This window comes from Dyella silvatica (assembly GCF_026283955.1).
GTDB classification, from domain to species: Bacteria; Pseudomonadota; Gammaproteobacteria; order Xanthomonadales; family Rhodanobacteraceae; genus Dyella_C; species Dyella_C silvatica.
The window spans coordinates 1-57671 of the sequence record NZ_JAPDPE010000011.1; the positions used below are offsets into that span (position 1 = coordinate 1).

At 60.5% G+C, this 57671-nt stretch carries 44 protein-coding genes (1 of these 44 running past the window's edge); 15 read left to right on the plus strand and 29 right to left on the minus strand.

Annotation, left to right across the window (positions count from 1 at the left end; translation table 11 throughout):
* The 9 genes from OUZ52_RS03960 to OUZ52_RS04000 all read right to left on the minus strand — a co-directional run.
* A partial coding sequence (locus OUZ52_RS03960) for an alginate export family protein (RefSeq protein ID WP_266157018.1) occupies positions 1-659 on the minus strand: 659 nt, incomplete at its 3' end.
* A 5-nt stretch (positions 660-664) separates the two neighbouring features.
* Complete coding sequence (locus tag OUZ52_RS03965) at positions 665-1576, minus strand: glyoxalase (protein WP_266157019.1); 912 nt, start codon at positions 1574-1576, stop codon at positions 665-667.
* A 51-nt stretch (positions 1577-1627) separates the two neighbouring features.
* Positions 1628-2032: a DoxX family protein gene (locus tag OUZ52_RS03970; protein ID WP_266157020.1), complete on the minus strand. Its 405-nt coding sequence runs from the start codon at positions 2030-2032 to the stop codon at positions 1628-1630.
* Between the two features lie 2 nt (positions 2033-2034).
* Positions 2035-3906: an amidohydrolase gene (locus OUZ52_RS03975; RefSeq protein ID WP_266157070.1), complete on the minus strand. Its 1872-nt coding sequence runs from the start codon at positions 3904-3906 to the stop codon at positions 2035-2037.
* 14 nt (positions 3907-3920) lie between these two features.
* The gene (locus OUZ52_RS03980) at positions 3921-4199 is read right to left on the minus strand and encodes a XapX domain-containing protein (protein WP_266157021.1); all 279 of its coding nucleotides are present in this window, start codon (positions 4197-4199) and stop codon (positions 3921-3923) included.
* 62 nt (positions 4200-4261) lie between these two features.
* Positions 4262-4915: a hydrolase gene (locus OUZ52_RS03985; protein ID WP_266157022.1), complete on the minus strand. Its 654-nt coding sequence runs from the start codon at positions 4913-4915 to the stop codon at positions 4262-4264.
* Positions 4916-5220: 305 nt separating this feature from the next.
* Entirely contained in the window at positions 5221-5853 is a 633-nt protein-coding gene (locus tag OUZ52_RS03990; protein WP_266157023.1) for a response regulator transcription factor, read from the minus strand.
* A gap of 261 nt (positions 5854-6114) precedes the next feature.
* Positions 6115-6891 carry an alpha/beta hydrolase gene (locus OUZ52_RS03995; RefSeq protein WP_266157024.1) on the minus strand — a complete coding sequence of 259 codons (777 nt, stop codon included), beginning with the start codon at positions 6889-6891 and terminating at the stop codon, positions 6115-6117.
* Between the two features lie 177 nt (positions 6892-7068).
* Positions 7069-7422 (minus strand): hypothetical protein, encoded by a 354-nt coding sequence (locus tag OUZ52_RS04000; protein WP_266157025.1) that lies wholly within the window; start codon positions 7420-7422, stop codon positions 7069-7071.
* Positions 7423-7553: 131 nt separating this feature from the next.
* On the opposite strand from OUZ52_RS04000, the gene OUZ52_RS04005 reads away from it, so the two are divergent.
* Both OUZ52_RS04005 and OUZ52_RS04010 read left to right on the plus strand, forming a co-directional pair.
* Positions 7554-10514 carry a sensor histidine kinase gene (locus OUZ52_RS04005; RefSeq protein WP_266157026.1) on the plus strand — a complete coding sequence of 987 codons (2961 nt, stop codon included), beginning with the start codon at positions 7554-7556 and terminating at the stop codon, positions 10512-10514.
* Positions 10499-11131 (plus strand): response regulator, encoded by a 633-nt coding sequence (locus OUZ52_RS04010; RefSeq protein ID WP_425493777.1) that lies wholly within the window; start codon positions 10499-10501, stop codon positions 11129-11131. The genes OUZ52_RS04005 and OUZ52_RS04010 overlap by 16 nt, the downstream gene beginning before the upstream one ends.
* Positions 11132-11201: 70 nt before the next feature.
* Here the strand turns inward: OUZ52_RS04010 and OUZ52_RS04015 are convergent, their stop codons facing one another.
* On the minus strand, positions 11202-12122 hold the full coding sequence (locus OUZ52_RS04015; protein WP_266157028.1) for a LysR substrate-binding domain-containing protein: 921 nt from the start codon (positions 12120-12122) through the stop codon (positions 11202-11204).
* A 161-nt stretch (positions 12123-12283) separates the two neighbouring features.
* Here OUZ52_RS04015 and OUZ52_RS04020 point away from each other — a divergent pair, with 161 nt between their 5' ends.
* Positions 12284-13030 carry an isochorismatase family protein gene (locus tag OUZ52_RS04020; protein WP_266157029.1) on the plus strand — a complete coding sequence of 249 codons (747 nt, stop codon included), beginning with the start codon at positions 12284-12286 and terminating at the stop codon, positions 13028-13030.
* Positions 13031-13160: 130 nt separating this feature from the next.
* Here the strand turns inward: OUZ52_RS04020 and OUZ52_RS04025 are convergent, their stop codons facing one another.
* Both OUZ52_RS04025 and OUZ52_RS04030 read right to left on the minus strand, forming a co-directional pair.
* The gene (locus tag OUZ52_RS04025) at positions 13161-13919 is read right to left on the minus strand and encodes an SDR family oxidoreductase (RefSeq protein ID WP_266157030.1); all 759 of its coding nucleotides are present in this window, start codon (positions 13917-13919) and stop codon (positions 13161-13163) included.
* Between the two features lie 21 nt (positions 13920-13940).
* Positions 13941-14342 carry a nuclear transport factor 2 family protein gene (locus OUZ52_RS04030; RefSeq protein ID WP_266157031.1) on the minus strand — a complete coding sequence of 134 codons (402 nt, stop codon included), beginning with the start codon at positions 14340-14342 and terminating at the stop codon, positions 13941-13943.
* A 225-nt stretch (positions 14343-14567) separates the two neighbouring features.
* Here OUZ52_RS04030 and OUZ52_RS04035 point away from each other — a divergent pair, with 225 nt between their 5' ends.
* The 4 genes from OUZ52_RS04035 to OUZ52_RS04050 all read left to right on the plus strand — a co-directional run bounded on the left by OUZ52_RS04035 (position 14568) and on the right by OUZ52_RS04050 (position 20297).
* Complete coding sequence (locus OUZ52_RS04035; RefSeq protein ID WP_266157032.1) at positions 14568-15161, plus strand: TetR/AcrR family transcriptional regulator; 594 nt, start codon at positions 14568-14570, stop codon at positions 15159-15161.
* Positions 15162-15309: 148 nt separating this feature from the next.
* Entirely contained in the window at positions 15310-17148 is a 1839-nt protein-coding gene (locus OUZ52_RS04040; protein ID WP_266157034.1) for a DUF4157 domain-containing protein, read from the plus strand.
* 563 nt (positions 17149-17711) lie between these two features.
* Positions 17712-18887, plus strand: coding sequence for a glycosyltransferase (locus tag OUZ52_RS04045; RefSeq protein WP_266157035.1), 1176 nt, complete (start codon positions 17712-17714; stop codon positions 18885-18887).
* Positions 18888-19046: 159 nt separating this feature from the next.
* Positions 19047-20297 carry a condensation domain-containing protein gene (locus OUZ52_RS04050; protein WP_266157071.1) on the plus strand — a complete coding sequence of 417 codons (1251 nt, stop codon included), beginning with the start codon at positions 19047-19049 and terminating at the stop codon, positions 20295-20297.
* A 189-nt stretch (positions 20298-20486) separates the two neighbouring features.
* On the opposite strand, the gene OUZ52_RS04055 is transcribed toward OUZ52_RS04050, so the two are convergent.
* Positions 20487-21692, minus strand: coding sequence for an SGNH/GDSL hydrolase family protein (locus OUZ52_RS04055; RefSeq protein ID WP_266157036.1), 1206 nt, complete (start codon positions 21690-21692; stop codon positions 20487-20489).
* A 528-nt stretch (positions 21693-22220) separates the two neighbouring features.
* On the opposite strand from OUZ52_RS04055, the gene OUZ52_RS04060 reads away from it, so the two are divergent.
* From OUZ52_RS04060 to OUZ52_RS04075, 4 genes are all read left to right on the plus strand, one after another.
* The gene (locus tag OUZ52_RS04060) at positions 22221-24005 is read left to right on the plus strand and encodes a DUF1800 domain-containing protein (RefSeq protein WP_266157037.1); all 1785 of its coding nucleotides are present in this window, start codon (positions 22221-22223) and stop codon (positions 24003-24005) included.
* Between the two features lie 10 nt (positions 24006-24015).
* Positions 24016-25449, plus strand: coding sequence for a DUF1501 domain-containing protein (locus OUZ52_RS04065; RefSeq protein ID WP_266157038.1), 1434 nt, complete (start codon positions 24016-24018; stop codon positions 25447-25449).
* Between the two features lie 525 nt (positions 25450-25974).
* Positions 25975-26166, plus strand: a complete 192-nt coding sequence (locus OUZ52_RS04070; RefSeq protein ID WP_266157039.1) for a DUF6229 family protein — start codon at positions 25975-25977, stop codon at positions 26164-26166.
* 248 nt (positions 26167-26414) lie between these two features.
* Positions 26415-29282: a type 2 lanthipeptide synthetase LanM family protein gene (locus OUZ52_RS04075; protein WP_266157040.1), complete on the plus strand. Its 2868-nt coding sequence runs from the start codon at positions 26415-26417 to the stop codon at positions 29280-29282.
* Between the two features lie 150 nt (positions 29283-29432).
* Here the strand turns inward: OUZ52_RS04075 and OUZ52_RS04080 are convergent, their stop codons facing one another.
* Positions 29433-30455 carry a lipase family protein gene (locus OUZ52_RS04080; protein ID WP_266157041.1) on the minus strand — a complete coding sequence of 341 codons (1023 nt, stop codon included), beginning with the start codon at positions 30453-30455 and terminating at the stop codon, positions 29433-29435.
* A gap of 222 nt (positions 30456-30677) precedes the next feature.
* Positions 30678-32156, minus strand: a complete 1479-nt coding sequence (locus OUZ52_RS04085; protein WP_266157042.1) for a hypothetical protein — start codon at positions 32154-32156, stop codon at positions 30678-30680.
* A gap of 1041 nt (positions 32157-33197) precedes the next feature.
* On the opposite strand from OUZ52_RS04085, the gene OUZ52_RS04090 reads away from it, so the two are divergent.
* Positions 33198-34184 (plus strand): phytanoyl-CoA dioxygenase family protein, encoded by a 987-nt coding sequence (locus OUZ52_RS04090; RefSeq protein WP_266157043.1) that lies wholly within the window; start codon positions 33198-33200, stop codon positions 34182-34184.
* A gap of 196 nt (positions 34185-34380) precedes the next feature.
* On the opposite strand, the gene OUZ52_RS04095 is transcribed toward OUZ52_RS04090, so the two are convergent.
* The 4 genes from OUZ52_RS04095 to OUZ52_RS04110 all read right to left on the minus strand — a co-directional run bounded on the left by OUZ52_RS04095 (position 34381) and on the right by OUZ52_RS04110 (position 38419).
* Entirely contained in the window at positions 34381-35316 is a 936-nt protein-coding gene (locus tag OUZ52_RS04095) for an MBL fold metallo-hydrolase (RefSeq protein ID WP_266157044.1), read from the minus strand.
* 244 nt (positions 35317-35560) lie between these two features.
* Positions 35561-37084, minus strand: coding sequence for a hypothetical protein (locus OUZ52_RS04100; RefSeq protein ID WP_266157045.1), 1524 nt, complete (start codon positions 37082-37084; stop codon positions 35561-35563).
* Between the two features lie 185 nt (positions 37085-37269).
* Positions 37270-37881, minus strand: coding sequence for a protoglobin domain-containing protein (locus OUZ52_RS04105; protein ID WP_266157046.1), 612 nt, complete (start codon positions 37879-37881; stop codon positions 37270-37272).
* 193 nt (positions 37882-38074) lie between these two features.
* Entirely contained in the window at positions 38075-38419 is a 345-nt protein-coding gene (locus tag OUZ52_RS04110; protein ID WP_266157072.1) for a carboxymuconolactone decarboxylase family protein, read from the minus strand.
* Between the two features lie 674 nt (positions 38420-39093).
* Here OUZ52_RS04110 and pcaD point away from each other — a divergent pair.
* Positions 39094-39900, plus strand: coding sequence for a 3-oxoadipate enol-lactonase (gene pcaD / locus OUZ52_RS04115; protein WP_266157047.1), 807 nt, complete (start codon positions 39094-39096; stop codon positions 39898-39900).
* A 170-nt stretch (positions 39901-40070) separates the two neighbouring features.
* On the opposite strand, the gene OUZ52_RS04120 is transcribed toward pcaD, so the two are convergent.
* The 10 genes from OUZ52_RS04120 to OUZ52_RS04165 form a co-directional block, all read right to left on the minus strand.
* Positions 40071-41891: an agmatine deiminase family protein gene (locus OUZ52_RS04120; RefSeq protein ID WP_266157048.1), complete on the minus strand. Its 1821-nt coding sequence runs from the start codon at positions 41889-41891 to the stop codon at positions 40071-40073.
* A gap of 148 nt (positions 41892-42039) precedes the next feature.
* The gene (locus OUZ52_RS04125; RefSeq protein ID WP_266157049.1) at positions 42040-43056 is read right to left on the minus strand and encodes an agmatine deiminase family protein; all 1017 of its coding nucleotides are present in this window, start codon (positions 43054-43056) and stop codon (positions 42040-42042) included.
* Positions 43031-44527 (minus strand): sensor histidine kinase, encoded by a 1497-nt coding sequence (locus OUZ52_RS04130; RefSeq protein WP_266157050.1) that lies wholly within the window; start codon positions 44525-44527, stop codon positions 43031-43033. Before OUZ52_RS04130 ends, OUZ52_RS04125 begins: the two co-directional genes overlap by 26 nt.
* A complete protein-coding gene (locus tag OUZ52_RS04135) occupies positions 44508-45281 on the minus strand; it encodes a winged helix-turn-helix domain-containing protein (protein ID WP_266157051.1) in 774 nt (257 codons plus the stop codon). Before OUZ52_RS04135 ends, OUZ52_RS04130 begins: the two co-directional genes overlap by 20 nt.
* 220 nt (positions 45282-45501) lie before the next feature.
* The gene (locus OUZ52_RS04140; protein ID WP_266157052.1) at positions 45502-46398 is read right to left on the minus strand and encodes a hypothetical protein; all 897 of its coding nucleotides are present in this window, start codon (positions 46396-46398) and stop codon (positions 45502-45504) included.
* Between the two features lie 697 nt (positions 46399-47095).
* Positions 47096-48292: an MFS transporter gene (locus OUZ52_RS04145; RefSeq protein WP_266157053.1), complete on the minus strand. Its 1197-nt coding sequence runs from the start codon at positions 48290-48292 to the stop codon at positions 47096-47098.
* Between the two features lie 69 nt (positions 48293-48361).
* Positions 48362-49840 carry an aldehyde dehydrogenase gene (locus OUZ52_RS04150; RefSeq protein WP_266157054.1) on the minus strand — a complete coding sequence of 493 codons (1479 nt, stop codon included), beginning with the start codon at positions 49838-49840 and terminating at the stop codon, positions 48362-48364.
* A gap of 120 nt (positions 49841-49960) precedes the next feature.
* Positions 49961-50869, minus strand: coding sequence for a LysR family transcriptional regulator (locus OUZ52_RS04155; protein ID WP_266157055.1), 909 nt, complete (start codon positions 50867-50869; stop codon positions 49961-49963).
* A gap of 230 nt (positions 50870-51099) precedes the next feature.
* Positions 51100-53358 (minus strand): hypothetical protein, encoded by a 2259-nt coding sequence (locus tag OUZ52_RS04160; RefSeq protein WP_266157056.1) that lies wholly within the window; start codon positions 53356-53358, stop codon positions 51100-51102.
* A gap of 559 nt (positions 53359-53917) precedes the next feature.
* A complete protein-coding gene (locus OUZ52_RS04165) occupies positions 53918-55384 on the minus strand; it encodes an MFS transporter (RefSeq protein WP_266157057.1) in 1467 nt (488 codons plus the stop codon).
* Positions 55385-55737: 353 nt separating this feature from the next.
* On the opposite strand from OUZ52_RS04165, the gene OUZ52_RS04170 reads away from it, so the two are divergent.
* Together OUZ52_RS04170 and OUZ52_RS04175 are read left to right on the plus strand one after the other, a co-directional pair.
* Positions 55738-56751, plus strand: coding sequence for a LacI family DNA-binding transcriptional regulator (locus OUZ52_RS04170; RefSeq protein ID WP_266157058.1), 1014 nt, complete (start codon positions 55738-55740; stop codon positions 56749-56751).
* Between the two features lie 33 nt (positions 56752-56784).
* Positions 56785-57671 carry the start of a glycoside hydrolase family 3 protein gene (locus tag OUZ52_RS04175; protein ID WP_266157059.1) on the plus strand. It continues 1783 nt past the right edge of the window, so 887 of the gene's 2670 nt are visible here — the first part of the coding sequence; the start codon lies at positions 56785-56787; its stop codon lies off the right edge, out of view.

A 57671-nucleotide genomic window follows, 5' to 3' on the forward strand; every position in this document is an offset into this window, starting at 1 on the left:
TCGTCGAACGCATGCGTGTCCGCGTACTGCACCGGCTGGCTGATGAAGCCGATGAAGCGCCAGCGGCCGGTTTCCCAGTCTGCCCACGCGGCGTCGAAGGCCTGGCGTACATTCGGGCCGTCTCGCAGCGACACGAAACGTTGCAGGTCGAAGGCGAATTCCTGGCGGCCGATGCGTGCTTTGAAGGTGCTCGCATCAAAGCCGTGGGTATAAGTGAGAAAGGCCAGTCGCAGATCGAGTGGATTCTTGTCGACCGGTGTGGCGGTGCGCTTATGCGCGTCGCGGGCGTCTTCCAGCTGAGTAAACAGCTGCCAGTGCTCGTTGAAGTGGATATCCGCGTGGACTTGCAGGCGCTGGATCAGGTAACTGTCGCTGCGGCCGCCGCCCACGCCAAAACCGGCGGCGTCATTGAATTCCACCCGCTCGCGTAGATTCACGCCTAGCGAGAGATAGCTCGCCGGGTTATCGGCGGAAAGCGCGATGTATTTAAGCGAGTCGCCGGGCTCGGTGCGCCGCGCCGGGTCGGCCAGCGGCGACCAGTTTTCCTGCCAGCGATTGAACAATGGCACCGGTCTCGCCGGTGCCTCACCCACGTTCTGCGCGGTTGCCGCATGCGCGAACAGGGTGGCGGCGACACCGGCGAAAGCGATCCATCGCATCGCGCTTACTTGCCTGCCGCCGCGTAGATCTGTGCGACGTAGTTGCCCGGAAACGCCACCATCGCAAGCTGGCGCCCACCCGCGGTGTAGGGCTCCACCAGCACCTTGGCGCCACTGGCCTTGGCCTTGGCCAAGGTGTCGCTCAAGTTCGCGACTTCGTAACCGGTAAGCTCACGACCATAGGGGTAGGGCAGATGACCATCGCTGACCTGCACCGACATCTTGCCAAAAGTCGACTCGATGCGAACCCGGCGATACGTATCGTTCGGACGTCCGATCTCGATGCCGGGCGCGTGCGCATCGTCGGAAACCACCTTGCCATGCGAGAACGCAAGAAAGCTGTGGATGAATGCATTCGCGCGATCCTTGGACACATAGACGCGGTTCTCCGGCACCGTCTGGAACGCCGCGTAGTTCGGCGCGCTGGTGTGCCAATAGAGCTGCATGTTGACGCCGCCGGGCCACTGGATCACGGCATCGCGGCCGATCGGATCGGGAAAGGTCTCGACGATGACATCGGCGCCAGCGGTACGCGCGGCGCGGATCGCCGCATCCATGTCCTTCACCAGATAACCGGTGCGCTCTGCGCCGAACGGGTGGGGAATGGGCGTCTTGAAGCCGAACAGCGAGACCGTGCCCACCGGCGTCTGCAGCAGTTGCGAAGTCGTGCTGCTGGGCGTGGGTGTGACGGTCGCCACGACCTGCTTGGTGCTTTGCCCGCCGAAGGTGGCGAGGAAGCTCTGCACAAACGCGTCGACCTCGCTGGGATCGACATACACATGGGTGGTGTCGTATTGCGCGCCCACGGCGACTTCAGCCGTGGCCTGCGCGGTACGTGCTTGCAGCGGGGTGACGATGCCGAGCGAAGCCGCGCCGAGCCCGAGGACGGCTGCGAGGGCGAGAGACTTGATACGCATGGGAAGCTCCAGATCAGGGTGACAACAGAAGATCAGTAAATAAAAGTGCCGTCATGTCGACGCGGCACGACGTTCGCGCAAGTCGTGCCATGCCACCAGCAGAAATCCGCCAACCAGGCCGAGATGCTCAAAGAACGTATTGGCCGTCGCTAGCCGTTGCGGCGACGGTAGCTCCCAGAAGCGGGCGGCCATGAAGGTCGCTATCAGCGTGAAGACGGCAAGCACCAAGGCGCCCAGCCAGCGATAGATGCCGCTGAGGATCAACAGCGAAGCGCCGAGCTCAAGCGCGATGGTCATCACGGCGAACAGCGCCGGCGGGGCGAGGCCGAAGTGCTGCATTTCGCCGATGGCACCGCCGAAATCCAGCGCCTTGTCGATGCTGCCTTGTAGATACGCGGCACACAGCAGCAGCAAGGCTATCCAGCGTATGACCGGTGCCGCGAACAGACTGCGCATGGTCATATCGCCCAGCAGGCGCAGCCCAGCGCGCCCCAGAAGGATTTGAGATCGGCGATCGGCAGCTTGCTCGACCACGCCGTGGCGTGATCGTGGCCATGGATACCACAGGCATGGGCGCAAGCGCATGACTGTATGGCCATCTGCCGCACTGCCGCGGCGCCAGTTTTGTCCTCACCCCACGCGGCATAACCGCCAAAGCGGCGTACCGGCGACCAGTCCGGCATGGCTGGCGGAATCGGCGCCTCGTCCAGGTCAGTGAATACACCTGCGGCGTAGACGATCTTGCCGCCGACCATGGTCAGCTCCGAGGTGGTATCGGCGATCTCGCTTTCGGCGCAGGCGAAGAAGTCGCGATCCGGCACCACCAGGTCGGCGAACTGGCCGACCTTGATCTGGCCTTTCTTGCCCACTTCGTTGGAGAACCAGGTGACGTTCTCGGTCCACATGCGCAGCGCGGTCTCGCGATCCAGGCAGTTACGCTGCGGATACAGACGCAAGCCGCCGACGGTGCGGCCGGTGATCAGCCAGGCCAGCGATACCCACGGGTTATACGACGCCACCCGGGTCGCGTCGGTACCGGCCGATACCCGCACGCCTTTCTCCAGGATTTTCGCGACCGGCGGCGTGGCTTCTGCCGCACCCATGCCATAGCGTTCGACGAAGTACTCGCCCTGATAGGCCATGCGGTGCTGCACGGCGATACCGCCGCCGAGCGCCGCGATGCGGTCGATCGACTGCTCCGAGATGGTCTCGGCATGGTCGAAAAACCAGTTCAACCCTTCCAATGGGATGTCTTGGTTCACGCGTTCGAACACATCCAGGGCACGGCTGATGGTTTCGTCATAAGTGGCATGCATGCGCCATGGCCAGCGGTTCTCGGCCAGGATGCGCACCACGCCTTCGAGATCGTCCTCCATCTCCGCTGGCATGTCAGGCCGGGGCTGACGGAAGTCCTCGAAATCCGCCGCCGAGAACACCAGCATCTCGCCAGCGCCGTTGTGGCGGAAGTAATCATCGCCCTGTTTGTACTTGGAGGTGCGCGTCCAATTCAGGAAGTCGTCTTTCTCCGCCTTTGGCTTTTGCGTGAACAGGTTGTAGGCGAGACGGATGGTCAGCTGACCCTCGTCGGCCAGCTGCTGAATCACCGCGTAGTCATCCGGGTAATTCTGCGAACCACCGCCGGCATCGATGGCTCCGGTCACGCCGAGCCGATTAAGCTCGCGCATGAAATGGCGGGTGGAGTTGAGCTGGTAATCGAAAGGCAGCTTGGGGCCGCGTCCGAGCGTGGCATAAAGAATCGAGGCATTGGGCTTGGCCAACAGCAAACCGCTCGGGTTGCCGTCGCTATCGCGGACGATCTGGCCGCCCGGTGGTTCGGGGGTGTCGCGGGTATAGCCGACCGCACGCAGCGCCGCCGCATTGAGCAGGGCGCGATCGTAAAGATGCAACAGAAACACCGGTGTGTCGGGTGCCACGGCATTGAGCTCGTCAATGGTCGGCAAGCGCTTCTCGGCGAACTGGTGTTCGGTGAAGCCGCCGACGACGCGTACCCACTGCGGCGGTGGCGTGATGGCTACCTGTTGCTTGAGCATGGCCATCGCGTCGGACAGCGAACGCACGCCATCCCAGCGTAATTCCAGGTTGTAGTTCAGGCCGCCACGAATGATGTGCAGGTGGTTGTCGATCAGGCCGGGCAGCACCCGGCGACCTTTGAGATCGACGACACGCGTGTCGGCGCCGGCCAGCGCCATGATGTCGGTATCGTTGCCCACGGCGATGAAGCGGCCGCCAGCAATGGCCACCGCCGAGGCATGAGGCTGGCCGCGATCGAGCGTGGCGAATTGGCCACGATGCAGTATCAGCTCAGGGATGGTCTGCGTAGCGTTCACGACTTAGCCTCCGTATCAGTGGCTGGATGGGCGGCGTCCTGGCCCTGGGAAAGATGGTCGAGCGCGTGCGGCTTGACCTGATCGCCAAGCGCGGTGGTTTCCACCGCATCCCGGTTCAACAGGTGCCTGACCAGGGGCGGAAGCTGTTCGCCGACGAGAATCCCCAGCAAACCGATCAGGGCGATCAGCGGTGGCGCCGGCGAGCGCACCTTCAAGAAGCTGTAGACGATGCCTACCAGCAACCCCGCAGCAAGAGAAAGAACATAGGGCTTCATCGACATCTCCACAGCACAGTATGTAAAGCGGCGGCCGCTAGGGACGCCGCTTATGATCCCACTCAACCTTCGTGCGCGCCGAACATGGCCTTGGCATAGCTGATACCCAGGCCGTAGGAGCCGCCGAACTGCTTGGCGATGCCGGTGGTGCTGTCATAGGACTCGGTGCGTGCCCAGTCGCGCTGTAGCTCCAACAGATACTGCAGCGCCGTCATCGGGCGGGCACCAGCCTGGATCATGCGCTCGACGCCCCGGTTGTGCGCCTCGGCCGACACATCGCCGCAGGCATCGGTGATCACGTAGATCTCAAAGCCCTGGTCGATCGCTGACAACGCCGGACCGACGATGCAGACGGAGGTCCACAAGCCGGCCAGCACCAGGCGGGTCTTGCCGATTTCGTTCACTCGCTTGATGACGGCCGCGTCCTCCCAGGTATTCATCGAGGTGCGGTCGAGCAATGCCTGGCCCGGAAACGGATGGGTGACTTCGTCGAACATCGGACCGGAAAAGCTCTTTTCCGCCACGGTGGTGAGAATGGTCGGTACCTTGAAGCTGGCCGCGGCATTTGCCACCAGGCCGGCATTGTTGCGCAAGGTGATGGCGTCGATGGACTGCGTTGCGAACGACATCTGCGACTGGAAGTCGATCATGATCAGGGCATGATCCGTCGGCGTAAGCAGCAACTTGCCGGGTGTGGGCGTGGCAGTGATGGACATATCGATCTCCTTGGTGAAAGCAGTGAGAGCGGTTCCCGCCAAAGACACCCGGCGAGGTCGCTCACGAAAAATTCGGCCTCTCGCGTCGGTGCCTCAAAGAGCCGTTTGCAGGGCGAGCGGAGGCGTTTACTTTCCCCGAGGCAAGAGTCTGTGCAAAGCCCGGAACGGGCAAGTCGCAGCTACCCGATCGGGGGTTGCTTCGCTGCGATAGCCGGGTGGATCGCGCCAAGGCCTGTGCGGGCAAGATCCGCGCGGCAGAGGGGTGGCCGCCGGTCGAGCTGGTATCGGGCGCGGATGCCTGGGGTTTACGAGTCGAGAAATCCGCGCCGGATCGCGATCGTCACCGCATGCGTGCGGTCCGATGCGCCCAGTTTCGCCATGATGCTTTTTAGACGAGCCTTCACCGTGTCCTCGGAAATGCACAGCATTTCGGCGATGCGCTTATTGCCATGCCCGGTGGCGACCAGGCGCAGCGCACTCAGCTCCTTGGTGGTAAGCATGTCCGCCACGGCATGCGAGGCGACCTCGCTGGCCAGTTCGCCGACGATGGTGCGGCGTCCAATCGCCGCGCCGCGGATGGCCTGCAGGATATCGTCGCGGGTGGATGTCTTGAGCAGGTAGGCCGTGGCTCCCAGGGCCAGCGCCTGCTTGACCCGGGCATCGCCAGGGTAGGTGGTGATGATGACCAGTCGGGCGCCGGGGTATTCGGCACGGATCGCGGCCAGCGCCTGCAACCCGTCCATATGCGGCATCTGCAGATCCAGCAGCGTTACGTCGGGCTGCAGCTCGCGAAAACGCATCACGCCTTGCGCGCCATCGGCGGCCTCGCCGACCACGGTCATGTCAGCGGCACTGTCGATCGCGGCACGCAAACCATCCCGCATGACCGGATGGTCGTCGGCGATAAGTACCCTGAGCTTGCCAGTTTGGTTTTCCACGCCAGCTACTATCCAATGTGGCGGCGAATGGTTCAATGCCCATTCGGGTGATTGCGTCCTTCAGCCTGCCGCGATGTGGTCGAGGGTTTGACGCCTGTGCGAGTGCGGCCGGGACGACCTCGACACGCTAGCGGACTGTCAGCAGCACGGCTGAATCTGGAGTTTGAGAGTGGTTGCCCTCTGGGGGCGTGTTTAAGGGCTCGCGACGCACGGGCGAAAAGAAAAGCCCCTCGGCGAGGGGCCTTTCTTGCAAGCGGGCGTTTAGCTCGACTGGGTCGCTACTTTCTTCGCTGCTTCTTCGATTAGCGTGGCGACTGCCTTCGGATTCGACACATAGATGGCGTGGCTACCCTTGGTGTTCATGACGGTGGCGTTGGCGCGCTTGGCCATGGCTCGCTGCGCCTCCACCGGAATCATGTGATCGCCGTCAACCACCAGATAAAAGCTCGGCTTGGATTTCCAGGCCGGGGTGGAGATCGCTCCGCCAAGTGCAGCGACATTCCACGGCACCTGCGAGTCGGCCATGAATTGGGCTGCCTTCGGCGGCAGGTCACCGGCAAACGCGGCGGCGAATTTGGCATGGTCCAGCATCAGCCAGCCGTCCTTCGGCGGCAGGATCGGCGGCACCGGCGCGCCGGGTACCGGGTGCGAGATCAGCGTCTGCACCGATTCGCCGGCGTCGGGAGCGAACGCGGTGATGTAGACCAGCGCCTTCACGTTCGGTGCGTTGCCGGATTCGGTAATCACCGCGCCGCCGTACGAATGGCCGACAAGAACGACCGCGCCGCTTTGTTTCTCGAGTACCCGCTTGGTGAAGGCGACATCATCAGTGAGCGAGGATGTCGGGTTCTGCACGATGGTTACCTCATAGCCGTCGTGCTTCAGAATGTTGTACACCCCCTGCCAACCTGAGCCATCGACAAACCCGCCGTGGACCAACACGACCGATGGCTTGGCGTCGGCGGCCTGAGCCGGCCCGACACTCGACAGCGCTGCGCCGGCAGCGACGATAGCCGCGATGTATTTACTGAAGTTCATAGGAGAAGCTCCTGCAGCGCGACAATGAAGGTGTGAACAACGGCGCTGTTGCGCTATCCACACATGGACCATGAGAGGTGGCTTGGTTTCGTTGCAGGGCATCCATGTCCCTGTGCATCGCTCGGGCATCGCCATGGCGACCTCGTGAACCATGCCGCAGCCGGTGTGCCATTCACGTCAGGGCCGGGGAAGTTCGATCGTGCGACGACCGAAAAGACGGGCATCCAGCGAGTACGCGCCCGGCCCCAGAAAGATCAGTGCGATGGCGTGAAGCGCTTCGCCGACCGCGCTGATCGAAAGCGCGCCGCGATCGATCCCCAGCAGCGCTATGTGGCAAAGCAACAACAGGCTCGCGGCCGAAGTGAGAGCCCCCAGGGCAAGGGTCAAGATGAGCGTGACGGTTATCGCCAATAGCCATGCCGATGGTTTGGGGCCGACATCCGTCAGCCATTGAAGGATCACGGCCACACGCAATAGCATCAGGCCGCAACCCGGAAGACCCTGGGGGAACATCGAGTAGAGGCGTTGCATGGGTGGGAACAGCATATCCCCCAGTCGGGGGATATGCTGGCGAGCAGGAGATGGTTGATTAGCCACATTTCTTCAAGCCGCAGGGGGCGGGCTCAATGGCGCATCGAAGGGGGTATGCAGTGGCGGCTGCCTTGAGCTGGCTTGCCGGCGTGGCCGCGGTATTTTTGTGTGCTTTCGGGCTGCACGCACAACAAATCGACCGCATGCCGCGTCGCGCGAATAGCCCGCTCGATCGCCAGCTGACCGAGCTGCGTCATGTCAACGTCACTGGCAGCGACGCGACCCATGGCGGCATGACCGCTATTGCGCAGTCTTCCGATGGTTTTCTGTGGCTGGGGAGTTCGGTCGGTCTGCTGCGTTTCGATGGCGTCCGTTTCGACGATAGCTACGCCAATCGCCTGCCCAAATTAAGCATCAACAGTATTTTCATCGACAGCAATGACGATGTCTGGGTCGGCTACTTCGGTGGTGGGCTTAGCCGGATCCGCGGCAACGACATCGTCAATTATCTGGGCGGTGTGGAGGTGCCCCAGGGCACCTTGTTCACCGTGCTAAGAGGGCCGGATGGCTTGATCTGGGCAGCTACGACGAAAGGTATCGTGCGTCTGATCGGCAATCGATGGACAGCGGTCGGCACCGAGCTCGGCTATGCGGGCGCGCGCCCGCATTCGATGCAGATGATCGATGGGGTGCTATGGATCGTGGACGATACGCAGGCCTGGTGCCTCAAGCCTGGTGCGGCGAGGTTTGCCATGATCGACGCGGGCCAGCACATCGATACGCAGTGGCGCGGCACAGGAACACCCGCGCGACGCTATGACCAGGAGCAGGATGGCCCCGCCCTGGTCGACTCGTCAGGCGCGCTGTGGATTGGACAGCCCAAGGGGGTTGAGCGGGATCGCTGGATAGTCGATCAAGATGGCCATTCGCAGCGCATCGTCGAGATGTTCTCCAGCACCGAAGGGCTGTCGAGTAATGGTGTCGAGGATATTTTCGAGGATCGCGAAGGGAGTGTCTGGGTACTTACCAGGCAAGGACTGGATCAATTCCGCGCCACCAGCCTGAGGCCCTTGCCGTTGCCGGGCAATGTACAGATCCCCTTTGTTGTCCCTGGGGCGAACAGGCAGATCTGGATTCCCAGCGTCTGGCAGTCACCGTTCTTGGTCAGCGGCAGCGAAGGCAAAGGTTACTCGCAGATTCCCAGCGCGATCAGTGCTGCCGTGCGCGACAAGCACGGCGTGGTATGGATGGCCGGCCTGTACGGCGTCTTCAGCTATGAAGGTGACAAGGTCAGCAAGATCGCCTGGCCGCCGGCATTGAAAAGCGCGAGCGCACAAACGCAGTCGATTGCCATGGACGATAGTGGCGTGCTGTGGATCAGCGTGGCACTGAAAGGGCTGTATCAATTCAAGGACGGCTCCTGGAGCGAGATCGACACCAGCGAGTACGGGCAGGGCGGACCCGTGCGCTTGCTCAACGACGGTGTCGGACGCTTCTGGCTGGCCTACCCGCATGATGTACTGGCTGTCATCGCCCAGGGAAAGACGACCAAGTACGGGCCTGGCGATGGCCTGGCGACCGGCGGGTTACTGGCGATCGAGGTCGCCGGATCGCAGGTATGGGCCGGCGGCCAGCAAGGCTTGTTCCTGCTCCGCGGGAATCGCTTTGTCCAGGTAAAAGGGCAGCACGGCCAGATCTTTCGCGAGATCAGCGGTATCGTCGAGATGGACAACGGCGACCTTTGGCTTAATGGCCTGGACGGGGCTTATCGCATTGAAGCGGCAGAACTCGTTCGCGCGCAGGGTGAGCCGTCCTACGAAGTGTCCTTTCGCTTCTTTGGGCCCGATGACGGCCGCGTGGGCATGGCCGACCGCGCGCGACCCTTGCCAACCTTGGTCAAGAGCGATGACGGCCGTCTTTGGTTCAGCACATCGACGGCGGTCTCATGGATCGACCCACAACAGATCATGCGCAACACGCTGGCACCGACCATCGCCATAGAAAGTATTTCGGATGGCGATACGCGCTACCCGGCCTCTGGCGATATCCGTCTGCGGCCACTCACCCGGGGGGTGAATATTGAGTACACGGCGGCCTCATTGGCGAACCCGAAGCGTGTTCATTTCCGTTATCGGCTCGACGGTGTCGACAATGACTGGCAGGACGCCGGTGGGCTTCGCAGCGCCCGTTATACGAACCTCGGTCCTGGCAGCTACCGATTTCATGTTCAGGCGACGAACGAGGATGGTGTCACCAGCAGTGGCGACAGCGCTTTCACGTTTGCCATCCGCGCTGCCTGGTATCAGACAACCCTTTTCAAGGTGTTTGGTCTGTTGTCCGTCCTGGCGTGGATGCTGGCCATCCATCGGTATCGTATGCGGCAGCAGCGCGCGCGGATCCGGATGAGCATCGATGCGCGCGGTGAAGAACGCGACCGGATCGCGCGCGATCTGCACGACACGCTTCTGCAAAGCGTGCAAGGACTGGTGATGCATTTTCAATCGGTAGCCGATCGAATGCATAACGATCCGCAGGCACGCACCGCTTTGGAAGGCGCGCTGGGTCGCGCGGACAAAGTGGTGGCTGAGGCGCGAGGGCGAGTGCTTGATCTGCGAACCAAGGCCAGCGGAGCACTGCACGAAGTGCTGGAGAAAACCGGGGTGGAGTTGACTGCGGGTCAAGCCATGCACTTCAAGGCGCTGATTGAAGGTCGGCCCCGCGAACTGGCCAGCCAGGTCTATTGGGAGGTGTTGTCGATCGCCAAGGAGGCGATGTTCAACGCCTTCCAGCATTCCGGCGGAACGCTGATGGAGGTTGAGGTCGCTTATCTAAGCAGCGCGCTGCGGGTTCGGCTGCGCGACAATGGCGTGGGCATCCTGGAAGATGTGCTTAAGCAAGGCCGCCCCAATCACTGGGGTATCGGCGGCATGCGGGAGCGAGCCGACAAGATCTCGGCCAAATTCCACATCTGGTCGCGCCAAGGCGATGGCTGCGAGATCGAGGTTGTGGTGCCGGCGGGCACGGCGTATCTGATCCAGGTCGGCACCTATCAACGATTACTGGAACGCATGCTTCCATGGGCCAAGGGATGACAAGCATACGCATACTGATGGTCGACGATCATCCGCTATTGCGCGAGGGTGTCGCGGCGGTCATCGCCGCCCAGGACGATATGTCCATGGTGGCGGAGGCCTCAAGCGGCGCCGAGGCGGTCGAGAAGTTTCGCCAGTATCGCCCTGACATCACGCTGATGGATCTGCAGATGCCCGGCATGAGCGGTGAGCAAGCCATCGGCGTCATTGCAAGCGAGTTTCCTTCGGCGCGCATCATTGTGCTGACAAGCTACAGCGGCGATGCCCAGGTCATCAGGGCGATGAAGGTGGGTGCGTCGGCTTACTTGCTAAAGAATATGCTGCGGACTGAACTGCTCAATACCATTCGCCAGTTGCACGAGGGTAAGCGTTACTTTCCCGCCGAAGTCGCCGGCATCATCGCCGCGCACATGATGGATGACGCGCTTACTTGCCGGGAGCTCGAAGTGCTGAGGCTGGTGGCGCAAGGCTTGTCGAACAAAGAGCTTGCTCATCGCATACATGTCAGCGAGGAGACCGCAAAGTCGCATGTAAGCAATATTCTCTCCAAGCTGGGCGTGCGCGATCGCACGCAGGCCGTGGTCATCGCGGCTCGTCGCGGCATTATCGATATATGACATAGCCATCCAAACGAGTGGTTGTAAAGGGGCGCGGCGCCTTTATCGGGCGCACGGCGGTCCGTGTTGGTCAAGGCCAGAGGGCGACCGCCTTGGGAAACTCCGCCACCAGGTGATCGACAAACGCACGGACCGCCGGCAGCAGGCCGTGGCGGTCGGGAATCAAGGCGGTGATGGTGGAGTCACCGGCCTGCCAATCCGGAAGTATGCGGGTCATTTCACCTGAGCGGATTTCGTCGCAACAGGTGTATCCAGGCAGCGCAACAATGCCAAGGCCATCCAGTGCGGCCTGTTTCAGCGAAATAATGTCGTCGCTGAGCAGGCGAGGGGAGAGTGCAAGCGTCAGCTGTTCCCGCGCGCCACCTACGGGGCGGCTCAGATGCCATGCGGGCGCGACACCGCTACGCATCATGAACAGCGATGCATGTTGGGCCAGGTCCTGCGGTGTCGCCGGCGCGCCGGCGCGATGGAGGTAATCGGTTCCGGCAAACAGATACCAGGGTGCCGGTGCAAGCGTGCGTTGAATCAGGCTGGAATCCGGCAACGGCTCCGAATGAGCACGAACGGCCACGTCGAAATTCTCGCCTACCAGGTCAACGCTTCGGTTGGTGGCGTGCTGAACGATATTAACCTTCGGATGCTTTGCGATGAAATCGCTGACCATCTTGCGCAGGGCGAACTGTGCAGTGATGACGGCGGCGCTGAAGCGAACCGTGCCCGACGGCTCGGTCAGCCGTTGGCGAATGACACTTTCGGCCTGCTCGGCACGCTGCAGCATGCCGACGGCATGTTGGTAGAACTCCTTGCCGGCCTCGGTCATGCCGAAGCGGCGGGATGTCCGATTAAGCAGGCGAACCCCCAGGTCGTTCTCGAGTCGCTGTATGCGACCGCTCAGGGTTGACTTGGGTATGCGCAGCGTCCGCTCGGCCGAGGTGAATCCGCCCCGGTCGACGACCTGGACGAAATAGTAGAAGTCGTTCAAGTCCAGCATGATCCACCTCATCGTTCGGTTTTTCGGATGATACTTCCGAATTTTCCCGACTTCTCAGACGATGAGGCAGCTCTTAACTTAAGCGACGTCGAGAGGCGCTCTGGCGCTGTCCGTTCGCGAGGCCACCGTGGCCCCCGGGACTTATCTCGATGGAGCTCACCATGGATCGACGTTCGTTTCTTCAGCAGGCCGGTCTCGGCGCGGCCGCGGCCGCTGTCGCCACCGCGCCATCCATCGCCGCCGCTGCCTACCCATCACCTCGTCAGACCAAAACGGGAACCGCCATGTCTCATTCATTCGTGCCCTACACCCCTCTCACGCAGGACAACGCGGCCCTGGTCCTGGTCGACCACCAGGTTGGCCTGATGACCGGCGTGCGCGACTTCTCCACCGGCGAACTCAAGCACAACGTTGTCGCGCTCGCCAAAGCGGCGCACATTCTGAAATTGCCCATCGTCGTCACCACCACCGCGCGCGATAGCATGTGGGGCCCCACCTTCCCGGAACTGGTCGAGGCATTGCCCGGCATCCAGATCATCGATCGCGCCTCGGTCAACGCCTGGGATGACCATCGCGTCGCCGCGGCCATCGAAGCGACCGGCCGCAAAAAGCTGATCTTTGCCGGCATCTCGCTCGAGGTCTGTGCAGCGTTTCCCGCTATGACCGCCATCGGCAAGGGCTACGAGTCGTATGTGGCAGTGGACGCCTCTGGCACCTTCAGCGAAACCAAGCGCCAGGCAGGTCTGTTGCGCATGCAGCAGGCGGGGGTGATCCTTTCCGATTACGGCACGCTGATGGTCGAGATACTCAAGGACAACATGCATCCGGATGCGGGTGCAGTGTATGGAGCTATCGATATGCCGTGGGCCGTGCTCGTAGGCCAGATCGCCAAGGCATACGGCAAGTAAGCCTAGTCTTTCGCTGCCGTGTCGACGGCGAACGGGTTTGCTTGCCGGGCCGGGTTCACTCCCCTTGAAGGGACAAGTGAGCCCGGCTCATCGACTGCCTTGCGCGGCGCGATTCATGGCGTAGCGCAACTTAGGCGGCGCCAAAAATCGCCAGCGCCTGGTCGTTAAAGCCATTGACCAGGGGATGCTCATTCGGACCCACATTGGAGCGGAACTGCCTGGCGGCATCGACTACGATTTCGTCCGCATCCGTGCCAAGCATCGCCATCGCTTCGGCAATAAACTGATCCAGCGGCATGGCTTGCTCAGCTTCCTGGCTGTTCATCAGTTCGGTGCGTACCCACGGCGGCGCGATCTCAATAACACGCACTCCGGTATTGCGCAGCATGAAGCGCTGCGACAGCACGTAAGAATGAATGGCGGCCTTGGTCGACGAGTAGATGCCGGTCACGGCCAGCGGTACAAAAGCAAGTACCGAGCTCGTATACGCCACGACCGCGTTGTCCTTGCTCTTCAGATGCTCGATCAGCGCCGAGGTCATGCGGATCGGCCCAAGCAGGTTGGTTGAGATGGTCGAGGTCAACAGCGCGTCGTCGATCTTTCCGGCAACAGCGTCCATTTGCATGATGCCGGCATTGTTGATGAGCACATTGAGCGCGGGGTAATCGGCGATCAACTTTTGCGCTACCTGGGCGACGCTGGCTGGATCGGTGATGTCGAGTTCAACCGCTTCCATACCCGGGTTGGCGGCGATCACCGCGTTGAGATGACTACGCCGCCGGCCGGCAATGATGACTTTGTTGCCCAGCTTGTGCAGCGCCTCGGCGAGTCCGCGGCCAATGCCCGAGCCACCGCCGGTGATAAAGATCGTGTTGCCAGTGCGATTCATGAGAGTTCTCCTTGGATGGGATCAAGCGGGAAAGCGATGGCCGAACATGGGCCGCCCGCTCTTGGATTCGAGTTCGGTTGCTTCGTCTTGCAACACGTCCCAGTGCTCGGCGAGCTTGCCGTCTTCAATGCGGACCACATCAGCGGCAATCCATGCCGCCGGCCGGCCCAGGCCGGAGAAGCGTCCGTGCACGATGACGTAGTCGCCCTCGGCCAGGATCAGGCCGTGCTCGTAACGCAAGCTGGCTGGAGTGCTGCGAATCAGCTCGAACAAACCTTCGCGGCCTGGTTCGATGTGTGCGCTGTGCTGGATGTACTTGTCGGACCAGAACTGCGCGGCGGCGTGGTAGTCGCGCTTGTTGAACAGGGTGTCGAAAGCCTCGATGACAAGCGCCTTGTTCTGTTCGGGGGACGTCGTTGACATGGTCGAATCCTCTGTGATGGCTGATCGCTCAAGTGACGGTTTGCTTGAACGCATGTGTCGGTCTGGCCCTTTGCACGGGCCGCTAGCTGCTTAACGCCAGGATGGAGTCACAATGGTGATCGCCATCGACGTGGCGTAGAATGATCCCGACTTAAGCGCTTGTCAATGGTGATCACCATTGTCATTGGGGCGAGCGCCATCAGAGCGCGAAAAAGGAGTGGAGCTATGGGTGTTTCCAAGCAGCAAGCCATTGAAAATAAAGGTGCCATCGTTGCCGCGGCCGAAAAGCTTTTCCGCGAGCGCGGGGTGGCCGCGGTGGGGTTGGCCGAGTTGACCAAGGCCGCGGGTTTCACCCAGGGCGGTTTCTACAATCACTTCAAGTCGAAGGACGCCTTGGTGGCCGCCGTCATGGAGAAGGCGATGGAGGACGGCGCGGCCAGGCTCATCGCCGGCCTGCAGGCGTCGACGGCGGCCGATTGCACCATCAAGCAGTACATCGAGTGGTACTTGTCCGCAGACCATCGGACGGATATCGAGGCGGGTTGCCCATTAAGCGTTTTTGCCGGCGATGTTCGGCGACTTGGCGAGGAAGCGCGGCAATCCTATGCGCATGGACTGCTGTGGAATCTGGACCAGCTGGCGAGTGTGATCGACGGCGAAAATGCGCAGGAAAAGCAAGCCAAGGCAATCACGCTTTTTAGTCAGATGGTTGGATCGCTGCTGCTTTCGCGTGCTGTCGTCGAAGCCGATCCGGCCCTCGCCGATGAGATCCTGCGGAATGGGCGTCAGCAGTTGCTGCAGGCCATCAGGCCTGAATAAGGCAGGTGCTGATGAGTGGCTTTAGAGATCCGTCGTCTCGCGACCCTGACCGTACAGTAGGCTTAAATCCCCCGAGCACGGATTCTTCAAGGCGGCTGCAGGAGGCGTAGACTCGGCGCCGGGGTAACCAGGGTCGACGGCGGAGGTCATGGTGCGAACACTCAAGTGGGCCTCGCCTGGGGATACCAGTCTTTGTCGCCAAAGCACGCCGACGCCTGCGGCTGCTGCGTCGGTTCGCGCGTCGGTCGGTGCGCAGGTCGCCGAGCATGGCGGGGTGCCGTTGCCGGCCGCGACGCGGGCGTTGTTCGAGCCTCGCTTCGGCTTCGATTTCAGTAAGGTGCGCGTGCACGCTGACGCAGAGGCCGAGGCTGCGGCGAACCTGGTCGGCGCGCAGGCCTACACCGTCGGGCAGCACATCCGTTTCGCCAGCGGTGCCTACTCGCCTGCCTCGTCGTCCGGTCAACACCTGCTTGCACACGAGCTTGCTCACGTCGTCCAGCACCAACACGCGGGGGCGCCGTCGCAGCTCATCAGTGCAGTGGATGATCCGGCAGAGATCGAGGCGGACCTGCAAGCGCGCCGGATCACCAGCGAGGGGATGGCGGCAGGCCGATTCACTCCGCGTGCGCGCCCGTCGGCACTGATTGCGCGGCAGCCCGCCGCAGCGGCGGCCAAGCGGTTCGCGCCCGATCAACGGGTGATCGCCACCACCGCGTTCGCCCTGATGGATCAGCTGGGCGGCGAGAAGAATCAGAAAAAGGTCAAGCAGATCGCCAAGGGTGACCTGCTGAAGATCGTCGGCGAGCCCCCGAACGGCGGTGGCCTGGCTTTCACCGTCACCGTCATGAAGAACGACACCGAGGAGGAACTCGACAGCAAAGGACAGCGGCAGGTTGGCGTGGCCAGCGTGAGCTGGCTTGCGCCGGCGCCCGCGCCGAAACCCGCGCCAGCGCCCGCGCCATCAAAAGATGCCGCTGCGCCGATGGACCTGCCCAAGGCGGCGACCGAAATGGAGTTCGATCTCGGAACCGACGACCAGACCGGCGCGACGACGCTCACTTACACCCCAGTCGTTCAACGTACGAACTACGTCGACAACAGCACCCGCATCCTGGGCTTCTCGGCGCTGCAGGTGGCGTTCGGCGGCTACACGATTTTCATCGACGGATTCGATAAGCCGATCCTTATCCCGACCGATTACGTGGATCGAGCCGCCACCACCGCGACGCCCATCAGCGACCATGTCTATCCCGATCGTGAGGCGGCGCTTGCCGCCGTCGCCGCGGCGGGCGGCGGCGACCGCGTCGCTTACTATCAGGCCGTCCAAGGGCTGATCGTGCCAACGGCCTTCTCCAAGGCGACGACGCCGCAAATCCTCTCGATGATCAACAAGAACTGGAAGATCTTCACCGACGAGGTGAACACGGTATTGACGCTGTACGCGGTCTCGCTCCTCGGAACCATCCTCGGCAACGTGACCATACAGCTCACCGCCGGCGACCGCTCCACGCTGCAGGCCAGGCAGATCAAGCAGCAGGGCAATACCGAAGTCGACGCGACCAACAAACCGCCCGCGCAGCACACGGATACCACCAGCGAAGGCGCTACCGCGAAACCGGCTGGCACTACCGGCGAAGGCGCTACGGCGAAACCGGCTGGCACCACCAGCGAGGGCGCTAGCGCGAAACCTGCCGATGCCAGCAACGAGGCTGCTGCTGCAAAACCGACGGCGAAGCCAGCCGACGCCGACGTCGTGGCGCCGAAGCCGGCCACCCACCCGGCGTTGAAGGTGCAGCCGCCGGTGATGGAGAACGGTTTTCAGAAATGGCATGAGCGTCAACACCGGCAATCAAGGCCAGCACAAGACGCCGATTACCGGACAGCAGATACACGATGCGCTGCTGGACGCAAGCGGCGGAGCCAAGCTTCCGTTTCAGGCGGAGTGGCGGCCCGCTCTGCCCAACAACCTCGAGACTTTCAACGGTGAGCTGCTGGCTGGCAAGAGCGAGGCCGATGCCGCTGGCGCGACCTGGACAGGGCAGCGCTGCAGCGAGCGTGGGCTTACTAAGAGCAGCGTCATCGGTGGCGAGAAGAACGCGCCCGGCACGACGGTTAGCGTGCGCGACTCCAAGGGCAAGCCGTTGCCCTCGCAGGTCGACGCCAAGGGTGTGACCTATAAGACCGCGGACGTACTCTTTGAGCCGGGTACCAAGTAGCGGTTAGGGCATGTCGACTTCCCCGATGGCCAGTCATCACGGCTCGAAGATGTCTGCAAGGGGCCGAGTAGTCGATGGTCGCCTCGCGCTGAGGCCATTCACGAGATCTGCACGCCGGCCTTCTTAAGGTAATCGAGCGTAGACCCACACATCCTTTAGATCAGCAGCTGGTTGCCACTCGACAAGCTGTTGATCTTGCTGTGTGCAGGTCTTTGTCGCCGTGTGCCATGCCTGAGCAGATACCTCATCCATCTGACCTGAAGAGACTGAAAGCTATGCAGTGCATCCGTCGCGGTGCCAGGGTTTCCGTCAAGTGGATTACACGGAATGTGCCGTGAAAGCCATCATATTTGCCGCGGGCTCCGATGGTGATATTCATCCACATCTGGGTATTGGCTGTGAGTTGCTGGCACGTGGGCACCAGGTTGTTTTCATCACCACCTCCGAGTACATCGATGCGGCAAAAGCCTGTGGCTTTGAGGCATTGAGTTTTCTCGGCAGTGAAGAGAAACAGGATTTCGTCCAAGCCACCGAAAAACTGGGTCTTGTAGCAAAGATAAAGAACTACTGTCGGATCGCGACGACTAAGATCTACCAATGCTGTGAGCTCGCGCACAGCCGGATCGATGAGCAAACTATTCTGATTGCTCCGCCCATCTTATTTATCGTCGCCAGGTTGCTGCATGAAAAATATGGCACCCCCTATATATCGACCCTGCTAGCGCCAGCCAATCTTTATTCACTTAAAGATCCGCCGTCTTTCAAGTCGTTGCGCTGGTGCAACAGACTTCATTACTCCGTGCGCAAGCCACTGTTCCATGCCGTGGAGCGTACGGCGATAGATCCCTTTTTTCGTATGCTGCTGAAGGAATCGGCCAGGCAACTTGATTTGCCGCTGCCTCGTCGTGTTATCAGCCAGTGGTGGCATTCACCGCAGAAAATTCTGGGCTTGTTTTACGAGTGGTACTGTCCGCCGCCCGCCGATTGGCCAGGCCAGATAAGCCTGACTGGTTTTCCGTTGTTCAGCACCAATGCATCAGACACGCAGCTTCCCTCGCGGCTTGAGCAATTTCTTCAGGCCGGACCGCCGCCGATTGTCTTCACCCCAGGCACGGAGGTTCTTGCTTGCAGAAGCTTCTTTGAAACCGCGCTTAGCGCGTTGCAGGCGCTGGGTCATCGCGGTGTGTTCCTGACGCGAGCTGTTGATCAGCTTCCTGCGCTGCCTGAAACCGTTATCCATGAAAACTACCTGCCGCTCAGCCTGCTATTGCCGAGGGCAAGCGTGATCGTGCATCACGGCGGGATTGGAACCACGGCGCAGGCGCTGCACGCAGGCGTGCCACAACTGATCATTCCTGGCTTTAGCGACCAATGGGACAATGCGCGGCGCGTTCAAGATCTCGGCTGCGGTGTTGCACTGGAAGACGCCGGGGACGTCAATAAGCTGACGGAAAAGCTAAGCCTGTTGCTGCGCGCCGACATGGATGCCGCATGTCGTGTAGTGCATTGAATCCAAGCATGGCCATGGGCTAGCGCGGATCGTTATCGAGCGGGAGCCATCCGGCGACCGCCGTCAACCTGGGTTCGGGGGCAGGGGAGGCGTATGAAGCGACCGCTCGCGTTGTTTGAGCGCAGGTTGTATCAGGACGGGAAGCTTCCCGTGAACGTCATGATCATGGCTTGCATTCAAGGCCATCTCAGCGAGGAACGGATACGCCATGCGCTGGCACGGGTGCAGGCCAAACATCCGATATTGCGCTCGCTGGTTGTCGATGAAGACGATAGGCCATGGTTTGCTTTGCAGGCATCGCCACCGCCGATTCCCTTGAGGATCATGGATCGCTCCGACGAGAGTTCGTGGGTGAATATATCCACCGACGAATTACTGGATCGGTTTGATGGCCCTCGCCAGCCTCTCGCTAGATTGCTTTGGCTGCGTGGGGATGCCGACAGCGAGCTCGTGCTGGTTTGCCATCATGTGATTTGCGACGGGCGCTCACTGGTGACCTTGCTACGCGAGATCTTGTTGCTGTGCGACCAACCCGACCATGACATTGGCAGTTACAGCGTGCTGACCAGCCTGGAGGATGTCGTTCCCGCGGAGATACTGACTGATCGCAGGCTGCAGCGAAGCATGCGTCATAAAGTGGCATTGCTGAAGGGGCTGCTATGGCTTGCACGTCCCTTGCTTCGCCGGCCCGGTGCAACACCCGCTTACGGGGTTTACGGCAAGGTCTATCGAAATTTTTGGATACTCGATGCCGATGCATCCAGGCTGTTGTTAGCGCGCTGCAAAAAGGAAGGTGTCAGCGCCTTCGCAGCGATCAGCGTCGCATTCATGTTGGCCTTTCGCATGATCCGCGGCGTAAAAGACGACAAGCAATTCGTTGGCTCGGTGGATCTGCGCCGGCATCTACCTGGCCTCAAGGCTGACAGTCTGTTCGCCACCGCCGGAACGGTTGCATTGTCGTTAGGCAAAACGAAGCTGCCCGAGGATGGTCTTGCCGAAGCCGGCTTCTGGACCTTGGCGCGAGCGCTCAAAGCCGACATGACGCAGAAGATTCAACGGATGGGACCATCAGCATGCACGCGCCTGCTTGGGCTGGAGCATCTTCACGACGTTTACGATCGCATCGTCGCTTATGGCTTATCCAAGCAGGCCGGGCGTCTTGTCACGTTGAGTTATCTAGGCCGGATGGATATTGCCGAAAACTACCGCCACTTCCATCTGCGTGCGGTCTGCGGGATATCCGGCATGCTGGAGCCCACGCCGGCCAATCTCCTGGTGATCTCCAGCTTTGCCGGGCGATTCGACTTCTCGCTAGCATCAGACGAGCAGTCACTGCCGTATGCCCAGGCCGTGCAGATCAAGGAAAAGGCGATGGCCATGTTGAGTGTTTATGCCGCCGCCACCGAATGAAGCCGATGCGTAGCTGCAAAACGCCATGCTGAATCATCGGTTGGTTTTCTGGCGCCGCGCTTCATCGCTTGAAACGAAAGTTTATCGTCGGCAGTTCTGGCCAGGCATGGCTTAATCTGAGGCGAGCAGGGCGGTCGCCTGCGAAACAGGCGCCGCCCTCCATCATCGGTCGCTGGTTGCTTTCGAGTATCAGTCTTCGAGCACGCCAAGATCGATGGAGTTCGCCATCGCCTGGTATCCGGTGTCGTTGGGATGCAAATGATCGCCACTGTCGTAACTTGGCAATAGGGCGGTGGGATTGGACGGGTCGCGCACGATCTGGTCGAAATCAAGTACGCCGTCGGCACCGTTGGCCGAGCGCACGAAGGCGTTGACGGCCTCGCGCTTCATTTCCCCCGCGGCGTCGTAATACGAGGCGCCGTTGTAAGGGGTTATGGTCGCCAGGTAAATCTTGATGCCGCTGGCTTGCGCCTGGGCGATGGTCGCCTGCATGGCCGCGATGATCTGATCGGCTGAGACGTTTTGCTGCGGAACGAGCTCGCCGATGCCGATGTCGTTGATGCCCAGCAGGATCAAGACATGGGTCGCGCCCGAAACGCCGGCAACGTCGTGGGCGAATCGCGTTACACCGGCAGGGCCGACGCCGTCGTAGATCCAGCGGTTGCCGGCAATAGCGGCATTGACCACGCTGGCGCGGCCCAGGTCGTCAGCGGCGGCCTGTACGCGATTGTCGAGGTCGTTGGGCCAGCGGCGGTTGGCGCCGCTGGTCGAGCCATAGCCATCGGTGATCGAGTCACCGAACGCCACGACGACCTTGTACGGATGTGCCTCCAGGCCGGTGACGCCGTCAGAGGCATCGGCTGTCGATGCATCGACCTCGCTGAGCCAGAAGTACATGGTCGTTGCCGTAGCATTGCCCATCACCGTGGCGCCCGCCTGGTTGCCCGGTGAGAGGTAATTGGTTTGCATACCTATCGTGTGGGTGGTGACCACAGGCGTGTTGAGCGGCACGTACAGGCTGATCGCCAGATCCGTGTGCGTGGGTACCCGCAGGTAGACCGGGTCGCTCCATCGTTCTTCGCCGGGCGCGAGCGTTACGGCGCCGCTGCCGCCAAATCGGAGCGTGCGATCAGTGGCTGGATCGATGTTGCCGTTGCCCGTGCTGCGGGCAAGCCGGGCTTCGGCGAAGGTAACCGGGGTGGTGCCGAAGAAATTGGACAGCTTGACGCGAATCAGGCTGCCGCCATGCGATGTATGGACAATCTGGCGGATTGACTGGTTCGAGATGGCGAGAGGCGGAACGGTGACGCCAGGGAAAAGAATGTTGTAGTTCTGCGGCGCCGCATACCAGGTGGCGAACCATGGCGGTTGAACACAGGCTGCTGACAAGAGCATAACCAGCGCCATGCCGGCAATGACTCTTCCGAGTAAATAAAAGATGCGAGTGCCTCTCTGGGATACGCGATGACTCATAACCATTTCTCCTCTTCGGTGGCTTGCACGTGTGCTGCTGAGGGTGGTTCGGCTTAGTGGCGCGGGCAGAAAATCACAGGCCGCCCGGGCGGGCGGACACGCAAAGACGTTCTTGAGTACTTGAGGGGGAGCGGGGTTTCTAGCGCCTGTCGGGTGGTGATTTCGTTATCAGAAGGTCGGCATTACGCATTAGCGCGCTACTAGGATTTTTATCCTGTGATAGCGATCACCTTTTGCCGTGCCGAGATTCATTGCAGCGTTTATATAGCGCTGTCTTCAAAATGTCTTAATAATCCCCGTATCCATAAATCCGTAATTCGCCTCAGCATTTCATAAACGAGTGGCGCATCACAGCGACCGCATCGGCCTTCCATAATCCTTGCGCCCTCAAGCAATGCCGCTCATCGCCATGACGAACGATGAACCTTGGTATGAAGTAGGGGGATACGCATGAAGGCTTTTACCTCGAACTGGCTCCGCATCTCGGTGCTTGCTTTGGTTCTGTGGCCAACGCTTTGCCTGGCGCAGATAGCTGGCCCATACAGTGATGCCGCGGCGGCGCGCTTTCTCGCGCAGGCGACGTTTGGCCCTACCGCGAAGGACATCGCCCACTTGCGACAAGTCGGTTATCAGGCGTGGTTGAACGAGCAGCTGGCCGCGCCGGTGTCGACGCAAAAACCTTATCTCGACTGGGTAGCCGGCTTGCCGAATGTGCCGGACGGCAATAACACCGTCAACGACGATACAAGAATGGAAGCGTGGTGGATCAATGCATTGGGCTTGCCTGATCCCAGTCGGGGCAAGCGTGTGGCGACCGATCAATTACGCCAGCGCGTCGCCTTTGCGCTTTCCGAGATCTTCGTCGTCTCCAGTGCCAATGGCACGCTGGCCTACGAGCCTTATGCTCTGGCGAGCTGGCACGACATGCTCGCAGCCGATGCGTTCGGTAATTACCGCAAGCTGCTCGAAGACGTGACCAAGCATCCGGCGATGGCCACGTATCTCAGCATGCTCGCCAATCAGAAGGCTGACCCGACGCAGAACATTCATCCCGACGAGAACTATGCGCGCGAGGTCATGCAGTTGTTTTCGGTCGGGCTGGTGCAGCTCAATCCCGATGGCAGCCCCAAGCTGGACGCCAGCAACCAACCGATTCCCACCTACGACCAGACCGCCGTGCGCGGCATGGCGGCGGTGTTCACGGGCTGGAACTGGAACAACACAACTTGTGTCACGGGCTCATGGGCATGTTGCGCTGTGGACACCTATACGAATTGCGGCCCGAGCAATACAAACGATCCCGCATGGTGGAGTCCGCTGCAGCCCATTGCCGACTTCCACGACAGCACCTCGGACAAGCAGTTGCTCAATTACCCTGGTGTGGCATTGAGCAATGGGATGCTTGCACATGGCGGTAATGCCCAAGCCGAGCTGACCGCCGCGCTGGACAATATTTTCAATCACCCCAATGTCGGTCCGTTCATCGCACGACGGCTGATCCAGCGCCTGGTGACGAGTAACCCGACGCCGGGCTATGTCCACCACATTGCACAGGTCTTTGCCGACGACGGAAGCAGTGCGCATGTGCGCGGCAATCTGCAAGCTGTGGTGCAGGCGATCCTGCTCGATCCGGAGGCGGTGGTAGGCGCATCTTATGTGCCCAACCCGGATGCTTACGGCAAGTTGCGAGAACCCCTGCTCAAGCTCACGCATTTATGGAGAGCGATGGCGGCTGGGTCGCCAAACGGCCGGGTGGACACGCCTTATCCCGAATGGGAAAGCGACTACGGTGAGGCGCCGCTGCGCTCGCCCAGCGTCTTCAATTTCTTCAAGCCGGATTTCCAGCAACCCGGTGAGCTTCGCCAGCGCGGGCTGTTCGGTCCAGAATTCCAGATCCACACGGCGACGACAGCGGTAAGCATACCCAACGATATCTTTCATCGCATTTTCTGCGACTACGCCACCAGCACGCGCTGCTATTCGTCGAATGGTCCGAACACGATGTCGATCAATGCGGATCGCGACGCAGCACTCGCGCTCAAGAACCCCGCTGGACTGGTTGATCTGTACAACTTGCTGTTCATGTCGGGCCAGATGTCATCCTTTATGCACAGCACTTTGTTGACGCGACTCACTGCGCTGACCGACAACTCCGCAGGCGATCTCGGTCGCCAGCGTGTGCAGCACGCGCTCTATCTAATCATCAATTCACCCGAATATTCAGTGCAGAAATGAGGATGCGGATATGCCTATAAGCCGTCGTGAATTTCTGCGCCGTAGCATGTATGCCACGCTGGGAGGGGTGGGCATGTATTCGGGGTTTGGCAACCTTCGCCTGCTCCAGGCCGCGGCCTTGCATAGCCATTATGCCTTCAACGATTACAAGGCACTGGTATGCGTGTATCTGTATGGCGGTAACGATAGTTTCAACACCATCGTGCCTTACAACAGCACCACCTATGCCACCTATGCGGGCTCGCGCGTCGGCCTCGCATTGGCGCAAGCCGATATCCAGGCGAATAACCTGATTCCCGCCGCGCTGGCGGGCGGTGTGCCCGGTGGACCGCCGAGTGATGGCGCCGCTTATGGCCTGCATCCGGCTATGCCGGAATTGCGCGGTCTGTTCAATGCGGGACATGCCGCTGTCGTCGCCAATGTCGGCTCGCTGCTCTACCCGATCACGCAGCGACAGTTTCAGCAAGGCCTGGTGCAGCCGCCACCGCAATTGTTTTCGCACGACGACCAGACCGCGCAGTGGCAGACCTCGCGTCCGGACGACGCCAATGCCAATGGCTGGGGCGGCAGGATGGCGGATATGTTGTCGTCCGGCAATGCCAATCCGCAGTTCTCGATGAGCATGACTTTGGCTGGCACCAATCTCTTTCAGCGCGGCGCGATGGTGAACCAATACGCGGTCGACCCGGGCGGTGTTCAGGCCATGAGCTATCTCGGTAATGGTCCCGAGTCCTGGGTGGCCGGCGGCACGACGGACGATACGAATGCCTACAATGCGTTGATTCGAGGTCCCTCGCCGAGCAACGCGCTTGAGCGCGCAGTCGCCACATCAAGCAGCAGCGCCATCGATTATTACACCGTGCTTATCGATGCCCTCAGTCAGGCACCGGCACTTACCACGACGTTCCCTGATACGGAGCTGGGCAATCAACTCAATATGGTGGCGCAGCTATTGCAAGTGCGGGCCAAGCTGGGCGTGAACCGTCAGATATTCTTCGTTTCGGCTAGTGGCTACGATACCCACACCGATCAATTAGCGCAGCAGCAGGCTAATCTCTCGCAACTCTCGCAAGCGCTGTCCGCGTTCTATAGCGCGACGGTAACGCTGGGCCTGGACAAGAACGTAACGGCCTTCACCGCATCCGACTTCGGCCGCTCACTTTCGGTCAACAGCGGGGGCACCGATCATGGTTGGGGCGGCCATCACTTCGTGGTCGGCGGCGCGGTTCGCGGTCAGCGTTTTTACGGCACGATGCCCAGCCTGCTGACCACGGCGGCAGGCAATCCGGATGATACCGGTTACGGTCAGATCATTCCGACCACGGCGGTTGATCAATACGCGGCGACGCTGGCGAGCTGGCTCGGTGTAAACGTGAGCGATATCGCCAGCATCTTCCCGAATCTCAGTCGTTTCAATGCCTCGAATTTGCGTATTTTTGGATGAGTTGTGCGTAAGTTGGCGGCGACTCCGCACGCTATCCGGCAGCGCCGCTGAGCTACGTTTCTTGCTGGGACTGAAACGAGGCGACGATCGTCGCCTCGATTCTTTTTGGCAAACGGGTTCACTGAATCCCACACAGATACGAACCCGTTCCGCGATTGGCGGTGGGGTGTATGCCGCCACCTGCGCCGCCTTATAGCAGCGGCGCGAAGCACGGCTGGACAGCGCCATCACGACGGAAGCCATCTGCATCAGTTGCTCAGGGAGCTCACCCATGTCAGAACTTCCAAACAGGTGTGCTGATCTTTGGGTGGCCCGGTTGCGCACACTCATGTGCGCAGGCGTTGGGATGTCTCGGGTTCGGATCAATTTCACAAAATTTTGACTTTTGGCGCTCTCATTGCTGCGCATTCACCCTGGTGCTAATTTTACAGACAGGCCACGAAATGGGGTGAGTGGCCGGAAAGGGGTCCTTTGTCGTTGTCGTTAATAGTTACTCAGCCGAAACTCAACAGTGAGGAGAGTGTTATGAACACGGTATTGGAAGGTGATGCCCTAGTTGCGCAATGGCGTGCGAGTGCGGACGCCGATAGTCCGGCCGGCCCACTATTTATCGGTGGAAGATATGCCAAGGCCGATATTGTCGATTCAGGCGAATCTATTACTACGAATTTTTTGTGTACCTGCGGCACCAGAATTCACGATAACTGCTGTAATTGAGCGTCAGCTCCTGACGATAAGCGTCTACCTTCTTTTGAATCGTCTTATTGCGAGGAATTAAGCCTTTATGCAAGCGTTTTTGAAAGAAGGTTTCGGTAGTGAAAGTTGCTGTCGGCCACTCGCTCGGTTTGCTGTGCGAGCACGGCCGTTAGGCTCGGCTCAACGGATCTGGATCGGCCGAGCCAGCCGGACATCGACGTATGTATCGTCAAAGCGGCGCCACCGTATCTGCAACTCGTAATCCCCAGATGTCCTCATCAGCAGATACTGGCGGTTTTACCGCTACTTTGGGCTGCCTAGTCGAGCCTGGATGGCTTCGACTGGCAGCCCAGCTTCAAGCCCTATCGGGGCTTGGTGCGCGCGAGCGCGAAGCGATTCTCGCGGCGGCACGCACGTCTCTGCTTTCGACCCTACACGGCAAGCTGACCCGGTTGCTCTTGTTGGAGCTCAATGCTGCCCGCGTAACCGGACGGCTGCGGAGTGAAGACGGTCAGCAGCGTTGGCGGGAATTTTGCGCGATCGCCGCCGAGTTGAGCTGGTGGGATGGTTTGGCTGAGCACTACGCCACGCTGTCCACTCGGGTAGCCCGTATGGTCGATAACCGTTGTGCCGCCACACTGCGTTTTGCTCAGCGCTGGGTAACCGACCGGCCTGGCTTGGCCTCACTATGCGGCGGCAAGCCGGGGGAGTTGCTGGAGCTGAGCATCGGCATCGGTGACAGCCACTGCGATGGCCAGTCGGTGCTGCTGCTACGCACCGAAGGTGGTCGCTTGGTCTATAAGCCGCATTCGGTGGCGGTAGATGCCGAGCTGCACGATTTAATCGCCTATTTGGCCATTGGCGGCGCCACGTCATCGATGAAGGTTCCGCGCGTTGTGGCCTATCCAGGGTACGGCTGGGCCGAGTTTGTCGCGCATCGTTACGCGGCCGACGACAGTGAGCTGGACGATTTCTACCAAGGTATCGGCCATTGGTTGGCACTAATGCGCGTGCTAGGCGGCAGTGATCTGCATGCCGAGAATCTCATCGCGATGGGGTCACATCCCGTGGTGGTGGATTGCGAGACTCTTTTCACCCCAAGAATGCCTTCACGTCCGTCAGGATTGGGCCAGGCCGCTGATCAGGCCGCCGAGGTACTCGGAGGGACTGTGCTGGCCATAGGGTTGCTGCCGGCGCGTGGTCAGGCTTTGGGTTGGCGCGGCGTGGATAGTTCCGGTATCGGCATGCTGCGGGGGCAGCAACCCATGCAGCCGCAAGTCATTATTGCCAATGTCGGCACTGACGAGGCCAGCCTTGGTTCCATCATGGTGGAGCCGGCGGCCGCACAGAATCATCCCAGCGAACAACCCGCTTTGGTGCGGTTTTGGCCGCGGGTACTTGAAGCATTTGAGCAGATGACCGCGGGCTTAAAGCATCTTGATGCCGCAGGCCAGCTAGAAGTCCGCCTGCGACGCTTTGCTGATTGCCCGGTACGCGTGGTGCCGCGGGCTACTGAAACCTATGCAGAGATCGGCCGCATGCTGTGGCACCCCATATCTCTGCACGATGAGGGGGCGGCGCGCCAGCGCGCCTTCGGCTTGCTGGCAGAAATGGCCGAACGTACGCCGCTGGCACCCTCCGATGCTGCGGTGATCGGGGCTGAAATTGACGCGCTGATGGTGGGCGACATCCCTTTTTTCAGCGCCTTGCCTGGCCATGGCCGACTTGATGGACCTAGCGGGACGCAGTGGCTTGCTCCTGGCGACCGGATTAAAGAGGCGCTGCAACATTGGCGGACGTCGGATTTGCAACTGGATCGACAAGTCATCCAGGCAGCTCTCGTCAGCGCTTTTATCGGCGAAGGCCTATTACCCAAGCAGGGTTCGCTATGGTCCGCGCGGGCAAGCCAAGGCGATATTGAACGGCGCCGGCGTCGGCAGGCCGCGGCGATCATGCGCCTGATCCTTGCCAACGCCATCCGCGGGGGCGACGGCAGCATCGCCTGGATCGCTCCGATGGTCAGCCCGACGAGTCGTACTACGCAACCGATCAAGCAGGATCTCTACAACGGTATCTCTGGTATCGCGGTGGCGGCGGCGGCCTATCTGCGCGAAACCGATGCCGGGCGCGCCGATCCGGTGGATGGTCTCGATGAGCTGCTCAGTGCGAGCTTGCGCACACTGGATCATGCAGAAGCTAGACGCCTGCGTGACGAAGCCGGCGACATAGAGCTCAGGCCGCGTCTGCCGGGGGGCTATGTTGGCCTGGGCTCGCAGATCTGGACCTGCCTGACGCTGGCTCGCTGGGGCATCGAGCCGGAGCAAATGCTGCAGCGCGCCCGCGCGCTGGCCATCCAGCTTCCCAGGGCCGTTATGGAAGACACCTCTCACGACGTGCTCAGCGGTGTCGCAGGAGCCATTCCGCCATTGCTGGCGCTGGCGGCGGTGTTACCGAACGAAGGCTATTTGAGCATGGCTCGACAGTTCGGTGACCTGCTGTGCGAGCGTGCTCGCTATAAAGATGGCATGGCCTGCTGGGGCAGCGAACCTGGCATGGCGGGTTTAGGCGGTTTCTCGCACGGCACCACCGGCATCGGCTGGGCGTTGCGCAAGCTGGCCCGTGCCAGCGGTGAATTTCGCTATGACGAGTTGGCAGATGCCGCGTTTGCTTACGATGACTCCTTATTCGATGCGCAGCATGGCAATTGGCGAGATCTGCGCACGGCCGAGCAAACCCCTGGTGCCGCGACCTGGTGCAATGGGGCGGTCGGTATCGGATTGGCGCATGTAGACCTCGACCCTCAACTGGCAGATCCATCCACGCGGTTGCTGCTACGTCGCGCCGCGGCGGCGACCTGGCAGTCTGGCCTGGGCCTTGACCATTGCCTCTGCCATGGCGACCTCAGTGTGTGGGAATTATTCGAGCATGCCATCGCCGCGGGCGAGGCGCCGGAAGGCATGAGTAGCGAATACCTGCGGGCTTCGATACTCAGCAGTCTGGAAAGCCATGGCCTAACCTGCGGCATGACCAAAGATATCTTCGTGCCGGGCTTGATGACTGGCGCTGCAGGAGTGGCTTATCAATTGCTGCGCATGCATCCGGCCAGCCAGCTACCATCGGTGCTGACCCTGGCTTGAGCCGTGCTTGGTGGGCCAAGGCTAAGTGTCGGGTTAGCGCAATCTGGCTGCCGAAGTCATCAAGAAGATCCGCGGATGTTTATTCGCGCCATCGGCGAATGGCGGGCAGACCTCACCCCTTATAGACCCCGCCCTTATAGACCCCACCTCTTAACTGCCAGGAGGGGTAGCGATGTCCCCAGGCTGAAGGCCAAGCAGGGTTACATAGGCGGCGATATGCTGATAGGCAGCTTGGTTCATGAAATCGTCTGGGGTAGATAAAATAATCTTGGTATTTACCGCCCCTTTCAACGAAACGCTCTTCTCGGGCTGAGCATAGCCAAGATTGAGGGACTGAACATACTGAACGAATTCACTCACCTGGGCCGGGGTCGGTAGCTGCGGCTCGTATATGTTTAAGATCCGACTAAGCCCGTCATTGCTCCATGCGCAGGGAACTATGTCCATGGTATTGAATACGCGGCGCGTCCTGCTTTCCATATTTTCATTGAAATATTGAGCAAAGGCGCCGTTGCCAGCCGTCGGACCCGCAAATGTATGGCAGTGGAATTCCCTAAAAGGGAATGCATCCTTGAAGTAGACGGCAAGCACGGTAGCAAGAGCTCCGCCCAGGCTATGGCCAATGATATTGAAAATGCGCCCGGTACTGCCGACAAAGTCAGCAAGCAGAGGCGTTGTCCTGCTAAGCACTGACCGCGTTTTTAATATGCCTTCCACGCCATCCCATGCTCCTTGAGATATTTGCACGCCGGACGGGCAGCTTTTGATCAGGCCGCTCAGCTCCTGGAGCGTGGTTATTTCATTATCTTCGTCGGAAATATCGAATTGTGACTTGGGGTTGGTTCCGCTCGTTACTATGCTGATGTCGCCACTGTCATCTTTCAATGCCACCGTTACATTGGCGGAATATCCATCGCTATTATCTGGAATGTAAATCGCCGGACCCCAGACGACACTGAACTTACCCGCGGTCATTTTGGATTTGCTAATCCGGGTCGTGATGTTAATTTTAGTCGCGGATGCGTCTGGATTTTGCATAACGACCCCAGCATCGCTTGTTGTTGCCGAATTAACGATATACGCCAGGGTAAGAGCAGTCTGTAGCTGTGTACTCTGCGATTCCATGATGTTTCCCTCTTGATTAAATAGGGTGCGGATAAACTCGCGCGCCATTGAAGAAACGTGTTCCGCCTTCGTTACTTAAGATCACATATAGAGGATGGATATCATCTTATTCGTCGGTGCCGCTCTTCTGGCCTATCGGCTTCGCCGCCGACGCCGGGGTAGGTGTCGGCGGGTGGATGTCGCTCTGGCGACATGAATCCGCAGGAAGCCAAAGTGGACGATATATTCACTCTCTGCGCTTTCAGTCACGCTGATTTCTGGCAAACAGACTCAGGGCTCGGGACTCGCTAAGGGCGCCCCTGTGTACAGGTTGAAACGTAGACCGGAGTCGGGTTGACGCAAAAGTTGCGGCACCTCTTGATTTGGAGGACCTTCCGCCAGCCACCAAAGCTTTAGCGATTTGAAGGAGAACACCAGATCGAAATCGGTGGCGATAGAGCCTGAGTCCATGGGCCGCGTTCCGCGTCGATCCTGGAACCACTTCATCCAAGCGGTCGAACCCGGTTCGGGCGAACAGATGTTGGAGCCCTTATGGTTTGGTTTGCCATAGTTGTCGCATAACCCATAGCCAGGCGAGACCTTGGTGGGGATGGACGGCAAGAGGAACGAATCCATCTTGTGTGCCGAGACGTTCCACTGCGCCGTGCTGTGGCAGCTCATGCAGGCAGAGTCCGGAAAATTCTTCTTCACGACGCCGTTGATGACGATGTTGTTGCGCGCGCCGTCGTTGGGGCCGGAAAGCCGGCCACCCCAGCCAAGCGTCCGCGTTGCGTAAAAGGGGGCCGACGGATTGATCCAGTTCTCGTGCAGGGTCATGTTGTCTGCGGTGGCCTGGGGATCGTTGCCCCATTGCGCGCCTAGCGGCACCATTTTGTCCCAGATGTCGCCATCGATCCGGCTGTCATAAACCAGCGTCACGAATACCCAGCCGGTATCCGGCGAAGACTGGGAGTCCTTCACGATGATGTCGAACTGGGCCACATAGCCCGGCCACACTTGCGGCTTGTTCGAGTTGCCCGGCGGACCTACGCCAAGATACATATTCCACACCTGAGCGCCCTTCATGGCCTTCCACCAGTCGAGCGGGTCTTTCGCATCTTCGGAAGTGAATATCGCCGCTTTTATGATGAGAGATCCCTCGGTGAATTGAGTGTCGTTGGTGAGCAGGGTGGGCTTGGTGGCAGAGTCTCCCCAGAACTTACGCAGCGTATAGGCCGCGCGTGCGTCGTAGTAGGTCAGGACGTGCGTATTGAATCTGGTGAGAAGATCGGTGCCAGGGAATTGGTCGGGGCCAAAATCGCTTGCCCCGTAGGTGCCTCGAATGGCCTCGCGCAGACTGCCCAGCCATGGCTCGTTGTACCAGCCGGCCTTGGCTGCGTCCCAGGTTTCGTAGTGCATGATGAGCTCGCGGGCGTTCTTGGCGACCGCCGCCTTCAGCGCATTGGCATAGTCGAGAGCGTTATTCGGCGTGATGTTGCCGTTCTTGATGGCTGCTTGCCAAGGCGCGTTGGTCAACGCCGACGGCGCCTGAGTCGGCCACGCGTGATTCAACTTGAACAGCGGGCCCGAATACACCCCAGAGGATGGCACGGAGCCATTATTGTCCTGAAACGGGGTGGCCGCCCTGAGAACTTTATAATCTTGATGGGTGGGCGATTGAAAAGGCGTTTGTGCCGCCCCCACCGGTATGGTGAATGGCGATATTAACAAGAGAAGGCCTAGAAGAAGCCGGCGTTGCCAAATAGTCATTTTATCGGTCCTTGTTCAGCGCTTGGCAGATACAGGCGGTGACATCAACAGTCCACACAGTTACCCCGATAGACCCATACGGGCCGCTGAAATATAACGACAACGCATGCCGCCATGGTCGCCATATGATTACTCGTGCCGAATAAGCGTCATGCTTAGCATTCGTCGACATCCTTCTTTAAAATCGTTATTCGGTTCAGCATAGTCACTATGCAAATATGCGGCGCGCACCCAGGCACCAGCCCTGGTGTCGCGACTCTGGTGGTGCGAATTTTCGTCTTTACGCAACGCTTCGACGTTGATTCGACGACTTGGTCATTTGCTATGGCCAAGAAATGCCGTGATTAAATAAACGCCTTGCAATAGATATCCCTTAGCATGTCGGTCCCTTGTATAGCCTGCGCCGTCAATATGGCGTCAATATGGTTATGAATAATTGGTTTAAACGAATATATGGCTAACTGCTTTTACAAGGTATTAATGGTCGCTACCTGAGTGAGTCGTGCAAATTGACGGTGCGTTCATTGATGGTGCTTATAAGTCATTGGTTGGCATCGCCAACAATCTTAAAGGTGGGTGTGTCAGCAGCACCCCCATCTCGATGGCTAGGGCTGGTGAAAGGCTGCGATGCCGATTATCAACGGGATAAGCCGACTTACATGCTTATGTCGCTACCCTAATCCGAGGCGGAATTAGTAATCCCTCTTGCCCTCTTGAACCATCGATCGTTACGCACGGAAATCGTGCCGAAGACAGCCCTTTGGAATGGAGTACAAACAGGCCCGGCGTATCTTTTGACTGAGCAGGTTTGAAATCGCAGTGGCAGGAGGGCAGCGGACTGCTGCCGAAGTGACCGCACTTGCAGCCTATGATTTAGCGCCCGTGATGCGCATGGATGCAGCCGCGGCAGCTTTCGGCGGAGGACTGTTGACGCTTGCCATGACTTCGGCACCTTTCCTGCTGACACGAAACGCCCCATGATGCCATGCGGCGTCGCCGCGACGCCCGGGCTGGACACTATTTGAGCTAGTAAGGAGCACGATGATCGAGCAGGCGACAAGTCTTGGTATCGATGAGTTGCGCACTTACTGGGCTTGCGCGTGCGCGCCTGGGTCGGCTGCACCACTACCGCAGGATGTGGTGAAGACGTTGCTGGCTGGCTTGCGTCTTAATGTGCTGGAAACTCTGCGCTATCTGCATCAGGAGCGGCCGAGTTATGCGCGATTCGAAGCCTGGGTATGGGAGCGCAATGACGGCGAATTGAACGAGGTCTCGCTGAATCGCTTGCGGCGTGCACTGGCAGGCGAGACCGTCGGCGCCGAAGTCGGTAGTCTCGACGGCGTCGAAGGCCTGAGCACGGACGATCTTGCACACTGGCACGAGCATGGCTACGTCATTCTGCGCAACGCGATCAGCACGGAAGCGGCGGAAATCGCAGAGATGGCCATCTATGATTTTTTAGGGATGGACCGCGACGATCCGGAGTCCTGGTATCGCGAATCGCTGGGTCATTCCATCTGGGTGAAGCTACTGCGGCATCCGGCATTGGTAGCCAATCGTCGCGCGCCACGTATTCATAAGGCCCATGCGCAACTATGGGGGCGCGAGGATCTTTGGGTAACCGTCGACCAGGGTGGATTAAATCCGCCGGAGCGCGAAAACTGGCGGTTTCCCGGACCGCATTTGCACTGGGATGCCACGCTGGCCGAACCGCACTGCTTAGATTTGCAGGGCATTTTGTATCTCGCCGACGTTGCTGAGGACCAAGGGGCATTCTGCTGCGTGCCAGGCTTTCATCGCACTTTGAAACCGTGGCTGGAAAGCATTCCCGCAGGCGTGAATGCGCGTGATCATGCGCAGCGCACCTTGACGATGAAGCCGGTTGCCGCAAAGCGCGGCGACATGATCATCTGGCATCACCTGCTGCCGCATGGCAGCAGTCCGAACCGTGCGCAGCGACCACGCGTCGCGCAGTACATGTCATTGCGACCCACGCGATTTGCCTATACCGAGGAATGGAAGTCTTGATGGCGATGGCTTCGCCAGTGACGGCGCTCAGGTTCACCTAATCAGGTGCTGCGTCAGGTGCGAATAGCCGCCTGATCCCAGTCGCTGCGGAGGGATGCTGCCTGATGATGCGCGGCATAGCCCATGGCCAGTTCAGCGGGCTTGCCGGCAAATGGCCGCTCGTCCTTTGGACCCGGCGGCCACCCATCAAGATGCGCTACACGCCATCGTAGACGAGCCGCGTAAACAGCTCCGGGGTAACGATGAACTTCCCCCACTTGGCGTCGAACGGCGCGGTGGGCTTGGCCGCGACCACCTCGGCTACGGTCATGCCCTGACGCTTGAGTATCGCAACGCGGCTGCGGACGGCGACTAGCATGTCGCGATACTCGAGCAGTTGCTTGCGGTCCGCCACCGCGCCATGCCCTGGGACGATAATCGTTTTGTCGGTCACGAACTTCAGATAGGAGTCGATCGCGGCGATGGTTCCATTGATGCCGCCACCATGCTCATGGTCGATGAACGGATAAATGCCGTTCCAGAACGTGTCGCCCGTCGCCAGCACATCGGCATGCGTGAAATAGACGGAGATGTCGCCGTCGGTGTGGCTGGCCATGAGCGGATGCACCACGATGGACTCGCCATTCATCGTGTACGTCTTGTCCATGGTCAATCGAACTGACGGCACGCCGTCCGCGGCGACGGCGGGGAAGGTGTGGTCCCAATCCGAGACGCGCGATGCCTGGGTGAGATGGCTGACGGTTTGTGGCGTGGCGATGATGGTGGCGCCTGCCTGGTGAAGCCACGCATCGCCGTCTGAGTGATCCCAGTGCCAATGGGTGTTCGCGACGTACTTGACGGGTGCTGGGCCAAGCTTGGCCAGGCTTGCCTGCATGGCCGCCTTGGACAAGCCGATGCCGGCATCGACCAGAAACTTGCCGTCCGCGCCGCTCAGCACCGTGATGTTGCCGCCGGATCCTTCCAGTTCCGACACGTTGGCGCGCAGCGGATGCGTGAGGATGGCGCCTTTGGCAGCCTCGGCATTGACGTGGTCGACAATGCCCTCTTCGCTCAGTGCTGGTGCTGCCCAGGCAGCGATCAGTGCTAGCGAAAGAGTTCGTACCAAGAAATGTGCGGTCTTGCTGGTCGACATGGGTTGCCTCGCTTGTTGATGGGGGTGGGGATAAAAGGGCCCGCGCCCGATCCGCCGGTTCACGGCAGACGGGCAAGGGGAGCTGGCTTTGTGATCGACAAAACCCGCCTGACGGGTCGCGATCTGGTGCTCGGTCGCTTAGGCGATGGCCGGGTTCGCCAAATGCCGAAGGTTGGGAGGTGTCGCTCCCAACCTCGGGCCATCCGCTGTCTGATAGCGGCGCCGTGCGCTTGCGGCAGGGCGATTAATCGATGCGGTAGATGTGATACGCGTTGGAGTCGGCGAAGGTGTCAGTGAAGCTGGTGCCATTGACCAGCGGGATCGTGCGTCCCTCGTTGACCACGGTAACTGTGGTTGCGCCGGAGCTCTTTACCGTGAAGGTGACCGACTGGTTGGCCGGTGGCGGCGTGGCCGGCGTGCCTGAGGCGGCGAAGACGTAGAAGTGGCTGCCGTCGTACTTGGCCATGGCGCTGACGTTGCCGTTCTGGCTTACATAGCCGTCCGCGAATGGCGACAGCAGCACGTTGTTCAAGCTGTTCACCAGCCCGTTGAACGCGGTGATGTTTTCCACCACGTTGTGGATCGTCACGCCCGGGGTCTGCTGGCAGTAGTAATCGGTGGTGGTCGGATCATTGCCATCGATCAGTGTGGTGTAGTCCATGCACGGGCCGCTAAAGTTGTGCTGGAACCACAGCACGCCGCGCGCACCGGCGATCAGGCCATGCATGGCGGCCGCCTTCATGGCCGGCGGCGTGATGCAGTCCGTTCCGCCCGATACGGGGCAGCCCGTCTCCACGTCCACCACCACCGGCTTAGACTGGTGATTAAGCGTATTGGAAAGCTTCTGCAACCGAGTCACGTTGAACGCATAGTTCGCTGGCAGGGCGCGCTGCTCGCGGGTGATCCCAGTAGGGTTCGCACCTGAGCAGATGGCTTCGCTGTTCGGGAAAAAGGCGCAACCGCCCTGGGAATTGGCCTCCAGGTCAGAATCGGTCATCCAGTAGCTGTCCGCCGAAAGGATGTCCGAATAGCCGAGGAACACCGCGGCCTCGGAATCCCACATCCAGAACAGCACGCCTTTGCCGTAGCCCTGATGCTTGGCCATGCTATCGATCGGGTAGCCCGGCGACCCGTAACTGGTCGGCAGGCCCGTGTAGGACCACTTGGACACGGTATAGCCGCAGTCGCTGCCGGCCGGTATGCAGTCGTTGGTGTTGCCGTTCGGGGCGGTCGGGTCCCATCCGTTGGCGGCGGCCCCGTATTGCATATCCGCCTCGTCCCAACCGTCATACGACACCGTTTCCGATCCGCTGTTGGACGTGGTGTCGGGCGCGGAAATATGCATGCCGCCCGCGCGGATCACGTCGTAGTCCGCACGCGGCTGGCTGGGGTCGCCCGCCTTGCCGGCGATGTTCCAGTAGATGTTTTCGCCCATCGCCGCGGCATAGCCCACTTGTGTGGCATCGGCCGGCTGCTCCAGCCATGCGCCCAGCCAGATGTGGTTATCCATCCACGCGCTGCGCGGATCCTTGTTGGCGAAGTACTGCGGGCCACCGTCGATGTCGCGCAACGTGACACCCAGCGGAAGCGCAGCCGTCGCCAACGAAGCCTTGCTGGCGATCTTTGGGATCGGGCCGGTGCCTGTCCCGGATACTTGAAGCCAATGGCTGCGCGGCGCATGAGTTGCGCCCGCTGCTTGGCTGCTATGCGAAACCATCAACGAGAGCATCAGGCAAAGAGGGATCATCTTGTGCTTCATGGCTTTCATTACATTTCCTTGGTGAGTGGGGTAGGGCATGCAATCCACAGCACGAAGCCCGGCACGGCGAAACAGAGCAGGCTGCTTCATTGCTGCAACGGCATCTGAAAGGCTTAGCCATACATCTACCTGCGCGGGTGGCTGCATCGCCGGGCCAAGCGTTCTTCACGGCGCGATGCTTCTTGCGCCGGTTGTTACGATTCTTTGCCGGCAGCCTCGGTGCCCATGTAAGACCCTGCCCAGAGGGCCATCTGGATATGTATCGATTTGCACCAGGCGTTGTGCATGCGGGACACGTCGGCAGCGTCATGGTCATGCGCGGCGAGATACGTGCGCATGCTGCCGTTGAGCACGGCAACGAAAGCAATGATGTCGCCGTAAGGCACGTAGGGAGTCGAGCTGACGCCGTCCGTCTGGTTCTTTTTCAGGCGAGTGTGTCTGAGCGCGATTTCATGCTGGTAATTGAGCCAGTCCTGGTCGTATGGGCGCAGGCACGTATCGCGGATCCATTGCTGAAACCGCTGATTGCTCCGCGCCAGATAGTCCGGGGCTGGCGTTCCATCCAGGTTGCGCGAGTGCCTGGCCAGGTGTGGGATGCCCGCGATGATGTTGGCCCGCCAGTGATTCACGATGGTCTCGACCTGGGCTTGGAGTACATCACCCGCCATGCGCAGGAAGTGCTCGTCCTCTTTCGTGAATCCTGTTGATACCTTGAGTCGCTCAAGATCAGCGAGCGTGGAGGGGGAGGGCGCAACCTCAGCTGTTCCGTACGTATATCCCGGGATGTTGATCGCAGGGCTGTTCATGGGTGTCTCGGTGAGGGAGGGCTTGGCGGCTCGATACGTTCGGGTCAGGCGGTATCCACATGCTTGCGTCGACGCCTGGCGGGCGTCGCCTCCCGCCAGGTGTGCGATACATGCTTCTATGCGTGGACTTCTATGCGTGGAGCCTTGCTGTGCTACGCGTGGGACGAGTTAGGTCGGGCTAGCGGATGGCTGATCAGGCCGGCGCGCCGTACTGACTAACGGCGTCCATGACGCGTGCGGAATACACCAGGGCGGCACCTGCGTTCAGTGCGATGGCCACACCAAGCGCTTCGGCGATTTCCTCACGGGTTGCGCCATGTTTGAGGGCTTCGCCGGTGTGAACGGTGATGCATCCATCGCAGCGACTGGTGACCGATACCGCCAGGGCGATGAGTTCACGCGTTTTCGCGTCCAGCTTGCCGGTTTTGTTGCCAGCCTTGGACAGGGTCTGATAACCGCCAAGCGTGTCAGGGCTCAGCTTGCCAATTTCCCCGATGCGGCTCATCAGTTCAGTACGGTATTCAGGCCAATTCATCATGAGAGTTCTCCTTAAAATGGTGATGTGTGTTTTCCCGCCGGACAGCACGGGTCGGGTCTGCAGGTGGATCGAAAGACATGCATGAGCTTCAGGCGCAATGGCATGGCCGCCGCGACTGTTCAAGGCGACCAGCCCGTAAGCTCGACTGAGGCGCGGTCGATGGAGTGGGGGCGTGTTTATCTCTTGCCGTTGCTCGCGAGGTGCTGTGCATGCGCAAGGCTGGCAGTCATGCACCACTAGCCCGTTTCTTGTTCACGGCATTCTTCCCTGCGCCTGCATGGCGTTTCCCCGCGGCACGCTTACTTGATGGAGGCCCGGCACCGGATCATTGCGTGCGTGCTTTCTCCATTCGGTCATCGAATGGTTTTCGCGCCCCGTGCCGCGCTGGCTTTATCGAGCGTCTTCTACCGTGCCATCGAGTAGTTCGAGCAAATGACGTCATTGGGTATCGAGTCCAGGGACCATGTGGACATATATATAAGCACTTATGTAAGCTGTCAAGCGCTGCTGATGAGAGGGGCGGCATGGCTGCATGGACGGCTAAACATCAGTGACAAGGGGCGCTGCTTTCTTGTGGCCGCACTGTAAAAAGCATTCCGCTCACCCAGCAGGGCGCACGCCCCTTTCTCACTTACTCGGTTCCAGCCCACCCCATCCCCAAGGAGCAAAGCAACATGATTGACACGACCTTCATCACCACTGGCGACGGATGCCGCCTCGCCTATCGCCTCGACGGCGACGACACCAAGCCCGCGCTCGTCCTGTCGAACTCCATCGGCACAACGCTACATATGTGGGATGGCCAGATAGCCGCGCTGACCGAACACTTTCGCGTACTACGCTACGACGCCCGTGGCCATGGCGAATCGGATGCTCCTGCCGGGGCCTACTCGATGGACCGGTTGGGTCGCGACGTCATCGAGTTGCTCGATGCGCTCGGCATAGCGCGCGCGCACTACCTTGGCTTGTCGCTCGGCGGCCTGGTGGGACAATGGCTGGGCATCCATGCGCCGGATCGCATCGATCAACTGATCTTGAGCAATACGTCCGCCCATCTGGGGCCCGTCAACGAGTTCGATGCACGCATCGCCGCAGTGCAGACATCGCCCGACATGGCCGCCGTGGCGCAGGCCTTCCTGGCCAACTGGTTCCCGGCCCACATGTTTGAAGCAAAGCATCCCGCGATTGAGCCATTCCGCGACATGCTGCTTTCCACCACGCCACGGGGTTTGGCAGGCTCCTACGCTGCGGTGCGCGACAACGACATGCGGCGAACGATTGCGCTGATCCATCGCCCCACCTTGGTAATTGCGGGCAGCAACGACACCGTTACGCTTGTAAGCCACGGCGAGCACATTGCCGCGACCGTGCCGGGTGCGCGCTTGGTGATCCTGCCGGCCGTCCATTTGCCCAACATTGAGCACCCGGAGCTGTACATGCGCACGGTGCTGGATTTCCTGCTGGAAGGCGAAGCCGCCTGAGGAACAAGGCAAAGCCAGATTCGCTTCGGGTCGTCGACGAGCGAATCTGGCTTTATGTCTGGCTACTTATCGACGCAGCGACAGGGAGGTGGGCATGAAGATACCCGGCAGGGCTGATGCTTTAGCTGCCTGATCGGTGCAGAAAGTGCTGGGTTATTACACGCCCTACATCAGCTGATTTGCTGCTGTGTCGCGCAATGTATTGTGCCGCCGCCGTTGGCAATGCCGTCCGTGGTTATCTGAATGACGTAACGTTCGGGGTAGATGGCCTGGACGATCTGAAACGCGAGTAGATCATTCGCCGGATCGCCGAACTGCGACATGACTACGCAGCGGTTCGCTTCATAGTAGCCAATGTAGCCGGCGGCGAAGGTGATTTCGAAGCTTTGCCGGTATGTCACCAGCGCGTTGTTAATGCCTGTTGATCGCACATTGACCGTCGACTTGACCTTGCTGAGGTCCGGCGTCGGCAGCAGCACGATGTTGATCTGATCGCGTTGCCGCAAGAGCGCGGCGAGATCGCTGATGGGAATCTGATGGATGGTCAGCGAGCCTAATGTGACTACGGCCGTGGGTGCCCCTGCGGGCATCGGCTGCCATACCTTGACCACCGGTACGGCCGAGCCGAAATAGCTCAGATTTTCTTGAGCCGTCGTCTGCGGCGCCGCGCCGCCCGGCAGGCCGGCCAGCAAGGCAGACAAGTTCAGGGCATCAACCGATGTCGGCTGGCGGTCATTGTCGTTGACCTTGCCGCCATCCCATGTGGCCAGGATCATCGTCGCAAAGGCAGATGCTTCGGCCGATGGGAAGCGCATGTAAAAGTCGGCGTGGCCATCGGTAATTTCGGACCCCCTGACACCGGGAATCCAATACACCTTGCGAGCGCCGAGCAGGCGATTGAACTCGCCCTCTATCTCTGCAGTGGTCTTGGATGGGTTGCGGTTGTTGTTGATCACGCAGCTCTTGGCGACGATGGCCAGCCCGTTGCCACTCAATTCCACGCCGCCGCCTTCCATCGTAAGCCACGTGGACATCGGGGCAGCACCGGTGCGCTCGATGATCGAGCGCGCAACGTCCATATCGCCATCGATGACCTGGAACTCAACGCCCCCCAGGCCGTTGCTTGTATTGAAGGGTCCCATCTTGACGGTGTCGTATCGAAACAGCGGAGCCAGGCCGGTGGCCTGACGAAGACCGTTGAGGTTGTTGGCCGACGGCGCCAGCCCATCATTGTTCGGGCCAAAGCCCTGGCCCCAGCCGTTGAAATTGAAGTTGATACCGTAGGTCCGGCCATCCGAGCCCTTGGCGAAGACGGGCGCGGTATCCCGCACCCACAGGTCATTGATCGGCTGCCGTGCAAAGCTGACCCGATCCGATCGAATGGCAGGCAACGGCTTGCCGGCATCCGGCCCGGTCGTAGGGGCGGCGACCAGGATTTGTCCGCCAGGCACGCCGTTGGCCGTTGTCTGATAAGGCGACTGTGTTGTCGAAGCGCTGATCGGCGCTGAGGTGAGCTGGATCGTGTTCTTTTCGCCGACACCGGCAACTATGCGGGCCACATGTGCGTTCGCATCGAGCAGATCCTGATCGCCACGGTTGAGGTTTACGCTTCTGCGCGTGTCGACAAGCATGTTGACTAACTCGAAGCGCGACAGCTGGGTCGCGATACGAATAAGGTCTTCGCGCGCCATGGCTCGGCTTAAAGGCAGGTCGGTGGAGCCGTTCCGGTTAGCGGCCACCATGCTGGCATCGTCACCCCAGGCGGACACCGTGGCACCAAACGCCATCCAGGTCGCCGTGTGCTGCGCACCTTCGCTGGGCACTTTGAGGGTCACGGACGTAGGCTTTCCCGAATTCGCGGGCGTGTTGCCGCCCGCGGCGGCGTCTTCGCCACCGGCGTCATCCCCGCCGCACCCTGACAAGGGCGCGACCAAGAGAAAAGCACCGGCAGCCATCGAGGCCTCAATAAACTTGCGTCTCGTCAATTTCATGATGGTTGCATCAGGTAAAACGTTAGCGGACCACGCAGTCGACATGGCGTTGCGTCAGGCCGCTGACGCGATCAAGGTAATCGATGCACGAATGCATCAAGAAGAGTTGGTTCGCCCATGAGGCGCACAACCGAAACACTAAGCCCGGTCAGAAGCTGCCCGCTGGCTGCTGCTGAGTGACGCAATGGATCATGCCGCCATTGGCGTAGAGATTTCGCACATCGATGCCAACTACCACGCGATCCGGGAAAACCCGCTGAAGCGTCGCTTTGGCGACGGCGTCGTTTGCGTCGTTATAGGTTGGCATCAGTACGACCGAGTTGCCGACATAGAAGTTGACGTACGAGCCCTTGTATCCGAGGTCCTTGCCGTAGCTTGTCACTACGTTGTTTTGCGTGGGCGGCAATTGAACGAATTTGTACGGCACACCATGGGCATCTTTGGCGGCGTAAAGTCGCTGGATGTCGGTGGAGGAAAGGCCCCATTCATCGAGGTCGGCCGGACTCATCGTGGCAATGGTGTCGCTGGTCGCAAATCGCGCAAAGCCGTCGATATGCATATCCGTGATGTCGGCCTTCCGAACACCGTCCAGCCAGATGAAGTTTGAAACACCCAGGTTGGCGGCAAGCACCGCATTCATCTGATCTTCGGTTACATCCGGATTGCGGTTGGGGTTGAGGATAGAACTGCGCGTGGCCAGAAAAGTGCCGCGCCCATCGGTTTCTACAGCCCCGCCTTCAACCACATAGTTGCTGAGGTCGAGCTTTGACATATTGAGCTCTCGTGCGACTACAGCGGGGACGTCTGCGCTCAATTGATACGGCTGTTTTCCGCCCCAGCCATTGAAGCCCCAGCTTTGAATAGCCATGGCATGGTCAGGGCCATAGACGAAAACCGGGCCGTTGTCGCGAACCCACACGTCGTCCGTGGGCTGAACCACGAAGGTCACGTTGGCGAGCGGGATGTCGGCTTCAGCCAGCAGATTTTGAATACGCTCCTGCTCGCTGGCGCTGTAGGCGACAATGTGGACCATTTCGCCGCTCACCAGGGAGCGCGTCATGTCGATCCAGGTCGATTCGATGCGGTCCCTGTAGGTGGCCCCATAGGTATAGGCGTGCGGCCACTGCAGCCAGGTGCCTTCATGGCGGACATTTTCGTGCGGCATCGTGGTTTGGGCAGCGGCACAGGCGGTGCTGAGCAGTGCAACGGCGGCCAGAAGCAAAGCCGGGCGACGGGTGGCAAGGCGTTTCGTATCGCGATGTGACATGGCGTGACCTCGGGGTGCGCGCCGGGCGCGTGAAGGGTTCGGCTGGCACCTTACGCGGCCAACCTGATATCGAGCTGACATCCCGGCCTTGCTTTCCCGCGCAGCGTGCCACCTCATGTGGCGTTACCCATGCCTGGCCCGCCCTGCATCCAGCGCTCTTCATGGGAAGGGCAGGCAAGACGAACAGTGAATGTTTGCTGGGGGCTTTCAGCCCAGCCTTTAGCTGATCTGCAGGCGCACCCTGGCGCCGTGCGGCGCGAGGTTCTCGAGAATCAGCTGGCCGCCATGAAGTTCGGCAATGTGCTGCACGATGGATAAGCCAAGACCATAACCCGGGCTTCCTGGTGCCTTGCGAAAAGCCTCGCGCGCACTGGCCAACTGATCCATGGGTCAATGCGTTCTCGATCAGATTGCGCACGGCGATTTGCAGCAGGCGCCGGTCCGCAACGACTACGGACTGCTCCATGTCCGTGCTGATGGCATGCCCCTCCGGCAGCGCCGCCTCTACGATCAGGTCAAGGCGGACTTTTTCCTTCATGACCCCGGCGGCCGACGAGTCGAGCTGCGCTAGCAGTAGCAGTTTGTCGATTAACGTCGCACTGGTTCGCGCCACATGGCGAATCTGCGTAAAACCTTCCTCCAGCGGGATATCGCCGTAGCCCACCGAATCGCAGATGGCGAGCAGGTTGGCCACCGGTGCACGAAGCTCGTGGGCCGCCGCCGCGATCAAGCGCTCACGGATATCCATGGTTTCCGCCACAGGGCGCAGGGCCTGGCGCGCCAGCAGGGTGCCTACCGCGAGGCCGAGCAGGGCAAGCGCGGTCACTGCAAGCAGGAGATCGCGCGTAAACACGGCATGTGCGGCATCGATCGCGCTGGGATCGCCCAGGACGAGGATTCTTGCTGCAACGCGATCGGCGGCGTCGTAGGTGGTTTTGCTCAGCGACAAATAAGAGGCGCCCAAGCTGTCGCGCCCCTCGCGGATCGCGCCGTCCTCGCTGCCTGCATTGGCATTGGCCAGTTCGGCGGGCGAGTGGATGTTGAAGATGGCCTGTTCGGGCCTTAGCAGGATGGGATCAGGCGATCGTTGCGAGATAACCCAGATATCGACGCCGCCAGTGAGTAGGTCAGGCTCTTTGTGCAGCAGTTCGTCGTGGAAGCGGCCTTGTGCATCGAACCAGCTCAGCCCATAAACCGCCGTCGCCCGCAGCCGCAACATGTCTTCGAGTCCGATGCGCCCCAGCCGAGCATTCATGCTTATGGCCAACGCGCCCAGGCACGCGATGCCCACAATCCACGCGACAGCCCAACTCACGGTGAGCTTCAGATACAGGCGCTGGTAGACGGTGTTATGACGACGCTTTGCCATCGGGTGCCTCAAGCAGGTATCCCGCGCCGCGCACCGTGTGAAGCAGTGCCGGCCCGCCCAGTTTTCTGCGCAACGACGCAATGATCACTTCTTCGGCATTGGACGCCGGCAGATTGTCCTCACCCCAGCACCCGGCGATCAGTTCGCCGCGCGACACGACCTTTCCCGCACGCTCGGCCAACAACTGCAGGGCGACAAACTCCTTGTTGCGCAGAGGCAGGGCAATGCCGGCGCGCCGAACTTCACGACGCCCGACATCGACCTCAAGGTCGGCAATACGAATAATGCTGGGCCTGATGACGGATCCGCGACGCGCTATCGCGACAAGCCGGGCAAGCAACTCTTCCATGTCGAACGGTTTGACCAGATAGTCATCGGCCCCAACCTCGAAGCCACTCAGCCGATCAGCCACGCGATCGAAGGCGGTGAGGAATAGAGCCGGCGTGGTCACTCCGCGGTCTCGCCAGCTCTTCAGGCGAAGCAGTGCATCGCCATCGGGCAGGAGCCGGTCCAGCACCCATACGTCGTAGGTATATGACTGGATAAACGATTCGGCGGTGGCGCCATCAGCCGCCTCATCAACCGCATGCCCAGACGCAAAGCGGGGCAGGGGCCTTAGGCTACCCGTTAAAGATGGCCGTTGCCGCGGGAAAGGGCTGTGGCCCCCGACTTCCTGGCGCAGAAGCCGGGGGCGCCGAGCCTGGCTTGAGCTGTACGCAGCGGCACCGAACGGCGTCGATCCGCCTGACCTCACGCGTCCGGGGCCGGAGGGTTCCGCGTGTGTGATGAGCTATTCAATGAGCGGTTGCTTCGCTGGACCTAAGGGGCTGCAGAACAAACGCACGCAGCTAGAAAAGTACATGGCCCATCGCATCGGCACACTGGCTGCATCCCGTTGTTCGCGAATCGCTTTGAGTGCTTGCACACGTATCGGCTGCAACCATGCAGGAAACCGAGCTTTTTTTAAAAATATGCTAGTGACGTGGCAATGGCGCTCCAAAAAAGACGGTCATTTTTTTGGGAGTGCCACCTGAATAATAATCGGGGGCCAAACATTTTTTTCCGTCGCAAGATACATCCATCACAGAGGGCGCTCCTGAATCGCCGGAGCCTTGTCTGATTTGTGTATGCCACACACCGCCAGCATATTTACTGTAGTAAGCGACTGAAATACCAGGTCCGCCCTGGCCTCCTGCTTGCATTTTCCATTCGATTTTCGATTCGTTACCTTCAACAGGCGCGCAATTCTCTATGGGAAATTCGATCTTGTCTGTGAAGGTGTCGCTGGCGATGCCAGATTTATTCATGCATATTACTTTTTGAGTTGAATAATATATGGGATCAGCGTCACCACTCTGTTCAAACCTCATCTCTGTGGCGCTCGGATCGGCAGCGGTGAATGAAATGGTAAAATAATCAAAATCTCCGCTTACCCATCTTCCAAAACACTGGGCCGCCTTCGGGTTACTTTTCGTGCCGCACCATACCGTTTCGCTCATCGAGCCACTCTGCTCTGGCCAAAAACCAGTCCTCCAGCTTCCAGACTTTTCATGATCAAAATAAAATGATCCGCCATTGGATGGGTCACTAAAACCCCAGGTGACTGTTTTGTCGGCTGACCAGCAACTTCCTCCGAAAGTGTCCTTATCTTCGATGGTATATTCTTGGCTTGTTATGCGAGGCTCCAGCGTAACAGAGGCCGGGCCGTCATTAATCATGCAATTAGATGTCTTTTTAACTATGGTTGCTTCTTGTAACGACAGATTCTCAAAAACAACGGTATACGTCTTGGACGCATGTGCAACATCAACATATGCCGTGGTTAACAGAATCATTAGCGTGGTGATGAGCCTGTTGCTGGGGGTTTTCATGACATGCTCCAATGTAATTACGCCTTGCTTGTCATGCAAAGGCATCGGGACATCAAGCTTTATGTCTATTAGCTCGAACATTTCATTCGATATTTAATATCTAACGCGTGACGGTGGCGTCAACGAGCGCCAACGTGGATCTGCCTGTTAAACATCAATGCGGGGCTGTGTTGATGGGCTTTGGGGTAATCCATCCCATATTTAGCGGACCCCAAAGGTGGGGCCAAGCGGCGAAGGTAAGCCGGGCAAAACTGCCAATCAAATCAAAAATCAATGGCGAACTGCTCCGTCGCATTAAATAGGCCGGTCGCGGCAATCGTCATGTCAATCTAACTGACTACTTCTCATGCCCCGAAACGACTCCATTACCCATTGCTTTTCTATTGTCGACCAGACGCTTCGCCAGTCGTTTCCGAACAGCTATTGGAAGCGTTGTATGTACGCGGCGCTTGGCATGCAAGCGATGCTGCATGCCGATGGTACCCAGGCATTAGCCGGTACGCCGTCCTTAGCGGCGTAGCGACACCTGGGCTCGTGCTGCACTCCAAATCTCTATGGGGCGCCCACTTCCACCGGCGCCGTTCTAGTCCCCTGGCGAGATCTCTCCATCAAGCAACAGGCAACGCAGCGATTTGCCGAAGCGCGTACGGTGGAATCGAGTGGCAGGTCGATGGCCAGCGCGTGATCTCGGGCGGCTTCAAGCTGATGGTTGCTCACCCTCGGCACTCACCGGCGTGCTGCCGCGTCGGTAAGGAAATAGCGCCAAGACCAGCGCCATGTTGAGCAAAGCCAGAAGACATAGGGCGACCAGCGTGAACGTTGCGCCTTGCTGCTGCATAAGGTAACCGCCCAGCAGAGGCGTCAGTGCCTGCGCGATCAGTACCGGCCGGGCGATGCGCCCCAGCACGACCGCATAGTGGCGTTTGCCGAACAACGCCAGCGGCAAGGTTCCGCGCACGATGGAGCGTATGCCGCTGCCTGCACCATAAAGCACGATGCCCAGCGACGCCGCGGCCGGTGCAAGCAACAGCAGCAGGCCGACAGCCACCAGCAGCGTAGAGCCTAGAGCACTCCACAACGGATGCAGGCGACTGGCCAAGGCGTCGATGGCGCGCGCACCGACCTGGCTGGGCCCGATCAAGGCTCCCAGGCCGATGGCTGCCGTCAGGGACAGCCCCTTGGCCTGCATCAACGCAATCAGCTGCACGGAGATCGCGGTCATGATGACGGAGGACAGGGTGAACCCCATGGTCAGCAGCGTGAACGCCATGCCATACGGGGGCGCTTGGGCAGCTGCATCGGCATGCTCAGTTAAAGCGGTGCCCTGGCCATCGGGGGGCAGCACCATGAAGTACATCGGCCATACCAGCACTGCGAGCAGTGCCGCGTAGCCCCAGCAGGCGTGGCGCCAACCGACGTGTTCGATCAGCCAGCCGATGACCGGCCAGGTCAGCGTGGTGCAGAAGCCTGAGATCAGCGTCACTTGTGAAATGGCGCGCCGTGCGGCTTCGCCATGTAACGCCGCCAGCGTGGCAAACAATGAGTCATACAGGCCGGCGGCCATGCCTACACCGATGATTGTCCACGCCAGCATGAAGATCGGCAGGGACGTTGCCGCGCCCAGCATCACCAGGCCTACAGCGATGACCCAACCACTCCCAGCGAGCAGCCGGCGGCCGCCATGACGCGCAATGAGCTGGCCGACACGTGGCGACAGCAGTCCCGAGATCAGAATGCCAAGAGATAGCGATCCATAGACCCATTGCCGTGGCCAGCCGGTATCACGCACGACGGGATCGGCCAGCACGGCCATCAGAAAGAACGACCCTCCCCAGACCAGGATTTGCGCCAGGCCGAGCACGGTGGCGTTGACCAGCATGGATTGGGTGCGCATGACGACTCCATTGAGCGAGTAAAAGATCAAATGCCCGTGGACAAGGCGGCATCAACTCCGCCTGGCAGCTCAGCCCAGGACGAACGGGTTCTCGACGCCGGGGGTGGGATTGATGAATACGCTCTTCGATTCGAGGTACTCATAGACCGCTCGGATACCGTTCTCTCGGCCGATGCCGGAGGACTTGAAACCGCCGAACGGCGCCAGATAGCTGACCAGGCGATAGGCATTGACCCATACGCTGCCGGCCTCCAGGCGCTTGGGTACTTCGAGGGCGCGCTTCAGATCGCGTGTCCATACACCTGCCGCCAGGCCGTAGGGGCTGTCGTTCGCGATGGCAATGGCTTCCTCGTCGGTATCGAACTTGATCACCGCCAGCACCGGGCCAAAGACTTCTTCCCGGGCTATGCGCATGTCGTTGTTGACGTCGACGAAGATGGTCGGCTCGACAAACAAGCCATGCTCGGTGCCGGGTCGCTTGGAACGCTGGCCGCCCAGCACGCACCGGGCGCCCTCATCCTTGGCGATCTGGATGTACTGCAGGGTCTTCTCCAGCTGTGGCTGCGTCGAGACCGGGCCCATCTGGGTGGTCGCCTCCAGCGGATCGCCCAGCTTCACGTCCTGCATGAAGGTCACCAGCCGTTCGACGAACGCATCATGGATGCTGGCATGCACCAACAAGCGTGAGCCGGCCATGCAGCTCTGGCCCGTGGCTGAGAAGATGCCGGTAACCACGCCCTTGAGCGCATCGTCCAGGTCGGCATCCTCGAACACGATGTTGGCCGACTTGCCGCCTAGCTCCAGCGAGACGCGCTTGAAGTCAGCGGCGGCATTTTCGTAGACGCGGCGTCCGCCGCTTTCGCTGCCGGTGAAGGCAATACGTGCGACCAAGGGATGCTTGACCAGCGGCTCGCCGACCTCCGGGCCGAAGCCGGTGACCACGTTGACTACGCCAGGCGGCAGTCCAGCCTCTTCGCACAACTGAGCAAACAACACGGTCGAAGCCGATGAAAACTCCGAAGGCTTCACCACCACGGTGTTGCCCGCGGCCAGCGCCGGCGCGATCTTCCACACCGCCAGCAGCAGCGGCGAGTTCCATGGCGCGATGGTGGCCACCACGCCCAGGGGCTCGAAGGTGGTGTAGTGAAAGATGCCTGGTTTGTCGAACGGCGTGACGTCGCCCTGGATCTTGTCTGCCAGACCGCCGTAGTAATAGAACCAGTGCGGCAGATAACGCATCTGCTTAAGCATCTCGGCCTTGAGCTTGCCGTTGTCCCGAACCTCTAGGTCGGCCAATTCCTCGGCATGGGCGGCGATGGCATCGCCCACCTTGTGCAATAGCAGGCCACGCTGGGTAGCCGTCATCTGCGACCATGGGCCATGCTTGAACGCGTGGTGAGCCGCTCGCACTGCCGCATCGACATCCTCCGCGCCACCGCGGGGGAGCGAGGCCCAGTGCTTGCCGGTGTAGGGATTGAGGCTTTCGAAGCGCTGGCCGCTTTTGGCATCGGACCAGTGTTCGCCGATACGCATCTTGAAGTTCTTCATGAGGCACTCCTTAGTGAGGTGTGCCTACATGCTAGGTAGCGCCTGCGATGCCGGGAATTCCGTATAGGCGCCGACTGATCCTGCAAAAATGCACAAGCGCCCGGTAGACCTCCCGGTGGCTCAAGCCTGTCCCAGGCACTCCGCCAGGAACGTCATCACCGCACGGATGCGCGGCAGGTTGCGCACATCACGATGCACCGCCAGCCAGACGTCACGCTCAAGCGGCGCGCCCTTCATGGGGACGGTAACGAGGCCAAACTGTGTCCCGAGGAAATGCGGCAGGGCCGCGACACCCACGCCGCCCTGGGCCGCGACCGCCTGAATCATCAGGTCGTTGCTGCTGAACACGATCGGTCGCCCAGCGGCCTGCATGCGCAGCCAAGCCTGCTGTGGCGAGTCCTCCATGCTGGCGTCGTAGGCAATGAAGTCCAGCGATGAGGTTGCCACATGGGCCGCGTAGTCCGCCGCCGCATACAGTGCGAAGGGAATAGTGGCGACCTTGCGTGCCACCAACTCCGGCTCGTCGGGTCGCCGCAACCGCACCGCGATATCCGCTTCGCGGCGGCTCAACGATGCGGTGGTGGTCGCGGCAATCAACTGCAAGCTGAGCCCGTCATGGCGTTCGCGCAACTCGCCCAGGCGCGGCGCGATCAGAGCGCCGGCCAGGGCCGGTGGCGCCGAAACGATCACCTCGCCGGTCACGCCTGGCTGGCTACCTGCGGCAAGTCGCAGAACTTGGAATGCCTCGTCCTGCATGCGCTCGCCCGCCGCCGCGATCCGCCGGCCATCATCGGTCAGTACATAGGACCGTGGCCGGCGATCCACGAGCTTCAAGCGCAGGCTCCGTTCCAGCGATTCGATCCGTCGCGCTACGGTGGCGTGATCCACATTCAGTCGACGTGCTGCTGCAGAAAGCGATTCGTCTGGCGCGAACGCCATGAAGTAACGGAGGTCTTCCCAGTCTAGTGAGATCCGATCGTTATCGGCCGGCTCACCGCCTGCATGGAATGTTCTTACGGGGCGAGTCATGGGTAAATCATATCGCTTCGAGTGTACGGACGGCACCGCGAACCAGGATTTCAGTGGTGGTGTGCTGAGCGTGATCCGTTACACAAATCACGCGTCGTAGCTCGGAATGACCGGTACTTGGCCTATGGGTGGGCTGGACTGACTTGCTCCGCGTGGGCTTTGCTCCCTTGGAACCTCGCTCCTTTCCGTGTGGAAAGAAGCGAGGCGTTGTCGCGTGACGCGCCGAGGCGTCAGTTGCTGGATGTTCCGTAGATGACTCCGCGTGCGCCACTGGTTCCCAGATACACCGTGCCGAACGTCCGCGGGTCGCCGACCACGCGCGACACGCCACCCCACTGGTGCAGCGCATCGTTGATCTGTACCCAGGTCGCACCGACATCCGTAGAGCGGAACAGACCGCTGACGCCGTTCACCGTGCCGGCGAGATAGATGGTCGGGTAGTACTTGCCGACCGCCGCCTTGCCGAAGCCGATCGAAGTAGCGGCGCTGACCGTGGATGCATCCACATGGCTCCAGTTCCAGCCGGAGCTCTGGCTGCGATACAGGCCGGATTGCGTGGCGAGCCAGATATCGCCCTGCACGCCGGTAACGGTAACGGCTTGGCTGGTCTGCCACGACGGCACCACGGGCAAGCCCGAGGTGGTCGAGGCGTACCAACTTGTACCCTTGTCGGAGCTGCTGAAGAACGCGCCCGTCGTTTGATTCCATGCGTAGAACAAATTGCCGTTGATGCCGTCTGACAACACTTGTGCGCCGACCGGCAGACGGGTCGTGCCGTTGGCGGAAGGATAGGCCAGGGTATGCCAGGTGCTGCCGTGATCGGTAGAGGCCACCGGCGCCACGTCCGATGGTGACCATACGATGGTGCCGGCGTCGGCGGAGATCGCCACTGTGCCGTTGCCCTTGGCGGAACCTGCCTGATCAGCGAACGGTGTCCAGGTCTTGCCGCCATCGGTTGACCACGCGCCGTACACGCTGTTGCTGGAGTTGCCACCGCTACCCACGCGCACAAGCGTCAATGGCGCGTTCTTAGCGAAATCCAGGCCTGTGCCGTTGCCGCAGAGAGGGTTGGTGACCTGGGTGGCGGGAGCGGTGTTGAGATCGTTATGCACGAAACCGCAGACATCGCCCAGCGCACTGACCAAGGGCGCGCCGGCCGTGGGCGAGAGCAGCCCCAGCACCGCCGTTTCCTCGATGCCACTGGCGCCGACGCTCCAATGGGTGGGCTTGCCGGCATCCGCCGCGGTGAGGTCGGAGCTGCTCCAGACGCCGCCACCAAAGCCATACATGGCATGTGCAGAATTGAATGGATCGATGACCACTTCGCCCCAATTGCCAAACGGTGCCTGCGCCTTGCCTGACGGCACGATCCACGGCGACAGACTCGAGTCGCGCAGCGCGTTGCTGCCTACGTCCTTCCAGGTCGAACCGCCATCCGTGCTGCGGTACATCGTGTCGTCCGGCCACCAGTGATCCATCGTCATCACCACGAGTGTGCTGGGCCTGGCCGGGTCCACCGCCAGACCGCTGAAGCCGGACGGATAGTTATAGGGATCGGTCGGCGTGATGTTCTGCCAGGCGCCCTGACCGATGCTGTACTTCCAGACCTGTCCCGCGGACATGCCATTGGGGCCGATAGCGTTGCCATACGTGATGTACAGATTGCCGTCCGGGCCGATCAGGCCACGTTGCGGCATGAGACCGACCGGGCCACCGGCTATCGGCGCCCAGGTCGCACCACCGTCGGCGCTCTTGTAGAGCGTCGCGGCGGCCGTGCCGGTGGATACGCCGGCAAACAGCATCCTGGTTGGCGAGCCGCTTTTGCCAGAGGGCTTGTAGAAGGCGAGGAACGCCACGCCCGCTCCGGTGCCATCGTTCGATAGGGCAGTAAACCCGCTCACCTTCGACCAGGTGCTGCCGCTGTTCGTACTCGTCCATAAGCCGTTGCTGCTCGCCTGATTATTCTCGTTGGAGGTTCCATAGAACAGGATCGACCCCTTGTTCGGATCCACCTGCAGGCGCTCGCCGACATTGCGCCCGTCCTCGTTGCCGCCGATGCGGAAACTAAGGGGGTGTGCCGTGAAGTGCGCACCTTGGTCAGAAGACACGAGCATCGCCCCATTGGCACCCCAGGATGACGTATACAAACCTGTCGCCAGATAAAGCATCTTCGGATTGGACGGATCGATGGCGATGCTATTGATACCCATCCATTGCGAGTTCTCCGGCGGCGTGCCGTCGTTGAGCTGCACCCAGGTCGAGGTTAGCGAGTTGTAACGATAGGCACCACCGACGTCGGTGCGCGCGTAGAACAGCCCTGGTTGCTTGGGATGCGCGATGATGCCGTCGACGTAGCCGCCCGCCAAGATGCGCACATTGCTCCAGGTGTAAGCCGGCGCCGACGTCTGTGCGAACGCTGCCATCGATGACAGCGCGAGCGCGCCACAGGCAAGAGCGCGGGCCACAGCCCGCGACATGAATTTCTGCATGATCCCCTCCAAATTGATATCGGTCCGCCGCGGTATTCCGTCGCCGCTGGTCCGTCAGGGCGGGGCGCATGCAGGCGAACCATTGCGCCGTTTTGAATGCAGCGAGATATGTCGCCACGTGTTTTGCGAAAGCGGCAGTACGTTATGTGGCGCCTCATTTCATTCCCCGGTCCGCGCGGTGACGAACCAACGACATCGGGGAGCATGGTGAGACACCGCACGCGATCGCGAAGCGGAACTCTATGTGCATTGCGCGACGTGTGGCATTGCGAAGAACGTCATTCGCGATTGCGAAAAACGACGCTGCGACGACGTTGTGACGATCGTCACGTGGCATGCGTGGTGTAGAGCACGTAACGAGATTTGCACCATTTTCACTGCATGGCGAATGGGACGATGCCGACCCGGCCGCTAGCTTTCAAAGCGATCCATCGCGCCGAATGATGACGCAATCCTAAGTTGCGCTGGTCAATCCACGCCCCATGAGTCTGGATGCGAAAGCGTGCTTACTCTGTATCTGCTGCACCCATGGGTATCTGAGCGATGTAGGCGTGTCTGGTTAGGCGCCTTCGGGCTCGGATACGCGCAGGGTGCAAAGGCCTGCTGCGAGCAGGCTGGCGCCACCGAGGCCTAATGCCCAAATGGGCTGGTTGTGAAAAAACAGCCGCAACAGTAGACCGAGTACGCTGGCGGCAAGCAATTGCGGGATCACGATAAAGAAATTGAAGATGCCCATGTAGACACCCATCTTCGCCGTGGGCAGGTTGTCCGAAAGCAGCGCATAAGGCAGTGACAGAATCGAGGCCCAGGCAAAGCCGACACCAACCATCGAGGCGAGCAGCCAGCGCGGGTCGCGAATGTACAGGAACGACAGCAGGCCGGCTCCGCCAAGGCACAGGTTCATGACGTGGCTGATACGCAAACCCCACCGGCGCACCATCAGCGGGATAACCACCGCGGCCAGCGCACCAAACCCGTTGTACGCCGCGAACAACACGCCGACCCAGTTGGCGCCATCGTTATAGGCGGACGAGCCGGTATCTACGGTGGCGTAAATCGTCTGCGTCACCCCTGCGGTCGTGTAGATCCACATCGCGAACAGCGCGAACCAGGAGAACAGTTGTACTCCGGCCAGGCGCCGCATCGAGATAGGCATGCCATAGAGGTCACCCATCACGTTGCGTAGCATGCCGTGGCTGCGGGTGCGACTCAGCCATGTCAGCAGCAGACCGAACGCGATCAGGCCGCCGGCCAACAGGTAAATCTCTTTTTCCAGCGCGAAATGCCTGATCGCGGACAGTACCGCCATACCGATCAGCAGCAGTAGCAAGCCCGGTCGCCACGCACGCGATACTTCCACCGCCGCCCCATCCGCCACGTTGTCGGTGAACGATTGCAGCTGCGCAGGCGGGTATTCGCGCGTGGTCACGATGGTCCAAAGCACCGCGCATAGCAGGACTGCGCCGCCACCATAGAACGCGTACTTCACCGTATCGGGGATGCCTCCATGGGTCGCCAGGTTGGTCACGCCGCGCCGCGCCAGGATCCACGGCAGCATCGAGGCGATCACCGCGCCGGCACCGATGAAGAAACTCTGCATCGCATAACCGGCGGGTCGTTGTTGCGTGGGCAGTTGATCGCCGACCAATGCGCGAAACGGTTCCATCGACACGTTGATCGACGCATCCAGGATCCATAGCAGGCCGGCAGCCACCCATAACGCCGGTGCGTTCGGCATCCACATGAGTGCCAGTGACGCGAACACCGCTCCCGCCAGAAAATACGGTCGGCGTCGACCCAGGCGGTTCCAGGTGCGGTCGGAGTAGTGGCCGATGATCGGTTGCACGATCAACCCCGTCAGCGGCGCGGCAATCCATAGCGCGGAGATATCATTTACGTTCGCACCCAGCGTCTGGAAGATCCGGCTGACGTTCGCGTTTTGCAATGCAAAGCCGAAGTGGAGGCCGAGAAAGCCGAAGCACATGTTCCATATCTGCCAGAACGACAGTGCGGATTTCTGTGTCATCGGTGTCTACCCTTTGTTGTAGTCGATGCCGTGTCGCGCGGCTGCGTTTGCTGGCGGCATGCTCAACACGCGCACAGCGTGGGGGCGGCGCTGTGGTTGAACGGGGTCATGGGTGCTTCCCTCCAGCAACGGTTATGTCATGGCGTAGCGCGCCCTGCATGCTGCGACCGCAGCATCGACACATCTTGTTGCCCGGGGCGGCCCTGCATGTTACGCGGGGGCGCACTGCAGCAGCCAGCGCCTACATAAGTATTCATCGCAACGCCGATCGTTCTTGTAACGCCGATCGTCCTTGTAAATCAGAGGGCTCTGGCGGCATAGTCAATCGACAGTGTGATGACAGTGGAGAATCCATGCGGGTACGCCTCGAAGATGTGGCGCGCGCAGCGGGCGTATCGCCAAAGACGGTGTCGCGCGTGCTCAATGACGAGGCCAACGTGACCGACGCCACGCGTTTGCGCGTGCGCGCTGCCATGGAGGCGATGGATTATCGCCCGCATCCGTCGGCACGCAGCCTGGCGGGCAATCGATCCTTCCTGGTAGCGATGTTGTACGACAACAACGACAACCCGGCCTCGACCTATCTGGCCGAAATCCAGGATGGTGTGCTCGAGGCCTGCGATGCGCATCGCTATAGCATGATGGTACGGCCGCTGCGCATGCGTGACGGTGATTTCATTCGTCGTCTCGATGTGCTGATTTCCGATCACCACCCTGACGGCGTCGTCCTGACGCCACCGATCACCGACTATGCGCCGCTGCTGAAACGCCTGCGTGAGCGCGATGTGCCATACGCCAGCGTGTCGCCACTGCGTCGCGGCAAGACCATAGGCGTGACGATGGACGAGCAGCGGGCTGCGCGGGCGATCATGGAGCATCTGCTGGCACTGGGTCACCGACGGATCGCTCACGTGATCGGCATCGCCGACCACGGCGCCAGCCGCTGGCGACTGGCGGGCTATCGCGAGGCGATGGCCGCCGCCGGTCTACCCGAGAATCCGGCGCTGGTAGTGCAGGGCGCTTTTACTTTCGGCTCTGGCGTGGAGGCGGCGCGGAAGCTGTTTTCACTGGCCGAGCGACCGACGGCGGTGTTCGCTGCCAATGACGACATGGCCGCCGGCGTGATGTGGGCGGCGGGCGAGTACGGCTTGAAGGTGCCGCACGACCTGTCGGTCTGCGGCTTCGACGATACGCCGCTGTCGCGACAGCTGTGGCCGACGCTCACCACCGTCCAGCAGCCTAGTCGCGAGATGGGCAAGCTCGCGGCTGAGCAGTTGCTCAGCGTCTTGCGCGGTCACGGCGCCGGCCGGCTGGTGCAGGTGCCTTTCTCCCTGCAGATCCGCGGCTCAACTGCCATCGCTTCTTAAGGTCGTTTCACTCGACTGAGCGGCTTGGGAGTCATGTTGCAGAGCAAATTGACAGCGCTGTCATTCCTGCCACCATGCACCTCGACGCGTACCGTCGGTGCGCCAGCCTGGGGCTTTGCCGTGCCATTGCTGCAGCCGTTGAGCTCGTTTCCGCGAAGCGTTGCCATCGCGCTGTCATTCGCCAGCGCACTGCTGATGACCGTCCCTGTCATGGCCGGCGATGCGAGCGTCGTCCATCCCGAGCAATGGCCGAAAGGCGGCTCGCCGCTGCCGACCGATCCAGCGATCGAGTCCCGGATCCAGGCTTTGCTGGTGAAGATGTCGGTGAGCGACAAGGTCGGCCAGATGATCCAGGCCGACATCAAGTATGTGACTCCGGACGATGTGCGCGAGTATCGCCTGGGCTCGATCCTGGCTGGTGGCAACTCCAAGCCGGCCGGGCAGCCATACCCTGTTGCATCGCAGTGGCAGGCGCTGTCCGAGGCGTTCTACCGCGCGTCGATGGATACCTCAAAGGGAGGGTTGGCGATTCCGGTGCTGTTTGGCATCGATGCTGTCCATGGCCATAACAACCTCGTCGGCAGCACGCTTTTTCCGCAAAACTCCGCGCTGGGCACTACGCGCGATCCGCTATTGATCCACGATATAGGCGAGGCCACTGCACAAGAACTGCGCGCCAGCGGTATCAGCTGGACCTTCGCGCCCACGCTCACCGTGCCGCAAGATGTGCGCTGGGGGCGTTCCTACGAAGGCTATTCGCAGAATCCGGCGCTGGTAGCGCAATACGCCGCCGCCATGATCGGCGGGCTGGAGGGCAAGCCGGGTACTGCGCAGTTCCTGGACGCTGAGCATGTGATTGCTACCGCGAAGCATTTCGTCGGCGACGGCGGCACCCGCGACGGCAAGGACCAAGGCGACGC

Coding starts and splice junctions, on each gene's coding strand:
- pcaD (WP_266157047.1), top strand. CDS start 39,094: ATGATTGACACGACCTTCATCACCACTGGCGACGGATGCCGCCTCGCC.
- OUZ52_RS04040 (WP_266157034.1), top strand. CDS start 15,310: ATGGTGCGAACACTCAAGTGGGCCTCGCCTGGGGATACCAGTCTTTGT.
- OUZ52_RS04075 (WP_266157040.1), top strand. CDS start 26,415: ATGTCCTCATCAGCAGATACTGGCGGTTTTACCGCTACTTTGGGCTGC.
- OUZ52_RS04020 (WP_266157029.1), top strand. CDS start 12,284: ATGGATCGACGTTCGTTTCTTCAGCAGGCCGGTCTCGGCGCGGCCGCG.
- OUZ52_RS04025 (WP_266157030.1), bottom strand. CDS start 13,919: ATGAATCGCACTGGCAACACGATCTTTATCACCGGCGGTGGCTCGGGC.
- OUZ52_RS04165 (WP_266157057.1), bottom strand. CDS start 55,384: ATGACACAGAAATCCGCACTGTCGTTCTGGCAGATATGGAACATGTGC.
- OUZ52_RS04010 (WP_425493777.1), top strand. CDS start 10,499: ATGGGCCAAGGGATGACAAGCATACGCATACTGATGGTCGACGATCAT.
- OUZ52_RS04030 (WP_266157031.1), bottom strand. CDS start 14,342: ATGTCAACGACGTCCCCCGAACAGAACAAGGCGCTTGTCATCGAGGCT.
- OUZ52_RS04110 (WP_266157072.1), bottom strand. CDS start 38,419: ATGATGAATTGGCCTGAATACCGTACTGAACTGATGAGCCGCATCGGG.
- OUZ52_RS04160 (WP_266157056.1), bottom strand. CDS start 53,358: ATGCAGAAATTCATGTCGCGGGCTGTGGCCCGCGCTCTTGCCTGTGGC.
- OUZ52_RS04015 (WP_266157028.1), bottom strand. CDS start 12,122: ATGCTGGACTTGAACGACTTCTACTATTTCGTCCAGGTCGTCGACCGG.
- OUZ52_RS03980 (WP_266157021.1), bottom strand. CDS start 4,199: ATGAAGCCCTATGTTCTTTCTCTTGCTGCGGGGTTGCTGGTAGGCATC.
- OUZ52_RS04145 (WP_266157053.1), bottom strand. CDS start 48,292: ATGCGCACCCAATCCATGCTGGTCAACGCCACCGTGCTCGGCCTGGCG.
- OUZ52_RS03965 (WP_266157019.1), bottom strand. CDS start 1,576: ATGCGTATCAAGTCTCTCGCCCTCGCAGCCGTCCTCGGGCTCGGCGCG.
- OUZ52_RS04070 (WP_266157039.1), top strand. CDS start 25,975: ATGAACACGGTATTGGAAGGTGATGCCCTAGTTGCGCAATGGCGTGCG.
- OUZ52_RS04120 (WP_266157048.1), bottom strand. CDS start 41,891: ATGAAATTGACGAGACGCAAGTTTATTGAGGCCTCGATGGCTGCCGGT.
- OUZ52_RS04125 (WP_266157049.1), bottom strand. CDS start 43,056: ATGCCGCACGAAAATGTCCGCCATGAAGGCACCTGGCTGCAGTGGCCG.
- OUZ52_RS04105 (WP_266157046.1), bottom strand. CDS start 37,881: ATGAACAGCCCTGCGATCAACATCCCGGGATATACGTACGGAACAGCT.
- OUZ52_RS03985 (WP_266157022.1), bottom strand. CDS start 4,915: ATGTCCATCACTGCCACGCCCACACCCGGCAAGTTGCTGCTTACGCCG.
- OUZ52_RS04140 (WP_266157052.1), bottom strand. CDS start 46,398: ATGAAAACCCCCAGCAACAGGCTCATCACCACGCTAATGATTCTGTTA.
- OUZ52_RS04050 (WP_266157071.1), top strand. CDS start 19,047: ATGATCATGGCTTGCATTCAAGGCCATCTCAGCGAGGAACGGATACGC.
- OUZ52_RS04170 (WP_266157058.1), top strand. CDS start 55,738: ATGCGGGTACGCCTCGAAGATGTGGCGCGCGCAGCGGGCGTATCGCCA.
- OUZ52_RS04100 (WP_266157045.1), bottom strand. CDS start 37,084: ATGAAAGCCATGAAGCACAAGATGATCCCTCTTTGCCTGATGCTCTCG.
- OUZ52_RS04000 (WP_266157025.1), bottom strand. CDS start 7,422: ATGCAACGCCTCTACTCGATGTTCCCCCAGGGTCTTCCGGGTTGCGGC.
- OUZ52_RS03970 (WP_266157020.1), bottom strand. CDS start 2,032: ATGCGCAGTCTGTTCGCGGCACCGGTCATACGCTGGATAGCCTTGCTG.
- OUZ52_RS04080 (WP_266157041.1), bottom strand. CDS start 30,455: ATGGCGCGCGAGTTTATCCGCACCCTATTTAATCAAGAGGGAAACATC.
- OUZ52_RS04060 (WP_266157037.1), top strand. CDS start 22,221: ATGAAGGCTTTTACCTCGAACTGGCTCCGCATCTCGGTGCTTGCTTTG.
- OUZ52_RS04155 (WP_266157055.1), bottom strand. CDS start 50,869: ATGACTCGCCCCGTAAGAACATTCCATGCAGGCGGTGAGCCGGCCGAT.
- OUZ52_RS04130 (WP_266157050.1), bottom strand. CDS start 44,527: ATGGCAAAGCGTCGTCATAACACCGTCTACCAGCGCCTGTATCTGAAG.
- OUZ52_RS04095 (WP_266157044.1), bottom strand. CDS start 35,316: ATGTCGACCAGCAAGACCGCACATTTCTTGGTACGAACTCTTTCGCTA.
- OUZ52_RS04150 (WP_266157054.1), bottom strand. CDS start 49,840: ATGAAGAACTTCAAGATGCGTATCGGCGAACACTGGTCCGATGCCAAA.
- OUZ52_RS04055 (WP_266157036.1), bottom strand. CDS start 21,692: ATGCTCTTGTCAGCAGCCTGTGTTCAACCGCCATGGTTCGCCACCTGG.
- OUZ52_RS04090 (WP_266157043.1), top strand. CDS start 33,198: ATGATCGAGCAGGCGACAAGTCTTGGTATCGATGAGTTGCGCACTTAC.
- OUZ52_RS04035 (WP_266157032.1), top strand. CDS start 14,568: ATGGGTGTTTCCAAGCAGCAAGCCATTGAAAATAAAGGTGCCATCGTT.
- OUZ52_RS04065 (WP_266157038.1), top strand. CDS start 24,016: ATGCCTATAAGCCGTCGTGAATTTCTGCGCCGTAGCATGTATGCCACG.
- OUZ52_RS03995 (WP_266157024.1), bottom strand. CDS start 6,891: ATGAACTTCAGTAAATACATCGCGGCTATCGTCGCTGCCGGCGCAGCG.
- OUZ52_RS04085 (WP_266157042.1), bottom strand. CDS start 32,156: ATGACTATTTGGCAACGCCGGCTTCTTCTAGGCCTTCTCTTGTTAATA.